The sequence below is a fragment of the Pseudanabaenaceae cyanobacterium SKYG29 genome (assembly GCA_025055675.1).
In the GTDB taxonomy this organism is placed as follows: Bacteria; Cyanobacteriota; Cyanobacteriia; order Pseudanabaenales; family Pseudanabaenaceae; genus M5B4.
Genome location: JANWWT010000005.1, coordinates 1 through 57671, shown reverse-complemented (window position 1 = coordinate 57671; position 57671 = coordinate 1). Strand labels below are relative to the sequence as shown.

The following is a 57671-nucleotide window of genomic DNA, read 5'->3' as shown; positions in this document are numbered from 1 at the left end:
TCCTTGCCCAAGCCCCTGTGCCCGTTTTGCCCAATGATACAGTGGAGACACTCCATCAACGCATTCAACAGGCAGAACATCAAATCTACCCCCCCACAATCGCTGCCTATCTGGCACAACTAACCCATCATCATAGCCGCGTCAGTTCATAACTCCAGCACAGCAGCCGCCACCACGATCGGGTAAATCGTTTTCTGAACCAGGTAGGCAAATTCTGCACCAGGGCAGGCAGCCAAGGGCGAAACAGCCAATTGAGAAAGGCAGCCCAGGTAAACTCCCAGTAGCTCCGCAACCAGCGCAGGATGTCCCTTGTACCTACCATTTGCCAAATCCAGACCACTAGCAGGGGATTTTTATAGGCTGCTCGCAGCGCCAAGTCATTAAACGTCAGCCAATCCACGCGGTCCTTGATAAACCGATCGCTTACCTCTGGCTTACTTTCTGCCAACACAGCAAAAAAAGTATTCAAAATGGCATTAATCCGTTGCGGGGGCAACTGTCTAGTACCAGTCAACACCTCTGTCGGCACCATCATGCCGCGGGAAAACAACCAAGTCACTGCCACATTGCTTTGAAAAGCGTTGATCTCCTGGAGAAATTCCTCCCCTAGCAAATCCTCCCTGAGAGCGCGATCCAGTAACTCCGATAGCCGCGGTAAATTCCGCACCAACGAACCAAATCCCGTAAATACCAAAGGTGACTGTAAAGCTGCCGCATCACCGATCGCCAACACCCGCTCAAAAGAAACTACCCGCGATGCCCTAGTCAAACTGTAGTAGCCAGGAATATAGCCAAAAGTGGGCTTGAGCCAAGTTAAACGATCGAGGTCACAGCGGCGATACTCAGGTAGAATCGTAAAAAAATCCTCATACAGTTCCAAGAGGGAACCAGGGTAAGCGGGATGAATGTGGTGGTAGTGAAAAAGATAGATAGTGATTTCATCCCCCCGCCCCGGAAACAACTCCCAAATTAACTGCCTACCCCTAGAAATATCCCCATGGCTGTTGAGCACATCGCCGTAGTCGCAATCCCATACCACAGGGTCAATTCCCCGCACCACTGCCCCCACCGTCGGACAGACACTGTCAAAGGGGCGTCCCTGATTAATTTGGGCCGCGATCGGGGAAGCAGAACCCATAGCATCAATCAATAAACGCCCCGTAATCTGCAGCTCTTCCTCCCCCCGCCGTCCATAGACCACCACACCCCCAGCCCCCACCACTGCCCGCAGGAATTCCGTGCGATCGAAAATTACCGCCCCATACTTGTGCAGCTTTTCCCCACAGAGAGCTAGGAGCTTTTGGGCATCGATCGCAATATTTAAGACCGTAGGAGTATGCAAGACAGGAGAACGGAGGTGGGGAGGATTATTGCCATCAAAAAACTTGTGCAAGCCGTCTTTGTACTCCCTGGCAATCACCGCCTCAAACTCCGCTGCCGTAAACAGACCAGTGTCAAGCAGGCGTTGCAACTCCCCCCGCGAAATATTCCACTCCCTGTTCATGCGGGCAAAGGGCAACCTTTCTATTACACACACGCGATAGCCCAATTTCGCCATCATAGCGCTGTGAATCGCACCCAGCGCCCCCCCCACATAAACAATGTCATATTCAGGTTGCACCACGTCAGCTGTCTTGGTCAGGACTCCTGTCACTTTGTTGGCTGAGCTTGTTGCAGCGGTTGCTGAGCTTGTTGAAGCGGTTGCTGAGCTTGTTGAAGCACAAATTTCTCGCCAGCATTTTTCCCACCAATAGACCCTTTCCAGATCAAACTCCCCCTGGGGAAACTTCTGGAAGTACTGCACTGTGCGGGGATAGTATTCCTGCAAATCCTGAAAGATGGAGGCCCCCGATCGTGGTGGCAATTGAGGAGACCGATAGGGAAATGCCTTTCTTAGTGCCTGGTCGAATTCCCCTACTACTCTTTTTTCTGCCCTGTACTCCTCCTCACTCCAGCGAAAAACCTTCAAATAGGTCGATCGTTGTACAGACCAAACAAAAACAGACAGTTGGGCATTACCATCTTCCAGGAGACAACCACTAGGGGTTCTAATTTTTTTGCCCACGGTAGGAGTGTAGCCATGCCAGAGCCAATCCAGCACAGCTTGTGTATCAGGTGTCGGTACTTCGCGATAGAGCAGTTGTTGCATCAATGCACCCGAATATAGTCATACACCCCTACGTATTTTTCGCCAGGAATGCGCCAAGAATTATCATACTTCATCCCTTGAATTTGCAGTTGCCTGAAAGTATCCCGATCGGTCTTCCAGAGGCTGATTGCTCTTCCCAGGGCTGATTCGAGGGCATGCCAGTCCGTTTGGAAAAAGACGAAACCATTGCGCTCTTCGGGGGGATGATAGGTGTCATAGTCCCAATCAAAAACGGTATTCACTAAACCGCCTACACCCCGCACCACAGGCACAGTCCCATACTTTAGACCAATCATCTGGGTCAACCCACAGGGCTCGTAATTGCTGGGGACAATGATAATATCAGCTCCCGCGTAGATCAAATGGGATAGCTCTTCGTTGAAACCAATCTCCAAATGACAGTCAGGATTATTATTCAAATATTGCTTTTCGTGCCAAAACCAGGTGCCAATGTGGTGTTCCGTCGCTGATCCCAACAGTACAAACTGGGCTCCCTTACCCAGGGAATAATATATAGCATGGTGTACCAGATGCACACCTTTCTGTTCATCTAGCCTGCCAATGTAACAAACGATCGGTTTATCAGGGTCATCTTTGAGCAGTAATCTTTCCCGCAGAGCTTTCTTGTTTTTTTCCTTCTCCTCGATCGTGTCGATAGTGTAGTGGAAGGGGATATAACGATCGATTTCGGGGTTCCACACACTGTAGTCCACCCCATTGAGGATGCCGCCAAATTTCACCTGATGTACTTCCAACGTAGGTTGCAGACCGCAGCCAATGTCACTAAAGCGCGCTTCCCAGGCATGGTGGGGCGACACCGTATTGATGTAGTTAGAGTAAACAATTCCCCCCTTCATAAAATTGATAGCTGTGGGGTGACGATTATCCTGCAACCTATCCCAGTGGAAATAGTAATCTTCCCGATTCAGACCCGTACCCCAAAGTGGCTCTGGGCCGCACACCCCCTGGTGACGGAAATTGTGAATAGTATAACAAACCCTTTGATTCCACATCCCGTGATACTTGTAGATTTCGTAGAGCATGACGGGGAGCAGACCCGTTTGCCAATCGTGGCAATGAATGACATCGGGACGTTTGTTAGTTACCAGGAGAAATTCCAAAGCCGCTTTACTGAAAAAGGCAAAGCGCATGTGGTCATCAAGGGCACCGTAGTAATGCCCGCGATTAAAAAAGTTGTCGCCAGAGTGGGGTTCAATGAAAAAGCACAGCTGACCATGCACCCAACCACAAAAGACCGTGCAGTGAATCGCTCCCCCGTACCAGGGCACCCACATATCCTGATAGGCAACGTGCAAGCCCCAGATGTGGTCATAGCGCATACAGTCGTATTTGGGGAGGATCACCTCCACACAGTGCCCGCGCCGTTCTACCTCACGGCTTAGCCCGTAAACCACATCACCCAGACCCCCCGCCTTAATGACTGGGGCACACTCCGTGGCAACTTGGACAATATACATACATACCTAGTGACAACCTGTAGCAATCATAGCAAGATTCGGGGTTTCTTCCCCTCCTACCCAGGGTCAAGTCGTGGCACTAGGACAGAGATCAGCCAAGCCACAGCGATCGCAGTGAGGTTTTCTAGCGTTACATACGGCGCGCCCGTGATAAATCAACCGTATCGACCAATTCTCCCACTCCTGCTGGGGTAAGAGCACCATCAAATCCTGTTCAATCTTGCTGGGGTCATCACTCTGAGTTAAACCCAATCGCTGGGATAGGCGTTTGACGTGGGTATCCACTGTCACTCCCGCATTGATACCAAAGGCATGGGCTAGCACTACATTGGCAGTCTTGCGCGCCACCCCGGGTAATTGCAATAACTCCGCCATTGTCTGGGGCACCTGCCCCTGATATTTCTCTACCAGCAGGCGACAGGTAGCTTGGATATGCTTGGCTTTGTTGCGGTAAAACCCTGTCGATCGGATCAGTGTCATCAACTCTTCTGGGTCAGCTTGAGCCAGGGCATGGGCATCGGGGAAGCGGGCAAACAGGGCAGGGGTAACCATATTCACCCGTTCATCCGTACATTGGGCAGAGAGAATTACCGCCACCAACAGTTGCACAGGAGTAGCGTAATTGAGGGTGCAGGTAGCATCAGGATAAAGTTGTTTCAAACGATCGAGAATTTCAAGGGCGCGTTCTTTCACGGCGTTAGCTGGGAATTTGCATGTATCATAGGCTATGCTAGTCTAGTCCACGGGAGCACAGGGGTATGATGAGAAAGGGAATAGCTGTACTGCTAATAATTTTGCTGACTTGCTTGGGTGGATGTGTGTCGCCTACGAGCGGCTTACTACCCTACAGTGACGCGCGGGATGGCTATCGCTTTCTCTACCCCAACGGTTGGGTACAAAAGTCAGTCCAAGGTGGCGCCGATGTTCTCTTCCATGATATAATCCAGCCCCTGGAAAATGTATCCGTCGTGATTGGTGAACTTAAAAGTGTGCAAAAGCTAGGGGACTTAGGCTCGCCCCAGGCAGTGGGGGAACGGGTTAGGGATAGAATCATTGCTCCCCCCGAATCCAATCGCAAAGCAGAACTAATCAGTGCTACCAGCCAGACTGTCAATGGCAAAGAATATTACTTACTGGAGTATGCTATCGATGCCGGTAATGGCAGGCAACGCCACGACCTAGTAGCAGTGACAGCTAACAACAGACGGCTCTACACCCTTGACATTTCAGCCCCTGAGAATCGCTGGGCGAAGGTAAAAGATATGTTTGAGCAGGTAGTGCGATCCTTCCAAGTGGAATAGATGACCCATATTCTCATCATTGATGACGATCCTTCCGCGCGCTTGATTATTTCCCGCTCCCTCGCCAGGGAGGGATATGAAGTGGTACAGGCAGAAAATGGCAAACAGGGACTGGAAATTGCCCAACAAATTACCCCTGCTCTGATCATTTGCGATTGGAATATGCCCAAGATGAATGGGTTAGAAGTATGCCGCCAAGTGAAATCCCATCCTGACTTGATGCACACCCACTTTATTCTGTTGACAGCTAGAGATGAAGTGAGTGACTTAGTCAGGGGTTTAGAAAACGGGGCTGACGATTTTCTATCCAAACCAGCTAACCCCAGTGAACTAAGGGCTAGAGTTAGGGCAGGTATTCGCCTCAACAGGGCTAATCGGGAATTGCAGAGACAAAAACAAATTTTAGAGGAGGAACTAGCTCAAGCAGCTCGTTATGTGCGATCGTTGCTGCCGTCTGAATTACAAGGAGAAGTACAAACCCAGTCCTATTTTCTGCCTTCTATTCAGCTGGGGGGAGATTGTTTTGATTACTTTTGGCTGGACGATCAGCACTTGATTATCTATCTCCTGGATGTATCGGGTCATGGCGTGGGCGCTGCTTTATTATCTGTCTCTGTGCAAAACCTGTTGCGCAGTGCTCGATCGGACGCAATTGCCATTGATCTAACCCAACCCCAGGCAGTTCTGCATAAACTAAATGAAACTTTCCTCATGGAAAACCACCAGGATATGTTTTTTACTATTTGGTATGGAGTCTACAACCGTCACAATAACCAGCTCAGCTATACCAGCGCGGGTCACCCGCCTGCCCTCCTAGTTACGCCCAAGGGCACAGAGCATTTAGGCACAGCCAGTTTACCCATTGGTGTGGTACCTGACAGTGACTACCCCCCACAAACGGTAACAGTTCCCCCCCAAAGTCGGCTGTACGTGTTTAGCGATGGTGCATACGAGATTCCCCAGGCTGAAGGGGGCATCTGGGGTTTGGATAACTTGACTAAAACCATCAGCCAGACCTCCCATGGTTTAGAAGTGGTACTGCAAGCAGTCAAAGGCATGAAACTAGAGGATGACCTCTCTATCGTGGAACTCTACTTCGCCTGAGATACACCCAAATCCTGCAGGCAGCTTTCCCGATCGGGATAAATCTTAAAAATTTTGCTCATACTGGTGAGGTTAAACAGCATTTGCACTTGTTCGCTAAGGGAACAGATGTAGAGGTCGCACTGGGACGATCGGGCAGTTTTGAGAGCAGACACCAGAGCACCCAACCCAGAACTGTCCATAAACGTCACATCTTTGAGGTCAATCAGGATCGCTTTAGGCTTGAGGGCAACTGCACCTGATATGTCCAGCCGAAACTTGGCAACGTTAGTTATGTCCAGTCTTCCAGAGGGTGCAATGATCTTGATGTCAGCATTCATAACAGACTACAGTTACAAATACACCCATGATAAAGGTAAAAGGCAGTTTCGTAAAACCCCCTGCAGTGGTGATAGTATAGTTAGCTGTGTTTCAGCTATGGGTTGCCATGAAAGTTGTCAGTTCCCTCAAATCAGTGAAGAAACGTCACCCTGACTGCAAAGTAGTGCGGCGGCGAGGCAAAGTCTATGTCATCTGCAAAACTAACCCCAAGTATAAAGCCAGACAGGGCTAGTAATTGATGCCAAACCCGCGATCCCCTGCAGAAAGCAACTTGGTTGGTGAGCTTGACTTCGGTAAACCCAGTCCTGCGGTTGACCCCCCGCCTAGTGAGCTTGTCCCATCAGAGTTAGACTGCGCTAAACCCAGTCCTACGGTTGAACCCCCGCCTGGTGAGCTTGTCCCATCAGAGTTAGACTGCGCTAAACCCAGTCCTAGGGTTGAACCCCCGTCTGGTGAGCTTGTCCCATCAGAGTTAGACTGCGCTAAACCCAGTCCTACGGTTGAACCCCCGTCTGGTGAGCTTGTCGAACCAGAGCCTGCTAAATCCCGCCTAGTTGGTCGAGTCTTTGCCACGGAACAATATCCCAGTACCCCTGACACCTTCTATTTTTGGACAGAATGGGATTCCCCTGTGGGCATTGGCACGATCGTGCGGGTCACAGTCCCTCAACCTTCCCAGCGGCAGTTCTACAAGCGGGCGGACTATTGGCACATCTACGGCATTGTCACGGAAGCGCAGGGCTATACCGACCTCGTATCAGCCCTCTATGACTACATTGGCTCTGACCAGAATCCCCATTTGGCAGACGCAGCTCCTACCAAGCGTCCCGAAATTCGTACCTTCAAAGCCGCTGTCCTGCGCATGGAGCCGGAAGAACCTATGCAACCTGTCCCGATCGGACCCGTTTATCTGGCAGCGGACGAAGATGTGTTGGTCTCCCTCAGGATGAAGGAATATGTGGACAAAGGGAGGGGCATTCCTGTAGGGGTGTATGTCAAGGGGGGAAGACAATCCCCTGTCTATCTGGACGCGGATTTTTTGCTGGGACCGGAAGCTGCCCATCTCAACATCACAGGTGTCTCCGGCTTGGCCACCAAAACTTCCCTGGTGGAATTTCTCCTAAAAAGTATTTTTACTCACTACTATCCCGATCGGGCGGATAAGGGAGTAGCGGCAGTTTTTTTCAACGTCAAGGGACCAGACCTACTTTACTTGGACATACCACCCAAAGACGGTTTATCTGCGGAAGAGCTAGAGATTTACGCAAAACTAGGCATTCCACCCACGCCCTTCGAGAATGTCTACTACTATGCTCCCTATAAACCCGATGGTATTAACCTCAACACCCTACGCACCCATGCCGAGTTGATGCACAACGTTTATCCTCTGCGGTGGGGGTTAAAAGAGATTTTTGAATATACAGAAGTGCTCCTTAACAGGGATGATATAGATGCCAAGGCAGATGCCTTACTGTCTTTGATTGAGGAAAAAGTAATTAACCATCCCGATGTGCGCTATACAGAAGGTGTGAAAGTCACTGATTTTGTCAAGCTAGAGGAATGGTTTCAGCGGGTAATTGAGTCACTACAGGCAGACAACAAAAAAGAGTGGTATAGTCATCATCTAGCAACTATTTACAAGGTACGCAATCGCTTAATTAATATTACAAACAGATGCAAGGGCTTGGTGGGTAATGATGAAGAGGTTAGTGATTTACCCTGGGGCAATTTCCGAAAGAACACAATTTATGTGATCGATGTGGCGAACCTAGAACCTGCCGCTCAGGATTTAATTTTTACCAGAGTTGTCAGCAAGATTCGGGAGTTATTAGAGTTAAATGCTTTGGGGGTAGAACGGGTGATAATTTTTGTGGATGAGTTAAATAAGTACGCTGGCACAGATACAGGCGATACCTATTTAAGACGTACTTTGCTAGACATTGCCGAACGGGGGCGTTATTTGGGGGAAGTATTATTTTCCGCACAACAATTTCGGTCTCAGGTACACAAAAGAATTGTAGGTAACTGTGGCACTGCTCTGTATGGACGCATGGATATGGACGAACTTTCCACCCCTGGTTATAGCACTCTATCGGCAGCAGTTAAAACCAAATTAGCCACCCTACCTAAAGGGGAATTGATGATTAGACACCCCCACTTCACCCAACCAGTATTTGTCAAATTTCCTCGCCCCCCGGTAATGACTGGTAACGACGGCAGAATGCTTTACCCCCCCCAAGAGTCCCTCAGTTTTGCCGAAGCGATCGTTTGTCGTCTGCACAAGCTTGATCCCTCCCTCTGTCCCCATAAAATCAAGGACATTATTGCTGGCATAGATGCAGAATTGGTGCTTAAACAGGTGAATACGATCGAAAGAACACGCCCCAAAGATATTTTGGGGATGCTAAAGAATTCCCTGAAGACTGTACCTGTGCGCCCGATTAACAGCAACCCCCACAAGGTACCAGTAAAACCAATAGTGTTTGATGACGACCCCTATGGCGACTAGCTAGGAAAAAATTACAGGTAGAATGAAAGCCAGAACAATGCTACTTTCGGTTTTAGTAGTCGATCGGAATGACTGATTTTTAGACCACTTAACCAAGCAGAATAAACATCTGTCTTGAAAATGCGGTTACTTAACATTGAGAACAGTAGAGGCACTCCGCCAACTATTAGACTGATTAGCAAGTGTGCTATAATAATTACCACCAACCAACCAAATAAATGAGCTAAGTACTAGCTACGATCAATCTCTCCCGCCACTAACCATTCTTCTTTTACCATACGCCCTGTCATTACAGTAAAAGTAATTGTTAACAGTATTAAGGTATTAGCCAAACGATGACTGGTTTAGGTAACTGTTTTAGTTGTGGCAGTAGTTCCTGTTGTAGTAACCGCCGATAACCCACATGAAAACTATATAAAGAAGAGCAAAAGTATTAAAGCGATCGTGTCATGAATTCCCTCAATACCTGGAATCTACCCCCTAGGGTTTATCGTAGGTGTTATAGACTAAGAAACCCGCTATCAGTGCTAGTATACCAATATAGCGGTTACACCATGTAGGATGTGCAGCAGAAGCGGTTGATAGGGAATTGACTTTGCCATGACAGATAATGGGATAATTTTCCAGTTATGTGTGTATGATGTATAGGGGAGCTAATTGTTAGGAATTGTCTCTGTCGATTCTAGGTAATCCAACTGGCTTGTTGCGAAAAACGCGGTACATCAACCACAGAGACCCTACAAAATAACCAGAAGCTAGTGTTGCTTTCATCAGTGCGCCAGGAATTTGACTGAAAGTCTCAGGATTGGCATTTCCTCCCAAGGCTAGATAACTACTCAACCACAGAAAAAACAAGACCAGAGATACTTTTGCTGTTTCTTTCACCTGTCCTTCCTGGTGCTTCAGTAAAGCAATTAATGAAGGAATAACCCCAAATACAGGTACAAGACAAAAATAAGCTCTGATCTTGCGTTTGTCCATTATGCCATTACCAGCTCAGGTCGCTTACTGTTGCGGATTTGTGAAATTGCTTGAGCATAATCAGGGGCTTTGAAGACTGCCGAACCGGCCACGATCGCGTTAGCTCCCACTTCCAACACCTGCCAAGTATTGTTAGCTTTGAGACCGCCGTCCACCTCAATCCAGGGATCAAGACCCCGTTCGTCACACATTTGCCGCAGTTTAGCAATTTTGGGGACAACCTGGGGAATGAAGCTCTGCCCACCAAAACCAGGGTTGACACTCATAATTAGCACCAAGTCACACAGGTCTAACACGTATTCAATGAGACTGAGGGGTGTAGAGGGATTCAAAGACACTCCCGCCATTTTCCCCAGCTCTTTGATTTGCGCCAGGTTGCGATGGAGATGGGGACAGGCATTGTGTTCCGCATGGACAGTGATAATATCTGCCCCAGCTTTGGCGAACTCAGGCACGTACTTTTCCGGTTCCACAATCATCAAATGCACATCCAGGGGTTTCTGGGTGACAGGACGGATTGCTTCTACCACCAACGGACCGATCGTGATATTGGGGACAAACCGCCCATCCATGACATCCACGTGAATCCAGTCCGCCCCTGCCGCATCGACATTTTTAATTTCCTCCCCCAGGCGACTAAAGTCAGCAGAGAGAATAGAAGGAGCAATCACTACTTGTTTTTGAGCCATGACCAAGACCGCTTTAGATTTCCTTTATATTAGCGCAGTCGGTTGCCCCTCGATCACAGCGCTGCGGTCAGCTAACTGATTACTGCTTCAGGAATAGTCATGCTAAAATAATCCCCACTCTAACAGTAGACAAGCTCTATGCCCAAAGCAACGTCCATTGCCATTGCTCCCAGTCGTGTCCTCAAAGGTAAACAGGTTCTCCCCACACTAGGGGAAATGCTCCAAGGGGAGCGTCTCTTTGCTATGGCGGGTCAGCGGGCTTGGGATGTTGTCTCCCCCTACCTAAAGGGCTGGGATGTGGTTGTCAGTGAACCGATCGGGGAGTGCTGTGAGGCTCAGCTAGAGCGTTTGCAGCAGCAGGTAGCAGAACTACAACCTACCTTTCTACTGGGGATCGGGGGTGGCAAAGTGCTGGATACTGCCAAATTCATTGCCGATCGGTGTCAATTGCCCATTGCTACTATCCCTACTAGTGGTGCCACCTGTGCAGCCTGGACAGCATTGAGCAATATCTACTCAGAAGCAGGGGCTTTTCTCTACGATGTTGCCCTGGGTAAGTGTCCAGATGTCGTAGTAATTGATTACGAGATTTTGGCGACTGCTCCCCCCCAAACGATCCTGGCGGGAATTGGCGATGCCCTTGCCAAGTGGTATGAAGCCTCTGTTAGCAGTGGCAGTAGCGAAGCCACCTTAGTCATCAGTGCAGTACAAGCAGCAAGGGTATTACGGGATATTTTGTTCCAGAAAGGACAAGAGGCGGTAGAACATCCCGGCAGTGCAGTCTGGCAGGAAGTCATGGATGGCACGATCGTTATGGCGGGATTGATTGGCGGGCTAGGGGGTGCCCAGTGTCGCACTGTAGCGGCTCATGCCATTCACAATGGTTTAACCCATTTACCCCTGAGTCATCACAAGCTCCACGGGGAAAAAGTAGCCTATGGCATCTTAGTACAGCTGCGCCTAGAGGAGTTACAAGGCAATCAATTAGCAGCCACTGCTAGGCAACAACTGTTGCAGTTCTATCACAGTATAGGTCTACCCTGTAGTCTGGAGGATTTGGGCTTAGGGAATATTAGTTTGAATGAACTGCACAGAGTAGCAGAAATTGCCTGTCAACCCCGCTCAGACATCCACCGTTTACCTTTCAGTGTATCGATCGAGCAGGTGCAGGCAGCGATGGTTTCTACCACAGCGCCTCTAGTTCGTGCTTGATGGAAATTGCTACTTGGAATGTCAACTCTATTCGCTCTCGCCTAGAGCAGGTAAAAAATTGGCTGTTAGCGCATCCCCAGGTGGAGTTATTGGCGGTGCAGGAGACAAAAGTTACTGATTCTGATTTCCCCACCGCCCCCTTGCAGGAACTGGGCTATCACGTTTACTGTTGGGGACAAAAAAGCTATAACGGCGTAGCATTCATCACCAAAAAAGAACTAGCCACTATAAAACGGGGATTTGCCAGTGTTCTGCCCCAGGCTAAGATTTGGGATGAACAAAAACGAGTAATCGCCGCTCTCTGGGATGACATCCTGATTGTCAATCTCTACTGTCCCAACGGCAGTGCAATTGGCAGTGACAAGTATGCCTACAAGTTAGAGTGGTTTCAAGTCCTCAAAGAGTATTTACAGGTTTTACAAGCAGAGCAAGAACGTATTATTCTCTGCGGCGATTTCAATGTCGCTCTTACGGATTTGGACATCCATGACCCCACAGCCAGGGAAACTAAAGTTATGGCATCAGATGCTGAACGATCGGCATTGCAGTCCATCTTAGACTTAGGTTTTGTTGATATTTTGCGGAAGTTTCACCCAGAGCCGGGACACTACACTTGGTGGGACTATCGCAGTGGTGCCTGGCGGCGCAATTGGGGCTGGCGGATCGACTACCATTTCGTCTCCTTACCCCTCGTTGACAGGGTGAGTGATGCCTGGATTGACCCTGCCCCCCGCCGTTTACCCCAGCCTAGCGACCATACTCCTGTGGTTTTACAGTGCTGACCTCGCGGTAGAAAATACTGTTTAGTTCCTGATGGAAAGCTACCTGGGCACGGTTGGTTTTCCCCCCTACGTAGAGCACATCCCCCTGACACAAACCCCATACCTGACTGTAGCTGATATAACTCATCACTACCCCCACCATCAACAGGGCAAAACCTGCATAAACGATCGGTACCCCTGGGTCAGCCTTGATTTGTAAGCCCGTTGCTCCCACCACCTCTACCAGTTTTAACCTGATCCCATTGACCTCTACAGCCTCTCCCACTCTCGTCGTGTGCAGTAAATTTCCCTGGGGGTCAAAAATCAGAACTGTCCCTTGGAGGTCAGGTACAATCAAGGAAATCCCCTCGCTGAGGTCAGGTTTAGTAGGCAACCATGTCCCCCACACTTTCTGCCCAGAGGACTCCGCCTGCAGAGGGGATAAAGATAACTCCAAAATAGGGCTGCGGTTGAATTGAAAGCGAATTTTACTGATGTCCCAACTGGCCTGGTAGAAAGTCACCCCCCCAAACCGCAGGGGATGGTTGACGTAGATGGTATCCCGATCGAGTTCTTTTCCCTCCCGATCCAGGATAGAGAGGTCGGAATAAAACTGGTCAATTTTCCCCTTCTCAGAATAGGCAATCCAAAACCGATTGACCCGCACCCGCCAGTCCTGGGGTAGCCACTTTTTACTCAATAACCCTGCCTGAGTGATGTTGGTAATAGCAGCCGTCTCCCCACTAGGAATCATCGCCTGTGCCATAAATCCCCCTAGAGCACCCACGATCGCCCCCAGTAAAATCAGCAACATACTGGCATGGACAACTATTGGTCCCAGCCGCCCCACTAAACCCTTACTAGCATAGAATTGTGTATCTGTCTGCCAGACACGATAGCCCCGTTTTTGCAACCCCACCACTACCTCCGCCCAACCCGTCGCTGGTAAGCTAATCGCATAGGGCAGCTTGAGAATAGTTTGGGGCTTCTGCACAAAAAACCAGCGTTTTGCCACCTTGAGCAAAGGAATCTGGCGATAGATCGTACAAGTGACCAAACTCGCCCCAAATAAAATCAGTAGAGTCAAAAACCACCAAGTACTGTATACTCGATTGAGTCCCCAGGCCAAAATGCGCTCATAGGTTAGAAACCCGAACAAAGCAGGCTGTAGGGGATAATTTTCCCTATAAAAGTCCAAGGTTTGCCCCTGTTCAATCACCGTCCCCACTACGCTAAACAGGGCAATTAGTAACAATAGGGCAACAGCAAACCGTAGATTAGCTAATAGAGATACCAGCTCCCGCCGCCAGGAACGCAACTTAATTCCCTCGAATTGCCTTTACTTCCCGTAGGATTACCATCAAACCTTTGTTTTGGTTATCCACCTGTTGCAGGATTGCTTCAATTTTCTTTTCTAGGTTAGCTAGGGAAGCTTCCTGCTTTTGCATTTTGTTAGTGATCGCCGCCAGCCGCGCTGCCACCTCCCTTTGAATTAAACTCTCTATGCCTTGAATTAGGAGATGTTCTGTTGCCGCCAGCTTATCCATCAGAGCTTGGGATGTCTGTAGGGTTGTCTCAGGCGCAGGGGCGGGGGCAGCAGCAGCACTAGTAGAGGAGACATGTAGGAGCTTCTTGATCCGATCGATAAGCACCTCGGCTTCAAAGGGCTTTTCCAAAAATTCAAACCCCTCAAATGGCTCCGGCACATGCTCTGCTACCTGTTCCCGCAAACCAGAGATCATAATTACCGGCGTATCCTTGAGGGAATCAATCCGCCGCATCGCCTGCAGAGTTTGATAGCCATTGTACTTGGGCATGACAAAGTCGAGCAAAATAATATCGGGCTGGACACTGCGGGCAGTCTCAATACCGGACTTGCCATCGCTGGCTTCAATCACCTCAAACTGGTCAGCTAAGATGTTTTTAACCATCTTGCGGATCATGATGCTGTCATCAATTACCAATACTTTTTTTAGCGCCATTGTCCCGCCCTACTTTTAACTGCTGTAAAACTGAAATGTAACCTTGTCTCCCTTACCTAGAGAAATTCTATCCCCATCACGCAGACGGTGGCGATTACCGGGCGGCAGAGGCACATTATTGATGTAGGTACCATTAGAACTGCCCGTGTCTTCAAAGAAGAAAGCATCCCCTTCAATGCGCAGGTCAGCATGTACCCTTGACACAATATCGGAGTCAGGAAAACCTGATACATCAATGTCAGGAGGAATAAGGCTGTTAGGCTTGCCAATATGTATTACTGGCATATCTGTTGGTATGTCAATTCTAGCGTTAGTCTGCAGGTGGATGAGATGGGGAGTGCCTTTGCGGGGAGCAGGTTTTTCCTCCTCTGCCTCGATAGGCTCCTCTATTTCTAGCTCCTCCTCTTCGAGGTGCTCTTCCACAGCGAACTCTTCTTGATTTAAGTTTTCCATCAGCAAAACTTTCCGATTGCACACCAATCTAATCATAGCGGGAATAGTCCCAAAATTGATATACTTTGTCACCTCCACAAAAAGATCGACCTAACTTGGGGAGTTACCAAGGCTACTGGTCTGTGCTCAATCGGGAGGATTAGCCAATCGCTCCTGTAGCGCCCGGAGTTGACTGGTTATACTTATGGGGGGGTGGGGTGGGACTGTGTCTAAATTGGGCCAGACCTTGAGGTCGTCGCAGGGACAGGCCTGTGCCGATCGGGGTCCCAACCCAAGGCTAGGTAATGGTAAATCACAGCGGGGACATGGCAATAGCTCATAATTAGCTGCTAGTAGTTGCTGCAGGTTGAGGTTTGACCCCTCCAGACAGGTGGACTCAGGGTGTGCCTGCCCTTCCTGCCAAATCTCCTCAAACCTTGTGGTGTAGTGGTCACCAGCAATTACCCGATCGAGTTTTACTTTGCGCTCACCAATTACCAAAGAGCGTCCCAACTGCATCCAGTAGGCTAAATATTCTTTAACTTCCTCTTTGCTAGCCATAACTTCACCTCCCTTATCTTAAATTTTAGACAGAATCGATCGGGAAATATGTTGATAATTGTTGCGACTACTGATACAAATGGAAATGTTTGTCCTGTAAGATTTGCAACAAATACTGACCGTAGGAACTTTTGGCGAGGGGGAGAGCTAATGCCTTGAGTTGGTCAGCAGTAATATAACCTAAGCGGTAGGCAATTTCTTCAATGCAAGCTAATTTTAATCCCTGTCTTTCTTCTAAGGTCTGCACAAAGTTAGCTGCTTGATGGAGGGAGGCATGGGTACCTGTATCTAACCAGGCGTAACCTCTACCTAAAATTTCTACTCTTAGTTTGCCCTGGCGCAGATAAATTAAATTCAAGTCGGTAATTTCTAATTCGTTACGGTGGGATGGTTTTAGCTGCTTGGCATACTCCACCACATGGTGGTCATAGAAATAAATGCCAGGGACAGCATAGCGGGACTTGGGCTGAGTGGGCTTCTCTTCTAAACTAATGGCTCTACCCTCGCTATCAAATTCAATTACACCATAGCGTTGCGGGTCGTTGACCTGATAGCCAAACACCAAGCCACCTGATTGTAACTTAGCGGCAGACCGCAGAATTTCTGTCAAGCCATGACCGTAGAAAATGTTGTCCCCCAGAATTAAACAAACTGGCTCCCCGTTAATAAATTCTTCCCCTAAAATAAAAGCCTGGGCCAAGCCTTCGGGACGGGGCTGTTCCACATAGCTAAATTGCAATCCCCACTGACTTCCATCCCCCAATAATTCTCGAAACAGAGGCAAGTCTTTAGGGGTAGAAATGATCAGAATTTCCCTAATTCCCGCTAACATCAAAACTGAAAGGGGGTAGTAAATCATTGGCTTATCATAAACAGGCATTAACTGCTTGCTAATTACCTGGGTAATCGGATAGAGCCGCGTACCTGAACCCCCTGCTAGGATAATTCCTTTCATGCTTTCCCTTGACAAGCTAGTAACCGATCGTTAATTGCTTTTACCAAAAAAATGCCGTTGATCCAAGGTAAATGCCCCCGTGGTGCCCGCAGAGAAAAATTGAGTTCTTCGTACCGCTTCCAATGATAGGTGTTAAACAGAAGATTATGCACCCGCCACCCTACCCGATCGCCGAACAAGGATAGGGCACGATTTTGGTCCCATAGTAACTGAGTGCACTGCTGCCAAATCCGCGCTTGTACGGTAAACCCAAACCGATCGTGACTAGCTTCCCGCCATAGGCGGTCGATCAACAGCAAATCCCCACAGGGCAGATTGAGGATATGGGACTTAGTCACTCGTTGCGGGGCATGACAGAGTTCCCCTACAGTTTGTTGCGTCCAGAAATTAGCTGCTTCCCACTGTTGCCGCCGTAGTAGCTGTTGCAGGTCGCGGTAATAGATGCCACTGGCGGTAAATAGGGCTAAAGCCTGCTTAACATGAGATTCCTGCCGTTCCCGCAACAGTTCATAGGCAAAGTTTCGTAAATTTTTGTCAGAATGGCACAAATATTGCATAATAATTGCGATACCCTCCTGACCATACTGGAGAGCCGATCGCAGTAATTCCTGTTGTTGGGGAAAAGCTTGGGCATGGACAAGGGCGATCTTGATCCCCTGGATACCCCCCATAACAGCGGCCTGGGCAGGACTATTCCCCCCCAGAACGGCATCGGATTTTTGTGGTTGGTTAGGAGTGGTCATCCGTTAAAATTTAGTTCATCTTGCCTGTGGAGGAAAGTCCTATCGCTATTTTATCGCCCCCCTCTCACCCGATCGCTACGGAAAAGCAAGAGGCTGTCTTGCATATTGTTGGCACGGCAAAGCTAGCTGGTCACGTCCCCATCAGCGGAGCCAAGAATTCGGCGCTGGCGTTGATGGCAGGTGCGCTGTTGTCCAGCGAGGGTTGTACGATCGCTAATCTCCCCTGTCTAGTCGATGTGCAGCGCATGGAGGAAATTTTGGTTTCCCTGGGGGTAAGAGTGCAACGGGAGGACGGGCGGATTCACCTTGACACCTCCTGTTTAAGCAGTGCCCAAGCTCCCTACGAACTGGTCAGCCAGATGCGGGCGAGTTTTTTTATTATTGGCCCCCTCCTGTCCCGTTTGGGCATAGCCCAGATTCCTCTGCCGGGTGGTTGTGCTATCGGCGCACGCCCAGTGGATCTACACGTCAAGGGGTTGCAGGCAATGGGTGCAGAGGTGGAAATTAGTCATGGTATTGTGCACGCCTCCTCCCCCAGGGGACGTTTACAGGGAGCCAAGATATACTTGGACTACCCCAGTGTGGGGGCAACGGAAACAATTATGATGGCAGCCACGCTGGCAGAAGGAGAAACGGTTATCCAAAATGCGGCCCAGGAACCGGAAGTGGTAGACCTAGCCAATTTCTGTCGCACCCTAGGAGCAAAGATTTACGGGGCGGGGTCAAAAACTATTGTCATTGTTGGTGTACCCCAACTCCACGGCGGCGAATACACGGTCATCCCCGATCGGATTGAAGCCGGTACCTACATGATTGCGGGGGCGATTACTCGATCGGAGATTACCCTTAGTCCTGTCATTCCTGAGCATTTAGGGGCATTGATTGCCAAGTTAAGGGAGATTGGCGTGACGGTAACGATCGAGGGTGCCAATTTAATACGCGTACAGGGCAGGGGGGGCAAATACCGGGGCGTGGAAGTTGAAACCTCTCCTTTCCCTGGCTTTCCCACAGATATGCAAGCGCAGTTGATGGCTCTTTTGACTATCAGTGAAGGTAACAGTGTTATTACCGAAACAGTATTTGAAAATAGATTGCAACATGTGGCGGAACTCTGTCGCATGGGGGCAAATATCCGCACTAAGGGGAATGTTGCCATTGTTACGGGGGTGAAAAGTTTGTCAGGGGCACCGGTCATGGCAACGGATTTGCGAGCATCAGCAGCCCTGGTACTAGCAGGACTGGCGGCAGAAGGGGAGACTCAACTGCGGGGCTTGCACCACCTCGATCGGGGCTACGATCGCATTGAAGAGAAACTAAGGGGTTTGGGAGCAACCCTCTACCGTGTCTAAAATAGAGCTAAGCCGATGATGGGATTCGAACCCATGACCTGCCGATTACGAATCGGCTGCACTACCGCTGTGCTACACCGGCAACAGAGTTAAAATATAGCACATGAAGAGACTAGGCTGGCTAATACCCCTGCTGGTAGTAACGATTGGGGGGACAGTGACAGTAAACCTCCAGCGGCAAAACCTCAGTCGTATTACCCTGGGTCAGACCCCAGAAAGCGATCGGGTATGGATAGAAAGGGAGTATCGCAACCTCAAAGCCATGCAGAAACTGCCCCCTGGCGGCTTTGGCTTCAATAACATCATTGCTGACTGGTACTTTCTATCCTTTTTGCAATATTATGGCGACGACGTAGCGCGGGATGCACACCAAACAGGTTACGGCTTGAGCAAGGAGTATTTCCGCATCATCACTGCCCGCAAGCCCTATATGTTTGCCAGTTACTCCTACTTGGTTTCCAGTATCAGTATCCATGGGGGTGAGCCGGAAGTCACAGTCCAGCTGTTGGAGTCAGCTCTGACACAACTGCAACCCGAACAGTTCTACCTGACTTACATTGTCTGGAATCAAAAGGGGATAGAAGAATTTCTGTTCCTGGGGGATAACAAAAGAGCACAAAAATCCTACCGTAAAGCTATAGAAGCCCTCGATCGAGCTACATTTCCCCCTTCACTACGAGAACAGCAAGCAGAGTTACGGAGTATTTTCGCCAAGCGTATTGAATTCCTCCAGCAGCGATACAACCGCAAAAGTCTGCAGCGTATGGGCTGGTTTTTGGTGTTGCAAAATGCCCCTGACTTAAAGACAAGGAAAGTAGCGGTGGCTAAATTACAGGAGTTGGGGGTACCCATAGAAATAGATGCAGAGGGGGAAATTAAATTCAATCCCCCCCACAAAAATTAACCCTCTTGTTCAATGTAGAGGAACATAATCGCCATAGTTACTACAGGGAGTAACCACATAACTACAGGAATTAAAATCCAGGGCAGAAAAGAAGCAGCGTAAGTTCCGGTCATGTTTTTTCCAATCCTTTCTTTCTAGGTTTGCAGGGAATTTAGTTAACTAAACCGCGCAGGATGGCATCGACACCAGCGAAATTCTCCAGCAGGAAGTAAGCCACAAAGGCACTACCAGACCCACCTAAGAAGAAACCGCCGGCAAATTGCGTCCAATCCTCCGAAGATTTGAGGACAGCTTTTTCATCCCGTCTGCCATTTTGGAAAGTGACAATACCATAGGCAGCCAAACAAGCTGTACCCAGCAGAACAAGCACGATCGCGGTCACCAGACCACCCAAGTTAGCCGCAGGGGCGTAGTCCCGCAGGGGACCGACCACCACTTCTGGACCAACGAGGAAGTAGCCGTGGGCCATACCAATTTCCAAACCCCTGAGCAGAGGAGATAGACCAGGGCGGTAGGCAGGCAAATTGCCAATGTAAGCCCGCACCAGGGGAGAATCACTGATGGGCGTAGATAAATGCCCCAATTGAGGGTCATCATTATAGGGTTTGACAAAATCAAGCGCCATATCTATAGACTGTTCCTAAATGACTACGGGCTATTGTAAATTTAAGGTGAATAATTCCGATCGGTTTCTCTGCGATTTGTTAAGAAAGTTCACAAAGTCCCAGGAGTAGGACTAGAATAAAAATTAAGCATAGAGCAAGGGCAATGGCACTTACCCCAGCGCAGGTGTGGTTAATTCTAGGAGCTTGCCTTGTGGGTGTAGAATTTTTCACCCCGCTGCCCACCCTATTTGTAGCAGAGGCGCTTGGCGTAGGGGCAATTATTATTGGCTTGATCGTCTGGTTTATCCCGCTTCCCTTAGCATGGCAGGGGGCACTATGGTTGGTATTCTCTTCTATCTTTATCTGGTACTCCCGCCGTTGGCTGCCCAAGGATTCGCCAATTTTACAAGACAGTTCTGTAGGTGTGACGACAACAGAAATACCTGCAGGGGAAGAAGGCAGAGTTAAGTATGAGGGTGTATCTTGGCGGGCGGTGTGTGCTGACCCCAGCCTGTCTATTGGTGAGAATGTGCGGGTGCAAGTGATTAAACGCCAGGGGACAAAGTTAATTGTGTTGCCTGAAAACTACCTACAAAGCTTAGAATTACTACCAAACCCAGATAGCCAGGAGGAGTTATGAATCCACTGCAGCCCCTTGTGATTGTTACTGTGGTGGCTGTGATTACTCTGATGAGATCCGTCAGGGTGATTCAGCAGGGAGAAGAGGCCCTAGTTGCTACTTTTGGTCGCTACAAGCGCAAATTACAGCCAGGGCTAAATTTTGTTGTCCCAGTGGTAGACTCGATTGTTTGTCGGCGTTCCATTAAAGAACAGGTGCTGGATATTCCGCCCCAGGAATGTATTACCAGGGACAATGTGCGGGTGACAGTGGACGCGGTGGTGTATTGGCGGATTGTAGACATGGTGAAAGCCCATTACAAGGTGGAAAATTTAGTAGAAGCCATGATCAACTTGGTGCGGACACAGATTAGAAATGAGATTGGCAATTTAGAATTAGACCAAACATTTACGGCACGGGCGAAGGTGAATGAGGTATTGTTACGGGATTTGGATGAAGCCACTGACCCCTGGGGTGTGAAAGTAACAAGGGTAGAATTAAGAGACATTTTGCCTGCCAGGGCGGTGCAGGATTCCATGGAATTACAGATGACAGCTGAACGGAAGAAACGGGCAGCAATTTTAACCTCGGAGGGGGAAAGGGAATCGGCTATTAATATTGCTAGAGGTAAAGCGGATGCGCAATTATTGGAAGCGGAAGCAAACAAAAAAGCAACAATTCTAGCGGCGGAGGCACAACAGCAGTCCCGTATTTTACGAGCAGAAGCGGAAAGACAGGAACGAATTTTGCAATCCCAGGGTACAGCAGAAGCAATTAGAATTATTCAGGAGGCTTCCCACAACACTATTTCTGCTGAGTCTGCTTTGCAATACATCTTGGCATTGAATTATATGCAGATGGGGACAACGATCGGTTCTAGTAGTAGTAGTAAAGTCATATTTCTTGACCCTAAAGCAATTCCTGCTGCTTTGGAAGGTATCAAATCAATTCTTAGCGCGGAAACAGACATAGAAGCTTAAATGTTTCAGACAATCCGCTTGCGTTTAGCACTCTGGTATAGTTTGGTTACGGGAGTGCTTTTACTATGTTTTGCCCTGGTATTTTTCCTCTATGTACGCCAGACATTAATTGACCGTGTAGATGACACAATTACCCATGTGGCAGAAGTTTTAGCCCGATCTTGGGAAGGCAGTGGAGCAGAAATTCAGCTAGTCTTCAAGACTGTACCCAACCTAGAAGCGGATCACATTGACCTAGAATGGTTTGATAAGGAGGGGAACTTAGAGTGGAGTACCTTTGTACAAGCCCCTACGATTCCTTTGGGGGAGTCAGAGCATTTTGTGACTATTTATCCCCCCAAGGGTGAGCCGTTAAGACAGTTGACAAAGTCGATCGTCGTTAATCAGCAACTCCTGGGTTATTTGCGCATCAGTCATCCCTGGTTTGAAGTCAGTCAGCCAATTCGGAAGTTATCCCTAGAGTTATGTTTAGGTGTGCTGGTGACAGTGATAGTAGTGGGTATTTGTGGCTGGTGGTTATCAGGAATTGCGATGCAGCCTATCCAGGATTCCTATCAGCAATTGAAGCAATTTACTGCCGATGTATCCCACGAGTTGCGAAATCCTTTGGCTGTGATCCAAACTAATACGCAGGTCGCCCTCCTACAAGATAATCCCAAGCCCTATTTAGAAGTAATTGAAAGACTAACTAAACGGATGGGCAAGTTGTTGGAGGATTTGTTATTCTTGGCAAGAAACGATTGGCAAGCTATTCGTGATAAACCGATTAAATGTAATCTCACAGCAATTTTGCAAGATGTGTTAGAAGAACAACAATTAGTTGCTATCACTAGGGGAGTTAACTTGGAGGTGAGGGGTATAGAAACCAAGGTAGAAATTACAGGTTATCCTGACCAACTCTGCCAGTTGTTAACTAATTTGCTTAGCAACGCCATTAAATTTACACCAACGGGGGGCAAGGTAGAAATAGCTCTCATTCCCCACAACCATCAAGCTCAGATTATTGTTAAAGACAGCGGCAAGGGGATAACTGATACCCGTTATATTTTCCAGCGTTTTTATCGGGGGGAGCAAAGCGAGGGCTGGGGATTAGGATTAGCGATCGTGCAGGCAATTGTGGAATGTCATCGCGGTAAAATCAAAGTGGATAGTAAACTAGGAGAAGGCACAAAATTTATCGTGACGCTGCCCTACCATGTTTAATCTCGTTGTCAGGATTCTGTTAATTGCCACGATCGTTTTAGGCATTCTTTTTCGCTTTTATCATCTCGATCGGAAAATTTACTGGCACGATGAAGTTTACACCATATTTAGGGCAGGGGGATTTACTAGGGAAGAGATAGATAGACAGTTATTTACTAACAGATTTATCAGCGTGCTGGAGTTGCGTCAATTTCTTGATCTCAAACCTAAGAGTACAGCCCTTGACACTGTGGCATCCTTAGCTAGAGAAGACCCGCAGCATCCGCCCCTATATTTCCTCCTGACTCGCTATTGGATGGGATGGTTTGGTAATTCCGTCTTTGTCCTACGTCTGCTACCAGCCGTTCTCAGTGTTATTTCTTTACCAGCTATTTACTATCTCTCCCTTTCTCTCGCCCAGGGCAATCATTTAGTTGGGTTATTATCTGCTAGTCTTTTAGCTTTGTCCCCTGTAGACATTCTGTTTGCGCAAACTGCTAGGCAGTACAGTGCTTTGACATTAGCTACCATTATTAGTGCTTATTTTTTAACTAAAGGATGGCAGACAGGAAAATGGCCACATTGGTTATCATTTGCTCTAGCAGTTGCCCTTGGGTTTTACATCCATCCGTTTTTTGCCCTTAGTTTGATTGCCTTCGGTCTGTTTATTTTACTGGTACGCACCAATCGCTTTATTGCCTTTTCGTTATCCAGTATTGCTGGATTAGTTATCTACATCCCCTGGATTGCTGTGATGTTATCTAATTTGTCTAGAGTTTTCGCTACTACTGACTGGGCAACGATCGATGTTAGTCCTCTCTACCTAGTCAAACTGTGGATTCTAAGTTTTACTTGTATGTTTTTCGACTTAGATTTGGGATTTGATCATCCTCTAACTTACATATTAAGACTACCTTTCCTCATTGCTATCCTAGTGGCTATCCTACTAGTAGTTAAAAAGACACCCCGACCCATTCACTCTTTTCTCATCTGTTCTGCCTTTGTACCTTTCCTGTTGCTAGCTACTGCTGATTTAACTTTGGGGGGAAAACGATCGGCAGTTACTCGCTATTTAATCGGGTGTTTTCCGTTTGTGCAGATATTAGTTGCCCATTTGATAGCCTTTTGGTGGCAAAAGCGAAAAACGATCGGTATCTGTAGTTATACTCTTCTACTATGCACTAGTTTAGCTTCTGTTATGGTTAGTGCCAATGCGGAAACCTGGTGGAACAAGGATTTGAGCTATAACAATGCCCGTATCATTAAAACAGTAAATCAAGCTGAAAGACCAATCTTAATTAGTGACTTGGGCAATGACTTCACTAACACAGGGGATTTAATTGGTATGAGTGTTGGACTCAAGCAAGACATAGCCTTGTTTTTAGTAGCAAAAGATAATCCCTCCCTCAATCCTCTGTTAGCCACACCAAACAATACTGCTACTCTGTTCGTATTCCGCCCGTCAGAGCAACTGCTCTCTCTCCTTAAGCAAACTTCTTTAAGTTATGAGTTACTGTACTAAGACTTGCTCATGTATGATAAGAGATTGTAGTGTTGCCAACAAAGTTGACCTATGATTGATCGTGCCCAAGTCGAACATGTAGCCAATTTAGCCCGCCTGCAGTTGTCAGAAGCAGAGGTAGAAATCTTTGCCAAACAACTAAATGACATCCTGCAGTATGTGGAACAACTAAACCAACTTGACCCTGAACTAGAAGGTGTAGCACCGACGACCAGAGCGATCGAGGGGGCAATTGTGCCTAGAGCAGATGAGGTTAGACAAACAATAGATACAGAAGCCCTCCTCAACTGTGCTCCTGCTAGGGAAGACACTTTTTTCCGTGTGCCGCAAATCCTTAACTAGGATGAAAGATGAACAGACAGGAGTGGGTTTCTGATAGGCAGCAAATAGATGACTGTGGCGAAAACTACTTAGAACCCTATGCGCACCACGAGCCCGGGGAACTACCCGGCACGTTAGTCATTCCTGCAGATGCCGTTATACCGAGTATTTGGGCAATTGAGTATAGTCCTAGCCATTTTCAAAGTAAAAAACTAACCACCCCAGAGGAGGCAACTAGCTATCTCAACGGTATATTTGTTACCTGGTTTGATGTAATAGGACTTGGTTCTGAGGTCATTTTGCGCCGCATTGGTGAAACTTTTCAGTTGCATCCCCTGTTGTTAGAATCAGTAGTAAATACTCCCCAGCGTCCTAAGCTAGAAGAATACGAAGAAAATCAACTCCTCTTCGTTACTCACATGGTTTATCCTAGTAGAAAGACTAGAGGATTTATCACAGAACAAGTTAGCTTTGTATTGGGCAAAAATTATCTGCTCACTTTCCAGGAAGAACCTGAGTTTGATACCTTTACACCGATTCGGCAACGCCTTCAGCAAAACAAAGGCAAAATTCGTCACCAGGGAGCAGACTATCTCTTTTATGCCTTGGTCGATTCCATCTTGGAGGGGTACTTCCCTATCCTAGAAGACTATGGTGAACAGATGGAGGAATTGCAAGCAGAAATCTTAACCAGTCCCGATCGTGTTCATCTCCAACGCATTCATAGTATCAAACGAGAGTTATTGCATCTTAGACGATCGCTGTGGCCGCAAAGGGAAGCCTTAAACACTCTAGCCCGTATTGGGCATCCGTTAATTAGCAAATCCACTAGAGTGCATTTACAAAGTTGTTATGATAGTGTAGTGCAATTACTAGATATGCTGGAGACCTATAGGGAATTAGCTGCTAACTTGATGGATATTTATTTATCTTCCCTGGGCAATCGCACCAATGAAGTCATGCGGGTTCTCACTGTGATCTCCACCATCTTCATTCCCCTTACTTTCATTGTTGGGATATATGGCATGAACTTTGAGTATATGCCAGAATTGAAGTGGCGATATGGCTATTTCCTCTGCTGGGGCATTATGCTCACCCTGGGAGGGGGTTTGGTCTTTTTCTTTTGGCGACGGGGTTGGTTAGCTGACACAAAGTGAGTTATGCTGCAGACAGTTCCCCTTGAGCAGTTACTGGACACCTCTGGCATTGTCAGCGATGCCTACACAGCTATATCCACAGCTTTGACTCAACTGCAGGGGGCAGGGGCATCTACAGTGATTGTTGAGTGGGGGGGGCAGTGGTTTGCTGTCAGCGCTAAGACCCTACAATTTCTGCACCAGGAGGGGAGGGGCAATTTACTGCTGCGGGATATTTTGGTGACAATTCCTCCCCTAAAAGTGAAGGATTTCGTCAATATTTGGGAAGTATTAAGGTTAATGCGGTGTTATCGGGTAGATTGTTTAGCTGTGGTGGAGGAGGGCACAACAGAGTTACGGGGGGTAGTGATGCTGGAACAGGTACTCAAATTTTTAGAGGGAGTAGCTCGTCCACAGCTTTCCACGGGTTGGTATGAATACATCACCGATACCTCAGCCGAGGGAGTCTTTCTAGTGGATTTGGACCTGACTTTGCTGTTTGTCAATTCTAAGCTATCCCACCTGCTGGGCTATTCCCCTGGCACGATGGAGGGGCGCAATCTGAATGAATTTCTCGTAGTCTCGGAAAAAAATGGTCACCAGGAGGAGGCACAGCGGTATTTCCGTTTTCTGGCTAAAGATGGCACGGATGTTTGGGCGATTGTGGTGACCACTCCTTTGTTTGATGAAGCAGGGCATAACATTGGCACCTTGGGGCGCATCAGTGACATTACGGAGCGAGTTACCAGGGAAAGGAAAGACAAACGCAAACTCTCTGCTTTAGAGATTGCGGCAGAAGGGATCGCCATTTTGAATGATAGAGGGCAGTTTATCTATGTCAATCCCAGCTTTTGTCAACTTGTGCAAAAAAATGAACAACAGTTGATCGAAACCGATTGGTGGTCTCTTTATGGTCACTACCGCCGTGCTCCTGTGGAAGTGGAGTTGAGACAGACAGGCAGATGGCAGGGTGAGTTTTTGTACAACGATCGCTACATTGAAGTTTCTTTATCCACAGGGGAAGAAGATATTATTTGCATCTGTCGGGATATTACCGATCGGTATCAGGCAGCAGCCGCTCTTCGAGCTAGTGAAGAACGGTATCGTTTGTTGGCAGAATATGCGACGGATGTGATTGCCCGCTGCAATGGGGAGGGACGCTTTGAGTATGTTTCCCCTGCTTGCCAGGAGATTTGGGGTTATACGCCTGAGGAATTGTACCATCGGGTGTGGTTTGACTATATTCATCCTGAAGATGTGGCCAGAGTCAATCTGGCCTATCAGGTGTTTCTAGGAGAATTGGATAGTCAGCGGTTTATCTACCGCTTCTGGCGGCGGGATGGTTCCTATCTATGGATGGAGACAACGGCGCGGGTAAAGCGCTATCCAGACACTGGTGTGCCTATAGAAGTAATCATGGTTTCACGGGACATCACAGAAACTAAAGAAACGGAAGCGGATTTGATCCGTTCTAGGGAGGATTTACGCCTGGCAGTGGAAGCAACGACGGATGGTTTATGGGATTGGCATATTCCCAGTGGGGAGTTCTACTGTAGCGATCGATGGCTGGAGATGATGGGCTACAGTCGTTCTGCGTGGATACCCCATGTAGATAGCTGGCGGCAAATGCTCCACCCCGATGATCGGGAGGCAGTCCTGCAACAACTAGAGGAACACTTAACGGGGTCTTCACCCCAGTATGAAGGGGAATTTCGGCTGCGGCGGGCCGATGGTCAGTACCAGTGGGTATTTGCCAAAGGGAAGGTGGTAGAGCGGGATAGGCAGGGAAAGCCAGTACGCATGGTGGGTGCCCACAGTGACATTAACCGCCGCAAACGGATGGAGGAGTCTCTGCGACGGCAGTACCAACGGGCGTTGATGCTGGAGGAAATTAACAAGGAAATCCGCAGTAGTTTGGATATTCAAAGTGTTTTACAGCGCACAGTACAAGAATTAGGCAAAGTTTTTCACCAAAGTTGTGCGATCGTGCAGTTGCCCTTGACAATTTATACCTGTGACGATCGCTTGGCTGATATAGATATTTCCCTACTGCCACCGAGCTTGTTAGCAACAGATACAGTCAGTCTCATTCCCCCTGCCATCTTAAACTTAGATTGTCCCTCGGAATTGGCGGTGGTGCGCACTTGCTATCAGAATGAATGCAATGGTTTGATTCTCCTCTGTTCTTTTACCAAGAGTTATCTGTGGTACAAGGATGACATTGAGTTATTAGAAACGGTTGCCCACCAGGTGGGGATTGCCATTGCCCAGGCGGAGTTGTTACGGGAGGCGCAATTGCAGAGTGAATTAGCCCAGGTTGCCAATCGCAGCAAGAGTGCTTTCCTCGCTATGATGAGTCATGAAATCCGTACGCCCCTTAATGGGGTAATTGGGATGGCAGAGGTGCTGCGGGAAACGGACTTAAATCCCCAACAGGCGGAGTTGACTAGCATTATTCTGGAAAGTAGTAAAACTCTACTGAGCATTTTGAACGATATTTTGGACTTTTCCAAGATTGAGGCGGGACAACTGACCCTGGAAAGACAGCCCTTTGACTTGGCAGAAACGATCGAGGCGGTGTTGACGCTGATGGGTTCTCTTGTCTATAGCAAAAAATTGGAACTAATTTATGACCGCCTCCTAGATGTAGATACCACGGTAGTGGGGGATGCGAGCCGCTTGCGACAGGTGGTGCTAAATTTGGTCAGCAATGCTATCAAGTTTTGCTCGGCAGGGCAAATTGTGGTGACCCTAGATAGGTGGCAGAATTTCTGGTTGATTACAGTGACAGACACGGGGATCGGCATTGACCCCGATCAGTGGGGTGATTTATTTCAACCCTTCAGTCAACTAAATGCTTCTACAACCAGGGATTATGGTGGTACGGGTTTAGGCTTAGCAATTAGTAAGTTATTGGTGGAGTTGATGGAGGGGTACATCTGGGGGGAAAGTAATGAGAGCACTGGGGGCTATCCCCCCCCCGATTGGCAGTATCGCCATAGTTTAGCCCAGGGCTGTAGTTTCTATATAGCCATCCCCAGCAACCAGCCATCGCCCTTGCCTGCCCCCTTACCCATACAGAAACGGGCAGCTGTTGTAGTTCCCAACCCTGACCTGAGGGGGGTGTTGACTAAGTGGCTGACCAGTTGGGGTATGACTGTGGTAACGGAGGATACCATACCTTACCAGAATTGTGACGTAGTGTTTGTCGATGAACAACTATTACAGGGGGAAGTTTGGCAGTCTGGTTCCCCAGGGACTATCCCGATCGTAGTTTTGCAACCACCCTTGCACCAACCGCAGGGATACAGTTTGCTTAAACCCCTCAAACCCCAAGCCTGTAGATACTTACTGGAGCAAATCTTCATGTCTATTGCTATATCCCCTTCCCCTAGTCCTATTGTCTGCCAGCCCCTGTCCCCCTTGCGGGTATTGATTGTGGAGGATAACCCTGTCAACCAGAAAGTGGCACAGAAAATGCTGCAGCGCCTGGGCTACAACCCTACTATTGCTAAGAACGGTACTGAAGCTCTTCACCGTCTGCAGCAGCAGGACTATGATATAGTTCTCATGGATGTGCAAATGCCAGAGATGGATGGTCTCACTGCTACGCAACGGATTCGCCAGGAGTGCCGCCATCAACCCTACATTATTGCGATAACGGCTAATGCGATGCGGGGGGATCGGGAGACCTGCTTGGCAGCGGGGATGGACGATTATTTGAGTAAACCAATTACGATCGAGTCCCTAGGGGAGGCATTGCGTAGGGCTACTCTAAAATAGAGGGCACTGTATTTTGGCTAACCTATGACGGATTACCGCGCAATTGATGAGGAGTTATCGAAACGGGATTTGCACCTAGACCCAGCCGGCTATTTTATCATCTATGTCGATCGGGTGGACCAGCTCATCGTGGCAGAGCATTACACTAACGTTATTAACGAACAGGGATTAGCAGTGAACCCAGAGACAGGGGAGGTAATTCCCGCCAAGGGCAGAACAGGTCGTATACCAACACGGGTTTTCCGGGGTAAAACTGCTAAGCAAGTTTGTGTGGAGATTTTCGAGAAAACGGAGCCTGTGCCTGTCAGTCAATTCAGCCATAGTGCTTACCTGGGGCGGGAGTTACAGAAGGCGGAATGGGCGCTCTACCATAACACGGAGTATGTCCAGGATTGATTGGTGGCAGATTACTATAACCATTAAGCCCCAGTTGTTCGACGAGTCGGCAGAGGAGATGGCAATCTGGCAGTTGCAGGAGTTGGGCTGTCAGGGAGCGGTGACAAGCAGGGAAGGGGATCGGTTGCAGGTGAGGGGCTATATACCAGCTCTGACCTTAGGGGAGGAGGATTTGCAGGATTTTGCCCTGGCTGTGTGTGCAGAGCAGGCTAGTTGTCAGGTTAGCTGGCAGATCCTCCCGGAGGAGGATTGGAGTAATGCCTGGAAACAACATTGGCAACCCCAAGCGGTGGGGCGCTCCCTGCTAATTTATCCTGCCTGGCTGCCTGTACCAGAGAAGACCGATCGGCTGATCCTGCGCCTTGATCCTGGTAGTGCTTTTGGGTCAGGAGAACATCCCACTACCAGAATGTGCTTGGCAGCCCTAGAAGAATTGGTGTCTAGGCAAACAGGAGCGATTGTGGATGTGGGGTGTGGGTCGGGTATTTTGAGTGTTGCTGCTTATTTGTTGGGGGCAGAGCGTGTTTATGGGATTGATATTGACCCCTTGGCAATCCAGGCGACTATCCACAATTGGCAGTTGAATCAGTTGCCTGAGGAGCGGTTAGTAGTGGGAGAGAAAATAGAGGATACTGTGACAGAGACCGTGGCGGGGGTAGTGTGCAATATTCTGTTGGAACCGATACGGCAGATGTTGCCCCAGTTGGCTAAACTAGGAAATTGGGCTGTCTACAGTGGGATTTTGGGGGAACAGACGGAGGTGTTGGTCACGGAGCTAGAATTAGCGGGCTGGCGAGTCAAGGAGGTAAGGACAGCAGAAAAGTGGGCATGTTTACTGGCGGAAAGGTGAGGGTGTGGAACTAAAAAATGTCATTATTGCCTACCGATCGGGTCATTCTCTGGCGTTAGAGTGGGCAGAACGCTGCAATAAAGAGTTATCAGAGCGGGGTTGTCATGTCCTCATGGGTCCCAGTGGCAGTAACGACAATCCCTATCCTGTGTTTGTTGCTTCTTTCCATGATGATATTGACTTAGCGATCGTGCTGGGGGGAGACGGGGCAGCCCTGGGGGCAGCGCGGCATTTGGCACCCTTGGGAGTTCCCATTTTGGCAGTAAATATCGGCGGACACCTGGGCTTTCTCACCCATGGGGCGGAACAACTCCAGGATTCCCAAGGGGTATGGGATCGGTTGCTAGGGGATCAATTTGCCATCGATCGGCGCATGATGTTGCAAGCCAGAGTCACGGGCAATGACAAAGTCTTCTACTGTCTGAATGAGATGTGCATTAAGCCCGCCGCTCCCGATCGGATGGTGACTGCTTTTCTCGACGTATTTATTGACGGGGAACTGGTAGACCAACACCACGGAGACGGGTTGATTGTGGCAACTCCCACTGGCTCCACTTCCTACACAGTAGCAGCAAGCGGGCCAATTCTCCACCCTGGGATGGAGGCAATTATCATCACGCCCATTTGCCCTATGAGCCTATCTAGCCGCTCTATTGTTCTGCCCCCTCGCCTAGTTGTGCACATTTCTCCCACCAAACCCGATACCGATTTGAAACTCTGGGCGGATGGAGTGCTGGCAACCCCAATTGGTCAGGGACAGCAGGTAGAAATTAGCCGTGCCGATGCCCTCACCCAGTTTATTATCCTCGCTGAAGACTACTCCTATTTTCGCTCCCTGCAGGAAAAACTACTGTGGCGGGGTGCCCGCATCAAGCCCTAGAATTTTTGCCCAACTGCTACCGATCGGGTCTGTCCGTCCTTTTCCAGAATGGCAGTATTTTGGTCAACCGTTTTCAGCCGCCAACCCGTCGAACCTACCACGCCGCCAACAGGCACAGACTGGACGGCACCATCAGTCTCAACCAGGACATAGGAACGATCGTTGGGTTCCAACATAAAAGTCCCCGATAGAGTAGTGGAGGAACTGGGAGGAGCAGGCAGTGGTTCCACGGCAGGGGCTTTTGCTGTAGTCGCAGGTTTCGTATACACAGGTTCAGGGGCAGGCTCGCGGTAGCTAGGGGGGTCTACCGGCGGGGGGGAGTACACAGGCACATACTGCACAACAGTTTGAGGGGGTGTAGGAGCGGGAGCCTCTGGGGCAGGGGGTGCAGAAGCAGAAGGAGCCGAACTATTGGCAGGACTCAGTTGAGCAGGAGTAGCAGTTTGAAAAGCTGTTTTAATCTCACTGGCAAATTCAACGGTTTTGCGGTCGGGAGTTTTACTCTCTGTAGCTACAGGGGTAGGTGTGGGTTCTTGCACCAACGATCGTTGCACAACAAAATAGTGCCCTAGCACTACCGCCGCACCGATGAGCATAGAAGCCAGGGCTGTGCCCAGGAAAAATTTGTCAACACCACTACTAGCAGGGGGGGGAGCAACAGGAGGGATAACAATTGGCGGAGTAGGGTCAACCCAGGAGGGCACTACCTCTGCCAGGATGGGCACTTGGGTATTTGCTACATCAACCTTGACCAGACTAACTACTAGCGGTTCCTCGGTAGAGGGCTGGGGTTCAGGGCGGCGGCGTTCTCGATGGAGGCGAAGAGACTGTTCTACATCCGTAAACAGTTCATCCATAATTTCGTCGCAATGCTCCTCATACATCTCTCGGTATCCGAGGATACTATTAGCATCCATCCCTATTACTCCCTTTTGACTAAACCACCACTGCGCCAGAAGATAGCACAACTTGTCGGAAAACGCTAGGGGGGTGCTACCCGCATCACAGCCACCACAGTCAAGATTCCCACCATCACAGCCACCGCAATCTGCCCCCTGCTATCGCCGTCCCAAGGATTACAATCTAGCTCTTGTTCTCCCCCCTGACCGCAGCTATCAAGGAAACCACAATCAGAGACAGATGAGCAGCAATCAATAATGTTAGGCTAGCACGGCGACCTGTGAAACTGTAGGGGTAGTCCTTCTTCTTGATCTTCATCAGTGCTGTTGGAGGCAAACCTAGCACGTCCGGCTTTGAGAATTAAACTAGCTTCTTTACATCCCTGGAACTGTATTCGGAGTTTCCGCCCAGCACCAATAACTCCTTGCCGCTCTGTATACCTGCTGCTACCCAAAGGCGAGTTAACCTGTCTAACCAATGCCCTGGGTAAACTCTGTTCACAAGTCCCAGGCTCTCTGTACCCCAAGGATTGTAGTCCCACATTAACTTAGTAACCAGGGAATATTCTCCCAAAACGATCGAGGCTTTACATCTTAACTAATTTGTGTAATTTGTGCAGGGGAGCAAGCCTATGCTAAAAAGACCAAGAAGCTAACTGTTGGTAAATTGCGCCCTGGGGTGTGAGGTTACTTTGATAGAGAACTAGATGAGTAGCTGTCCAGAAGGATTGACTGGGAGTACAGTTTAGCACTGGTTGTCCCTGCCTAGCATCTTTCAAGCGCCCCAGGGTGATATGACCCCGAAACTTCCTTCTTTCTGCTGCTACACCCACTGACTGGGCACATTTTTCTACCCTGTCAACTAGTTCCCCTAACTCTGGAGTGGTGGGTACTCTGGCGACAATCGTATGGGGTCTTTGGGCAGGAAAGAGACTTGGTTCTGTCAAGGTTAACGACAAATGACCAGAGAATGACTGCTGACTGATGAAATTAACTAATTCTTGTATCTGCAAAAGGGACAGATCACCAAGAAAACGGACTGTTAAATGAAACTGTTCTGGCTTCACCCAACGCACACCTTGGCTCCATCTCATCCCCATCAGCTGTTGTTGATAGTCAGTGAGAAAAGCTTTAGCATAGCGATCGGGGGGAATGGCTAAAAATGCTCTAATTTGTTGCTCTGATGGAGCTGCAAGCTGCTTTTTACTCCCTGGTAAGTTGGACATGTCAGAGACTCAATAGTGTTGAGCGATAGTTAAAGAAAGGGTTGAACATAGCTTGAGAGACAATGAGGTCTGTAAGGGTTATGCTAAGGCATCTTCTGCAATTCGCCAAGTATTGATTCCGAGACCTATTCCCTACTTGTTGAAACCCAGTATTTGTTGAGATTGCTTTTGGTAAAGCTTGAATATTGACACAAACATAATCACCTTTCCCAAGGCAACAAAATACAGCAATATGTCTAATACTGTTGATAGGGTGGGAGAGTTTTCTATTTTTGTTTAGCTTGATAAAGCCCGATCGTCCCATCTCTTCTGTCGTTTGGGCAAAGATTTCACAGTGACCTATCTTCGGCAAAAACTCAAAAAGCAACTGATTAAGGATGCTATCTTAAAGCAAACGATCGTGACTGGGATTAGTATAAGGCTCATCCCTATTCTATCCTACGTGTCAACCCATAGACCAGGGAGAGACCGCTCAGTAACCCCAACCCTGTCAACCATACCTGCCGATCGACAAAGAAGGCTAAGATTGCACAGGCAAGTAGTCCCACCCCTGCCAGCCAACGGGGAAACATACGTTCCCTGGGGTTTAACTGCCAAGCACAGAGATTGGTAATGGCGTAGTAGTTCAACACATGGAAGGCACTAAAAGACCAGGTAGTTTTCACATTGCCAATTAGGGTCAAAAGAGCAATCGCTGTGCCTACAGTTACTACTGCCCAGGGGGGGGTAGTCTGCTCCCTGTTCAATTGCGCCAGAAACCCAGGTAAATCCCCTCGCCGTGCCATTGCCAATACTATCCGCGACAACCCCAAGATTAAGTTCAGCAACACTCCCAATAGCGCTGAAATTGCCCCCATAATGACCAACTTACTGGCTAGACTATAGCCCCATAAATTTAACAAATCTGCCAGGGGGGCATTGCTGGGCAAAACTTGGCTAATTCCTCCCTTTATTCCTACTATTCCCACCCCCAGGTAGAGCAGAGATGTAATAGCAATCGTTAGCCCCACTGCCCAGGGAATAGTCCTACGGGGATTTACCACCTCTTCCCCTAAAGTAGTGATACGGGCATAACCTGCGTAGGCGACAAACATTAGCGCTGTAGCTTCCATAGTTGACATTAATTCCCCATTAAAAATGTTTGACTGGGGGGCAGTAGTCCCAAAACCTAGAGCAATAAAGCACAACAAAGCCAACAATGTCATCGAGACAATTACGGTGTTGATCAAGCCCGATCGTTTCACCCCCAGAAACACAACACCTGTCATCAGCGCTACTGCTATCAACCCCAGCCATCTAGGGTCGACATTAACTCCCAACCTAGCGAGATAAGCTGACACACCTAAAGCCGCCGTTGCTGCCGAAGCTGATTTGGCTAATAAAAACAACCAACCCGCTATGAAACCACACCAGGGGTGTAGATAGCGATAGCCATATTCGTAGGTGCCGCCACTGATAGGATGACTAGCCGCCAACTGCGCAGAATTTAAGCCATTACAAATAGCTATTAAACTTGCCAGCAAAATTCCCACCAATACCCCCTTGCCAGCAACCTGCGTAGCCACTGCAATGCTCACAAACACCCCTGTGCCCAGAATCGACCCCAACCCCAACCACACTGCCCCCCATAGCCCAATCTGCCGCTTTAATAACTCCATCTCCCCCCCTAAACAAAAAACCCCCGATCGGGGGTCATCACAGTTAAATGCAAAATAGATTAGCGGAAAGGTACGTTATTTTTATCAAGAACTCGCTGTACCTCAGGTCCTGGCTGGTAGGTATATCCCCAGGTAGCCCGATCGCTGTCGTCAATAATCTGAGGCGTGACTACAATAATAACCTCACTCCTAGTCTTCTCAGTCCTGGTATTGCGGAAGAGAGCACCAACGATCGGCAAATCTCCCAAGAAGGGAACTTTACTGACAGACTCCCTATCCTGATCTTGAATTACACCCGAGAGAATAAGCGACTGTCCATCTCGCAGACGAATTGGTCCCGAATCCAAAGCCCTCTTGGACAAGAGATCAATCTCACCAACAAAGACATCTTCACCGCCACGGTCTTGTCCTTGTCCTCTTCTCCTAATAGTAACTGGTCTTCTCTGACCCAACACACTGACCTGAGGCAAGACCGCCATGTTTATGAAACCATTTTCATCCACCCGATCAACTCTCACAGAAAGACGCAAACCTGCCGTATCCTTAGTGACTCCACTACCATCAGCATTGAGAGTAATCACCTCATTACCTAAGTCTACTTGCGCCTGTTGACCTTCCTGAACCAATAGAGTCGGGTCACTGAGTAACTTAGCATTACCAGTAGCAATTGTAGCGTTTAGCCTTGCCAAAAACTGCCTTGGGTACTGGAAGATGGAGGGCAAAGTCAAACTACTGGGATCAAACGTTACGGGAGCATTACCACGTGTTGCCAGAACGGGTTCACCCGTAGTGGGATCAAGCAAGAAGGGTGTGTTAGCATAGGGACCAGTTCTGAACTCAGGACGTAGGGTAGGAATGTTGGCATTAATTTGTCCTCCTGGATTCAGAAGATAGGTATTATTGTTGCCAGGTGCACCTGTACCTGCACGTACAGCTGGAGCAAGGGGATTATCTCCAGGGCTGAAGGGAGAAGCATTGTCAGGAATAAAAGCACCTGTTACAGGGTCACGAGAGAAAGACAGATTATTGGGATCAGTAAATAGAGGACTTCCTCCTACAGGATTTCTAACTACAGGGCGGGAGAAATTGCCAGCTGCCGTATTACCACTGTTATTAGCTGGATTGAGCTGCCCAAAGTTCAGTACTGCCACCCCATCGTTGACAGTAAAGAAACTATCGTTTATGCCAAAGGAAAAACTACTGCCACTCTGCTGGTCACCAGACAGAGAAACATCCACAATCTTGACATTCACAGCTACCTGTCGACGACGGGTATCAATCCGAGCCAACTGAGCAGCCGCATATTCCACCAAGCTCGGTGTACCAACCAAGGTAAGAGAGTTTGAGCGTTCATCAGCTACAACCTGTAAACCCTTCAAGGGCAGAATGGAGCTAGGAGTTCCCTGTACACTCTCCAAAACAGGAATCGATTCTGTCGGAATATTAGTAACAGTTTGACCACCCGCGCCAATTTGCGCTGCCTGCGCACCAGGAATAGGACGCTGTCTGTTGACTACCCTTTCCGCTCCCAAGCCTGCTAGGAAAGCAGAAGCTTCACCAACACTAATCTGATTGAGCCGATAGGTACGGTGAACTATGTTCTTCAAATTTACCGGCAGTCGTGCTGCCACAAAAATTGTCCGACCCACCCGATTGGCATCCAAATTAGTCAGTCTTAGAATGTTGTTGAACACATCCTGAGCCGACTCGTTCTCCACGTCCAGGGAAATGCGCGCATTCACTCCTGTCGCTGCTTGCTGACCTGTCGCACCCTGTTGTTGTCCCCCTCCTGTAACATCATCAGCAAATGCCACATTTAACCCTGCTACCCTTGCTACTACTGCTAATACCTCCCGTACAGGTGCTTCCCGTAGAGACAGACGGGGTACTCTCTCTTTTGTCCCCAAATCCACAATGTCAGGCTTAAGAGTAGTGGTGCTCACAGAAATGTCCCCGATCGGGGCTGGCACAGGTCGCCGTTGAAAAGGTGGTATAGTCCCTTGCACTCTTCCTGGTACCTGGGGCTGTACTGGCGTAGTTGGGGGCACTCCTTGAGGACTAGCAGGCGCTGTTGGTTGTGCTCCCCCGCCCTGGGCTATATTCCTCTCTTGAATTGTAACCTTAGGTCGGAACAAAGGCTTAACTGCTGCCTGCCTGCTCTCCTGTTCCGCTCTTGTTATTGGGGCATACAGCAACAATAACATCAACCACCAAATGCATTTTCTGTTCATCACACACTCCTCATCCTGTCTAACCATAAACTACTGACTACTTGGGTGGAGCTGCCCCGCCTTGGGGACTAGCTTGCGCTGTGAGTTGGGCCAACTCTTCGGGAGATAACGGTATATATGCTATCAGATTAAACTCCGTCGTAATTAGGGGTGGTAAGGTAGCAGCAATATAATTTTTTTGCTCGGGAGTTAAATTCTCGGCATCAATCTGTATCTTGGATGGTTTAAGGCGCACATCCTTGACAACAAGCAAGGGGCGGAGTTGTTCTAACTTACGCATGAACTCCAAGGTATCCTGATAGGTAGCAGAAATGGTAATTTTATAATCTCGTGTGCGGAAGGGACGCTCAGCTGTTGCCTCTGCCGCTGCACCAGGGGTAAAGTCATCTAGGCGACCCCTCAGGGCACTACCGGATATATTTGCTACTGGTGACACAATCAAGGGCTCACCCAACTCCGCTAAACGTGCGTTGATGTCTAGGATCAGTGTGTCTAGGGTTTCGGGGGAAGGCAGTAAGGACAACACTGCCTCTTTTCTTTGTTTCGCTTCCTCCACTTTCTGGGGAATATCCCGCTTCTGGGCTATTTCCTGCTCCTTACCGCGGATAGATTCCTCCTTTTGCCTAATTTGCAACCTAGCCGCATCAATCTCAGCCAGGAGTGGGCTAATAAACTGCAGAATAATGAACCCTGCCCCCACTACGCCTATTACTCCCAGCGCAATACCAAGCACACGACCGCCTAGGGTAACACCGAAGAGAGTAACGCCACCCCCTGGCTGTAATTCTTCCTCCATTGTGGCTGTCATTGTTTCGCTTCTCCTTCTTGCTGTGAACTAACACTTATGCCTTTCTGCCGTAGGGTAGCAATGCGTGCCAAGGCACCGTCGGAGCGTACTTTTTGTAATGCCCCTTCTAGCTCTAGCGTAGTCCTAGGAGTGAGGGTCAGTTCTATACGGTACTTGGCTATATCTACCTCCACATCTTTCTTAGGGGGACTGAGTTTCGCAGATTTCAGCTCTACCCCATTGGCTGCTACAAATGGGGATTCCTGCAGCTTGAGCATAAAATCATTGACTTGGTCAAAGGCACTGTCCTTGGGTGAGTTGGCAGCTACTTCCCCCTCTATAGTGATCTTTCTGTCCAGTTGCTGAAAGTTCTCTATTTTAACATTGACGGGTGTCCGCTCCCGAAGGTCCTGCAAAATGGCAGAGGCGGGTATATCTCCAACAAACAAGGCTACCAATTGTTGGGTTTGCTGATCAATAGCGGCTATCTCTGCCTCCTTAGCCTTTAGGTCAGCTATCTGTTTGTCTAATTCTTCTTCTTTCCTAGTCAGGGTGGCTACCTGTTGCTGTAGGTTTTCCCGCTGCCTACTGAGGAAAAAGTAGTAGATACCAGTACTGGCAATTAAAATCACTGCTACTGCTCCACCCCCAATCAACCAGTTGACATCCGCTATGGGAGCGGCTTCCCCCGCTCCTTCTGCCACCTGACGGTCTTTGAGAAAGTTAATATCGATCGTGTACATCTACGCCACCTCCCTCAGTCCTAATCCCAACACAATTGCCATACTCATCCGCACACCCCTAGAGTAGTTCTGGTCAGGAGTAACAGATAGTGCCGTCAGGGGGTCAACCTGACTGGCAGTAATACCTAAACGCTGGCTGAAGAATTCATCTAGCTGCTCGATCGCTGCCCCTGGACCCGACACAAGGAGCTGTACCACGTCTGACCCCACAGTTTGGCTAGTGTAGAAATCAATGGAACGCCGCAATTCGTCTGCTAGGTCACTGAGGACCCGTAATACCGCCGCTTCCCCTGGAGTACCAGTCCCTCCTCCTAGCCCTGCTGTATCCATAGTTTGTAGGGGAACCGTCATCTGTTCAATGCGGTCTAGTTCTGTATTGCGAATGGGGGGCAAATTCATCGATCGCAACTGGGCATTTTGAATTTGTGACGTACCGATGCCTACGGTGCGGGAGAACTGGGGCACACCGTCTACTACAATTGTGATCTCCGTGGACTCGTACTCAATATCGACAACTGCTACTGCCTCAGCAACGGAGGAATATTTTTTGAGTTCTTCTCTGAAGGCACGCAGGAGAGCAAAGCTACTGACTTCTAGGACATCGAGGTTGAGCTGGGCAACTTGAATCGCCTGCATATAGGTATCCGTAACCTCCTTGGGGGTGGCGACCATTAGAATTTCGCGGCGTTCAATGCCATCGTCATCTAGTTGTACCCCCAGTTCAACGTAGTCCACGTCAGCATCCTCCCTGGGAAAGGGAAGATATAAACTAGCTTCTTGGTTGAGGACAACTTCCCTCAACTCGTCCCCCTGCAGCTCGGAGGGAACCTTGATCAAACGGCTCACGGTCTCCCGCCCTGGGATGGATGTGGCTACTTTAGTGGACTTAAACCGGTTTTCCTGATGTAAACGCCTGATAATTTCCCCCAGCTGAATGGGGTCGTTGATCCGCCCTTCTTCTACCACCCCTTCCGGCAGCTGCTCGCTGGCATATCTGGCAATCTTGTAGGCAGATTGTCCCCTTTTCTGCAGTTCCACCAAGCTGACCCGATCGGGATTTATGTCAACCCCAATTCCTTTTGTCCCCCCAGAAAATAGGCTTGTTAGAAAAGTCATACAGCCCCACAACAGTGCGTCTGAGGTGGATTATAGACTGCTAGGGGATATTGTCAATACAAATTCCTTCTCTCTTTATACCCTGGCGCTGGAATATATTTATGACGGAAACTGTCTGTTTTAATCAGTATTTTAGCCAAAGAAGAACCACCGAAGGTATTGTTCCGTCAGATATTGCCCCCAGAAAAGCGCCCCCAAGCCACCAAGGGCTAGACAGGGACCAAAGCGGATACGCTGCACTGATCTACCTAAAAGTTTGCCAATTCCCGCAAGCGTTACCCCCAGTAGGGCAGCTATTAGGGTTGTAACTAACACTGCCTGCCAGCCCAGCCAAGCTCCGATCATCCCCAGGAGTTTGGGGTCACCCCCCCCCATCGCTTCTTTGCCCAGGAAGATGGTGGCAGTTACCCCCAGTAGACTCAAAGACCAAATACCCAGGACAATTCCTATGGTGCTGGCAATTAGATTTTGTGCCAGGGTTTGGGGACTTGTGCTGAGGAGGGCGTGGTAGCAGATACCCAGAATTAGCCCACTTTGGGTGAGGGAATTGGGGAGGGTCTCTGTATCAATGTCAATTAATGCCAGGGTAGTTAACCAGGCAATAAAAGCTCCCAGGAGTAACAAACTGGCTAGACCCAGCTCTGCACCAAAGCGCCACACTAGGGCTAAAAACAGGAGAGCAACCAGAAGTTCCACTGTCGGGTAACGCCAGGAGATAGGAGCACCACAGTAACGGCATTTCCCCCTCAAGATTAGCCAGCCCAAAATGGGAATGTTATCCCTTGGAGTCAGGCGGGTCTGACAGGAGGGACAGCGAGAAGGGGGATAGATAATCGATATACCCAGAGGCAGGCGATAGACAACAACATTGATGAAACTGCCAACACAGGCACCCAGGATAAAACTTGTCGGCAGGAGCACAATCTGTAGGTCAAAAAGCATCTATGTATAGATGAAAGTCAGTGGGCTTGCTCGTACCCGTCACCAGTATTTGATACACACCTTCACTGGCAGTCTGGAAGGATTTGGGGTTACCATCTCGGTCATCTACTAGCAGAACTCCATTGGGGTCAAACACTTCCACACTGATTTCCCCCTCGTGGGCAACGGTAACTTTTTGTTCCGCCCCTAATCGCAGTTGGTATTTGAAGACTTGATTGGGCTGAATAGACTCAGCAACGGATGTGCCATAGGTACCGGCAGGAAATTCTATGGTTTTGGTGACAATTTCTGGCGGAGGAGGAGCAGGTGGGGGTGTTTCTGTTTCTTGGGGGGGAGCAGGGGTGGGTGGGCTGACCCTTTCTGGGGGCGGTGGCTCAGGATTGACCAAGGTCACCTCTAGGCGAAATTCCTGGGGCGAGGAGTTATCCAGGAGAGTGATTTCTACAAAGTAGGCACCACTGGCGGGTAACTTGCCCTGCCAATAGCCCAGAGTTAGATTACTCGATCGCTCATCGATCGGTTTTTGGTCTTCGTAGAGGAGGGTCATCTGCAGATTTGCCCCCGTGAGAGAGGCGGTCATAGTCTGGTCTTTTTTAGCGGTCAAACGGTAGATGATTTTTTCGCCGGGATTGATGCGATCGCTAGCAGTGGCTTTATTAGGGTCAGACCAATTGAGGGGGTCGCCAAACTTGAGGTCTTTCAAAATTGAGGTCGGTTTAGCAGGCACGAGCGGTGGCGGGGGTTCTGCCGTAGGGTTTGGAGGTTTATTGTTACTGTTGAGGAAGGAAAACACTACCCAAGAACCAATCCCTGCCAGGAAAACGGCGAAAATCCCTACCAACCAATTAGTGCCACCTCCCCTTTGGGTCAATTGGGGACGGGTTGGTTTACCCATGGGCGGCGCTGTAATGACCATAGTGCGATCGGGGAGGTCAGTCGTAGCAGGGGCACGCCCCACTGCCATTGTGGGCACCTGTACCTGGGATTGGCGCAGATACAGCAGGGCTTCGCGGGCATCGGCATAACGATCGGCAGGTCTGTGTCTGAGCATCCGCTCCAACACCTGGGCGAAATGGGGGCTGAGACTGACGTAGTCCTGCCACCGCCAGACTAAATTGACCTCATCAAACAATTCCTGGGGATCGCGCCCTGTAAGCAATACCAAAGCTGTTACCGCTAGGGCATAGATGTCACTACTGGGAAATACCTGCCCTGTCCGCAGTTGCTCAGGGGAGGCATAACCTGGCTTACCAGCAATGGTAGCGCCCCAAATGTCATGGATGTGGGTAGCCATCTCCTTGCCCACGCCGAAATCAATTAAAACTGTTTTGTGGTCAGCCGTGCGCAACATCAAATTGTCGGGAGAAATGTCGCGGTGGATGATCTGCCGATCGTGGAGGTAGGCTAAAATTTCCAGTACTTGGCAGACAACATCAATCACTTCCACCTCGTGGAAAGTTTTACCTATTTGCAGCCGTTCCCGCAAAAGCGCACGGTAGGTTTTCCCTTCGACGTAGTCCTGCACCAAAAACAATCTGCCGTCAATTTCAAAGTTGGCACGGAATTGGGGGACTTGGGGATGGTTGATCTGATATAGCAGGCTGGCTTCACGGCGGAATAACTCCCTTGCCTTAGCAGTTGCCTCTTCTGAGGAGGGGTGAGGAATAAATTCCTTGATGACACAGAGTTCGCGGAAGCGCTCTAGGTCTTCAGCTAGATAGGTGCGCCCCATCCCCCCCTGTCCCAGTACTCGCTTGACGAGATACCGATCCTTGAGGGTATGCCCCAACTGTATAGCCGATTGCATAGAAAATGACGGCAATAATTTTTTACATCATAGCTATTATGCCCTAGCGGTTCACTTGGCGCACTGTCAGGATGTATTCTCCCCGTCCCTTGGGGTTATAGGCATTGGCAACGACCCGATACTGTCCCGTTTGGGGGAGGCGAATCACGATCGTGGCGGACTTGCCCCCCGCCAGGCCTTTATTCTGGTCTAGTACCTTTTGGTCGGGGCTAAAGAGGAGGAGATAGGGTTGGAATTCCTCTGTCTGCAGGGATAGCTCGACTAACTGTCCCGCTCGTCCCTCAAAGGTGTAGACATCGAAAAAGCTGCCATCCTTGGCTAAGACCCGACTCCGCTCCCCTAGATTGCCTACGCGATAGAGAATGATACTTTCAGGGTCGAGGACATGGCGGGGAGGACGATCGACTATTTGGGCGCGCACAGTAAACCTACCGACTACCCCCGCTTCATAGGAACTGGCATAGAGAGTGTAGACCCCATCCATTGGTAGAGTGTAGGTTATGCGGGCATCAGCACCTGTACCGCCGTCATCATCCTCTGCTAGTTGTTCTCCCCTAGGGTCAAGGAGGACAAGATAGGCATCCAGGTCACGGCTGGACATTTCTATAACCACTGTTTTCCCCGCCTTGCCCACGAAATCATAGAGTTTGTAGTAGCTCCCATCCGGTAGTTTGGGGTCGGTGGAGGTGAGGGTTTCCACCAACAGCTGTCCATCGAGGGGCAAACGTTTAGGTAATAGGGCTGACCGCCGTTCAGAGCTACCCTCAACACTACGTAAAAATTCCCGTGCCACTTCGGCATTGATGGCAAATCCTATGCCCGTGGGCAGGTTGTTGGGGCTAAAAATCAAGGTGTTAATGCCAATCAGTTCTCCCCTGCTGTTGAGGAGGGGGCCACCAGAATTGCCAGGATTGAGGGCAGCATCGGTTTGGATGAGTTGCCGATCGTTATCTAACCTACTGACAATACCTGTGGTGAGGGTACCAGCAAAGCGCCCGAAGGGGTCACCAATGGCAAAAACCCTTTGTCCCACTTGGATCGGTTCTGTTGTCCCCAGTTTCAAAGCGGGTAAATTTTCCTTGACTCCCACTAGGCGTACTACTGCCAAGTCAGGATTGAGGCTAGCCGCCACCACCTGCCCAAGAAATCGCTGCTTGTTAGCAAGGGTGACAGTGACTTGACTCTGCCCCCGCACTACATGACCGCTGGTGATGACAAGTCCCTTGGGGTCAACGATCGTGCCACTGCCTGTGCGATTGCCACTTCTAATGGAGACTACGGCCGGACTAGCTAAGCGATAGACGCGAATATTAACCTGCTCATTGATGTCTTGGGCAAAGACAGGGGGTGGCAACAGCACCCAGGGCAAAAGGTACATACCAGGAGGACAACCACTCTGCCTTTTCCAGTATAATCCCACCATTCAGCTAAACAGCCACCGCCAGAGGGGATGCTTGTCACCCTTGGACTCAATCCTTTGCAGGTATTTCACCATACGCTGGTATTCTCTGGGAGAGAAACCAAATAAAATATGCTGACTCTGCCAAACCAGGGTGGCGAGGGTGGTACTGACGCAAAACATCACGCCCAAGCTGGGAAGGGGACGGAACTTAATTGTAGCCCGCACAGCTGCCCAGGTGAAAAATTCTGCCATAAGGGCTATCTCCCGCCGTAACTGCCATAGGGAAAACAGACCAATCGTTAACCACATGGTGCCGCTAAACAACCAGCGTCCCCAGGTTTGCAGATCAATCAATCGCTGCAGGGGGAGCTTGTAACGATCGAGTAGTTCCCGCTCTTCCATAAGTTATCTGTCTTCTCCAGTCTAAACTACCCTGGGATGGTTTAATTACCTTGCCCCTTGAGTTCTTGGGCTAACACTGCCACCAATTGTTCGATGTCCTCAGGGGAGGTACTGTAGCTCACGGATGCCCGCAAGGCAGGGGGGTGGGGAATCGACCGTAAACAAATACGGTACTTTTCTTCCAAAAGGCGGGAGAGGGCAAGGGGGGAGAAATTAGCTACCTGGAAAGGAACTAAGCCCGATCGGGGGGGAGATGCGCAAACAGTATTTATGCCAGGCAAAGAGGTCAGCCTTGCCCATAGGTGTTGGGCATTTTGTCCTATCCTCTGATACCGTTCAGTAGTTGTCCCCCCCTGGTTGGCTAATTCTAGTGCCAGTCGCAGTGCCCCCAACAGGGGATAGGCAGAACTAGCCACCTCAAACTTAGCCTGTTTTTGCTTTAAGCCCCGCCACCCCACAAAGGTGACTAAAGCCTCTTCCTGTACTCTGGGTGCCACGTATAAGCCACCCAGACCCAGGGGTCCATTCAACCATTTATGCCCCGTAAAGGCATAGAAGTCTACCCCCAGCTCCTCTAGTTGCAAAGGCAAAACCCCCACACTCTGAGCCGCATCCACTGCTAACCAAATGCCCCGATCGTGACAGAGTTGGGCAATTGACTGCAGAGGCAAAATCTGTCCCGTATTCCAACAGATGTGACTGACCATAACCATTTTGGTCTGGGGTTGCAAATGCTCTGCCAGTAAGGCTAATACCTCTACCTCCCCCCTATCCCGATAGTCAAACAGGGGGAAAAAGCTAAACTTTACGCCCAATCTTTGGGACAAGGCTGCGGCAATCGCCACAACGCCAGGGTGTTCGCAATCTGACAACAGCAGATGGTCGCCCGCCCGCCAGGGATAACTCCACAGGGCAATGTTGCAACCTTCTGTCGTATTCTGCGTCAAGGTTATGGTCTCTGGGGTGGTGCCCAGGAGGTGGGCTAAAACCGATCGGGTTTCCGCCAGTTCTGACGCAATCCAATCATTAGCGCCATGGGAAAATGCTCCCAGAGTTTCGATGTAAGCGTAGTTCTCCCTGATTTTATCTATGACCGCTGGTGCTAGCAGCCCCTGCCCCCCGTAGTTGAAATATATCCACGCCATAGCTGACCACCTGCACAGTTTTTTATCTTAGCCCTAATTGACGGTACCCCCCAAAACAGTTAATCTACTGCCAAACCAGGGAGAGTGTATGCAGCGGTTAGCAGCAGTTCTCGCGTTAGTGACAGTAGGGCTACCCACCTTTGCCCAGCCAGCCACCACCAGGCTAATTATTCGCGCCCAGCGGCAAGAAGTGAACATTCGCACTGGCATTATCACAGTCACTGGCAATGTGCAGTTGGATTACCCCGCCCGCCAGATTCAAGCTACCGCCGCCACCGCCCAATACTTCACGCGGGAACGGAAAATTGTGTTGCGTGGGGATGTGCAGGTAAAGCAGTTGGGTAACACTATCAAGGCGGAAACTATTACCTACCTGATTGAGGAGGGGCAATTCACCGCCACCCCCAAGGAAAACCAACAGGTGGAGTCCGTCTACATCCTCGATGACCCTGATGCCCTCAATAACCCCCTCGCTGCTACTACCCCCGTTGAACAGGTAAAGCCGCGCTTCAAACAACTGGTCAGTCCGCCCGTGGACATCAAAACTGAGTAATTGTGAATAATCTTGAATGGGGCATGAGTCTCTATCAGAGGTAGTGCTACCATAGCTTAACAATCTTAACAATACATTATTGAGTAAGGAGCCTATTGCGTGAGAGTTGCAGTTGTGGGAGGGGGACCTGCTGGTGCTAGTGCCGCTGAAACCCTTGCCAAAGCAGGAATTGAAACCTATCTGTTTGAGCGCAAACTGGACAATGCCAAGCCCTGTGGTGGCGCTATCCCCCTCTGTATGGTGTCGGAGTTTGACCTGCCTGACCACATTATCGACCGGCGGGTGCGCAAGATGAAAATGATCTCCCCCAGCAATAGGGAGGTAGACATTGCCTTGGATAACCAGGATGAGTACATTGGGATGTGTCGGCGGGAGATTTTGGATGGATTTCTGCGCAACCGAGCAGCCCAATTGGGAGCCCATTTAATCAATGGGCGTGTCCTGCACATCGATGTCCCCAAGACTAGCACTGCTCCCTATGTGCTCCACTATGCCGATATGTCCAGCGGTGGACCGGAGGGAGTGCTCAAGGAAATGGCAGTTGACTTGATTGTGGGAGCGGACGGAGCCAATTCCATCGTGGCAAAAGCGATCGAGGCAGGGGACTATAACTATGCCATTGCCTTCCAGGAGCGGATTCGCCTACCCCAGGACAAGATGACCTACTACGAAGAGCTAGCGGAAATGTATGTCGGGGATGATGTGTCCCCTGATTTCTATGCTTGGGTGTTCCCCAAATACGACCATGTGGCGGTCGGTACGGGCACGATGCATGCTAACCAAAAGCAGATCAAGCAACTGCAGCTAGGCATCCGTAAGCGGGCAGAGGAGAGAATTGCCGGGGGAGAGGTGATTAAAATTGAAGCCCACCCCATTCCTGAACATCCCCGTCCCCGGCGCGTAGTGGGGCGTGTAGCCCTGGTGGGGGATGCTGCGGGCTACGTCACTAAGTCTAGTGGGGAAGGTATCTACTTTGCTGCCAAGTCAGGGCGGATGTGCGCCGAAACGATCGTGGAATTCAGCAATAATGGTCGCCGTCTACCCACTGAAGACCAACTCAAGGTCTATCTCCAGCGCTGGGATAAGCAATACGGTCTTACCTACGTCGTCTTGGACTTGCTGCAACGGGTGTTCTACCGCTCTAATGCCACGCGAGAGGCGTTTGTGGAGATGTGCGCCGATCGGGATGTGCAAAAACTCACCTTTGACAGTTACCTCTACAAAACAGTGGTGCCCGCTAGTCCCCTCGTGCAACTGAAAATCACCTTGAAAACGATCGGGAGTTTACTGCGGGGCAACGCCCTAGCGCCCTAGATGCTATTTCCTGCAGCGAAATTCACCACTTTTGGTATTCAAAATAGCCAAATTTGTGTATCCTTGCCGAGTTTTCTATCCTATGATGGAGCCTAGAGAACTCGGATTTTTTGGCGGAGGGATCGTTATGGGCAGACTCACCACGGTGTTAGCTACGATCGCTACCAGTCTCTGGGGCACAGCTGTCATGGCAGCCTATGTTCCCCCTCCTGACCAAGTTCCCCCCCGCACCAGAGGCGGCACTGCCGGCAGAAGAACGACCTGTGAGGTCAATGCTATTACTCCCCTGGCACCGCTGAATTACCTCGGCAAAACTACTCAAAGTCATCCCACCTTTTACTGGAGTAAGACAGGGCAGGGCAATGTCCCCCTAGAGTTCTCCCTGATGGAATATCTCCCCCATACCCAACAACTGGTGGTACTGCATCGTACCCGCCTTAGCAGTCAGGGCAATATCGATCGGTTCCAACTCCCACCGACCTGGCAGGGTTTGGCGGTAGGCAAGATTTATGCTTGGCAGGTAGTTGCTCTCTGTGGCAATCCTTCCGCTAATCCCTATCTCAGAGCCTCTGTGCAGCGGGTAGACATGGTTAGCAAAAATACCACTAACCTGGAGGAGAAGATTAAGCAGCTTGCTCTGCAGGGGATATGGTACGACGCTCTCACTTTAGCCATGACTAGTGGCAACCGCCAACTGGGCTTAACTCTGTTGCAAAATCTCGCCCAAGCGGAAGAAAAACGAGAACCCAGTGATATGGCACAGGAATACCGCCATAGTTTCCTTCTGCAGTCTGTGCATCCCTAGTCCCGCTCCAGTTGCAGGACAACGATCGTCATATCATCCTGGGGTTTGGGGTTGGGGGCCAGGAAATTTTGCACCGCACTGAACACGGAGGAGACAATGGATTGGGCGGTAGCTCCCCCTTGCTGACAGGCTTTTTGCAGGGCAAGACGCAGGTTCTCCTCATCAAAGCGATTGCCGTAGAGGTCGGCGGCATCCGTGATGCCATCGGTGTAAAAACACACTACATCCCCTGGGGCTAGTTGCACTTGGGCTTGTTCGTACTCTGAATTGGGGTCTAAGCCAATGATGGCACCGATCGTGTCTAGGGTTTCAATTGTCCTGGACTGGTATCGCCACCACAGGGCAGGCATATGGGCGGCATTACTATAGGTGAGGGTTTGGGTTGTTGCATCGTATTCCGAATAGAACAGGGTGACAAAGCGGCGAGACCGATCGAGGTCGTCATACATAATTTGGTTGAGGTGTTGCAAAATGCGGGCGGGACTCTGTCCATTCAGAACCTCGGCGCGGAGCATGCCCCTGGTCATAGTCATAATCAAGCCTGCGGGTACCCCCTTCCCCATCACATCCCCAATCACAAACGCCCAACGGTTGCCCCCAGGTACAGCAATAAAGTCGTAGTAATCCCCCCCTACTCGATCGGCGGTATGGCACTGGGCAGCTAGCTGGACACCAGGAATTTGGGGGAAATTATGGGGAAACAGTTGTTGCTGGATTTCTGCCCCGATTTCTAGTTGTTGGTCTTGGCGTTTTTTCTCTTGGATAGCAAGGGCAAGGGCAGTGTTCTCCAGACCGATGGCAGTTTGGTCAGCAATCAACCGCAACAGACGGTAGCGCGTATGGTTCCAGGTGTATTGGGAATTGCGACTATAGACGTACAGACGACCATAGCAGGACTGTCCCAGCAAAATTGGTGTGGCAAATACTTGCGTGTAAAACCCTAGCTCTGTCCCGATCGCTCTGTCCCAATCCATGTCTGTGGTGAGGTAGCCCCCTTGGTAGAGTTGGTGTAAATTCCGCTGTGCCGCTGTGACGGACTTGCCTTGGCGATCGAACCACTGCAGATGATGGTGGGGGTGATAGAGCAGCAGAACACTGCCGTCCGCTTCCGTAACCGTACTGGCAATCAGGGGCACTAATTCTAGTAATTGCTTGAGATTGCCAATACTACGGAGGGCATAGCCCAAAAAGCCCAGGAGTTCTTGAATCTTGTTTTGCTCCCGATCGATGGCGCTTAGCAGTTGGCGCAGTTCCTGGAGAGTGACGGGGCGCAAATTGGCGGTCATGTCTAACTGAGGAGTGCCTCCACAAACTCGTAGCTACAGAAGGGGCGTAAGTCCTCAATCCCCTCTCCTGCACCGATAAAGCGGATGGGTAAGCCCAGGGTATCCACCACCCCCAGAGCAATACCACCCTTAGCCGTACCATCTAGTTTAGTCAAGACTATGCCCGTGATTTTAGCAGACTCTGTAAACACCTCCGCCTGCTTTAAGCCATTCTGTCCCAGAGTAGTATCGAGAACGAGCAGGGATTCCACAATTACCCCATCGGTCTGTTTGTCCACAACGCGGCGAATCTTCTTTAGCTCTTCCATGAGGTTCTTTTTGTTCTGCAACCGACCCGCTGTATCCACTAGTAACAGTTCTGTCTGTCTAGCTCTGGCGGCATTGAGGGCATCAAAGACTACCGCCGCGGGGTCAGTATTTTTAGCAGGATTGGCAATCACTTCTACCTGAGCACGTTCTCCCCAGATTTTTAACTGGTCGACAGCAGCAGCCCTAAAGGTGTCAGCCGCAGCAATGAGAGTGCGATAGCCAGATTTACGGGCAAGATGGGCAAGTTTGCCGATCGTGGTTGTCTTGCCTGCCCCATTCACCCCTGTAACTAACCAAACATTGAGCTGATTAGCCTGGGGGTAGAGGCGGGGGGGATATTTAGTAAAGGGTTGGTCAAGGATGTCCCGCAGAATTTGTTTCAGGTAGGCAATTGCTTGTTCAGGGGGCAAGACTTCCCGCCGCAGTTTGTCCTGGAGAGCAGCGATAATCCGATCGGTAGTCGCCACCCCCACATCCGCCTGCAGCAAAATGTTCTCGATTTCCTCTACACTTTCGGGGCTGAGGGGACCCTGTCCAAATAGAGCTTTGAGTTGATTGACCAGATTCAGGCGTGTCTTAGTTAAGCCTTGGCGTAGGCGTTTGAGCCAAGTAATTTCTTCGAGGGAGACATCATCGGGACGGCGACCCTGGGCAGCTAGGACTTCCGCTGACCACAAAAAACCATCATCAAAGGCAATGACTGGGGGCGGTTCTGCGACCTGGGGGTTATCGACTGGGGGGGGGGGCTCTACAATGGCACTGGCGGCAAGGGCAGCAATTCTAGCTTGGCGTTCTGCCTCCGACTGCAACCAAAAGGGAGTACCCGTTTCAGGGAATTCCTCCCCCTGGGTTGACGTTTCTTCTTGTTCGGCTGTGCTTGTACTCTCTGGTGGGGTTACTGGGGCTGTACTTTGGCTTTGGATATTGGCATAGGCTTGCTTTGCCCACTCTAGTAGGTCTGGGGGGCTAGTGGGAGTTTCTGCTTTCTCGCTGCTGGTATCACTCTGGGGGACTTGCGGGGCGCTGACGGGGCGTTGGAACCAGTTAAACACTTGCCTTGACCACAGAAATTTCGTCTAGTTTAGGGCAAATTCTGGGGGATGATACAAGTATTTATTATTTCTCCAAAGCTGCTGTCAATACTTCTTGCCCTGTGTCGGTCACTAAAACATCATCTTCAATGCGAATGCCAATACCGCGCCAGTGGTCGGGTACGGGTAACTCGATCGTGGGACTGATATAAATGCCAGGCTCAACGGTTATTACCATCCCAGGGGTCAAAGTAGTCCATTCCCCCTCCTGTTTGTAGAAACCGCTGTCGTGGACATCAATGCCCAACCAGTGGCTAGTACGGTGCATAAAAAACGGTTTGTATAGTTCCTGGGCGATAATCTCTTCTTGGCTCCCAGTGAGCAATCCCAAGTCCAGTAATCCCTCCACGATCGTGGTCACCGCCGCCTGATGGACAGCGTTTATAGTATTTCCTGGTTGCACTTGGGCAATAGCTTGCTTCTGGGCAGTTAAAACAATGTCATAGACCGCTTGCTGTTCTGGGGTAAACCTCCCCTCTAGGGGAAATGTGCGCGTGATGTCAGAGTTGTAGTAATTAAAGCAGCAGCCCGCATCAATGAGAACCAAGTCCCCTGCCTGCATTTGGCGGCTGTTGTCAGTGTAGTGGAGGATACAACTGTTAGCACCACTGGCAACGATGGTGGGATAGGCAGAGCCCATTGCCCCCGCTTTGCGGAAATCCGCTTCCAAGAGAGCCTCTAACTCGTACTCGTACATACCAGGTTGGGCAACAGCCCGCCCATGTTGATGTGCCTGCACAGCAATTGCCACTGCTTGACGAATTTGAGCTAGTTCGTAGTCACTTTTACACTGGCGTAGGGGGGTAGTGAGAAATCTACTATCTGCCAGTTGTTTCGGTCCTTTGCCCCGTCTGGAGTAGGTAGACAATAACTGGCGGTAATGGTGCAATACCTTTTGGTTGATATTTTCATTCTGCCCAAAGGTGTAATAAATGGTATCTGCTGTCTCTAAGTATTTGGGTAGGTGGTCATCTAGTTCGCCAATAGGATAAACTGCATCCGCCCCGTACAGGGTTTTGGCATTTTCTACCCCCACCCGATGCCCAGACCAGGTTTCTTTGTCTTTATCCTTGGGACGGACAAACAGCACAAAGCGATGTTCGGGGTGCTGCGGTGCAATCACGGCTACGGTCTCCGGTTCAGGAAAGCCTGTAAAATAGTACAGGTCGCCATCCTGGCGATATTTGTGTTCCACATCCTTGTGGTGGTAGCTGAGGGGAGCGCTTGCCAGAATCATCGCCCCTGACCCCAGTTTTGCCATCAGCTGTGCCCGCCGCTGGGCGCATTCCTGTAACCAGTCCATTTTGCCTAACCAGTCTTTTCCCTCTAGGATAGCCTAGACTATGATGAGAAGGGTCAGAAAACGATCGGGCTATGAGTGGTAAACAAGTAATCACGATCGCCCATAATGTTCTGCGGGAAACAGTTAGGGAACAAGTGCTCTATCTGTTACTGCTCTTTGCTGCTATTGTGGGAGCCGCCTTTGCCCTCTTGCCCCAGTTTACAGGACTGGCGGAACGGGACTTAATCCCCGATGTGGGCATGGCAGCGATCGAGATTGTAGGTTTAGTAGTAGTTGCCTTTGTGGGAGCAAATCTCATTAACCGTGAAATTGACCGGCGTACCATTCTCCCCCTTGTGGCAAAACCGATCGGGCGCTGGGACTTTCTGCTAGGTAAACTCCTGGGGTTGTGGACAGTGCTGGGGGTGTTAATTTTTGCTATGACTACCCTTTTAGTAGTCCTGCTACGGCTAGTGAAGGTTGCCTTGCCCCTGGGGGCGGTATTTACCTCCAGTCTGTTTCTATGGCTGCAGTTTTTCCTGCTGGGGACATTTGCCCTATTCTATGGCAGTTTCACCAGTTCCCTCGTGGCAAGTCTACTGACCTTTGCTACTTACTTGGTGGGACATTTTAGTGCTGACCTGTTGCAACTGGGCAAAATTACCAAAAACCCCGCTACTGTAAAGCTCACGGAAACTCTCTACCTCATCCTACCTGACCTGTCCCGCACCAATCTCAAGAATTTGGCGGTCTATGGTGTCCTACCACCCCCTGGGGAACTCCTTGCCAGTGCTGTCTACACCGTAAGCTACGCCCTAATTGTCCTGGCAATCACGATCGTGATCTTCGGAAAAAAGGAGTTTTAACCCCTATTTTGGCAATTTCCTGATTAGAATAGAAACTGCCCTCCCTTTGTACCTCTAAAGGCTGATCTAGAGCTTTGTGATGAACGAGAACTGCAGAATGAGCAAAACGGTACTAAATGACGAACCAAAACAAATGGAAGATGACTCTTCTGGCACGCGAGAAGCATCCGAAGAAACCCGAAGCGAACTAACTTCTGCTCCCCCCCTATCAAACTCTCTGGATGAGGCAAAATCAGAAAGGAAGAGAGTTGCACAAGACCAAAGAAACTCGGACAGAAGTTCTTCTTCAAATCCCTCAGATCAAGAAACCAAAAACCTAGTTCAAGAGATTCCTTCTTCTACCTCAGCAGACTCTCCGACCAACTTGGGATCACCAAGCGAATCTAAAGTCGGACAAGCTTCCTCTGCGACCGCGGCAGAGTCATTACCAGGGGCAGGTCACCTCCCAGTTGTATCAACCAAAGATCAAAAAGATGCTTCTGCAATCTCCCCCAGTCCTCCGATCGCCCCAGAGTCATCACAAGAGCCAGGGGATGATGCAGTCATAGGAACCGAAGGTGAAACATCCTCTGCAACCTCATCAGAGTCTGAGAGCACCCCAGAGTCATCAGAAGAACCAGGGGAAGATGCAGTCATAGGAACCAAAGGCGAAACATCCTCTGCAACCTTACCAGAGTCTCAGAGCACCCCAGAGTCACCAGAAGAGGCAGGGGATGACCCAGTTCTAGCATCAGAAAGACCAGCAAGGGGTACGAAAGCCTCAATAACTCTAATCCATGACACAGACATAGAAGAGGAGGCTGGAGTCATTTCCTTGGCAGAGGACCCATTAGAGGTAGAGGAGCTGGAAGACGAAGAAGAGGAGGAAGATAAGGAAGGAAAAGGCAAAACACTTCGTAAGCGTCAGAGTCAAAGTCGCAAGAAGCAATATACGGAGGACTCGATTCGCTTGTATTTGCAGGAGATTGGTCGTATTCGCCTACTCCGAGCAGATGAGGAAATTGAATTAGCTCGTAAAATCGCTGATCTGCTAGAACTAGAGCGCATTCGTGACCAGATTGCCGACCAGCAGAACTTATCTAGCCCTGAAGAGGTGTCAGAGGCAGACTGGGCAGCAAAAGTAGGTATGAGTTTGGCGGACTTTCGGCGGCGGTTGTTGCAGGGACGGCGGGCTAAGGACAAGATGGTGCAATCAAACCTGCGCCTAGTGGTTTCTATTGCCAAGAAATACATGAACCGTGGTCTCTCTTTCCAGGATTTGATCCAGGAGGGTTCCCTCGGTCTGATTCGGGCGGCGGAAAAGTTTGACCACGAAAAGGGCTACAAATTCTCTACCTATGCCACCTGGTGGATTCGCCAAGCTATTACCAGAGCGATCGCTGATCAATCCCGTACCATCCGTCTGCCTGTTCACCTCTACGAAACTATCTCCCGCATCAAAAAGACGACCAAACTCCTCTCCCAGGAAATGGGGCGCAAACCCACGGAGGAAGAAATTGCCGATCGGATGGAAATGACTATTGAGAAACTGCGGTTTATTGCCAAGTCTGCTCAGCTGCCCATCTCTCTGGAAACCCCGATCGGTAAAGAAGAGGACTCCCGCCTAGGCGACTTCATCGAGTCAGAGGGGGAAACTCCCGATGAGCAAGTGGCTAAGGCGCTGTTAAAGGAGCAGTTGGAAGAGGTGCTCAGTACATTGAGTCCCCGAGAACGGGATGTGCTCAGGCTGCGTTATGGTTTAGATGACGGACGGATGAAGACTTTGGAAGAAATTGGGCAAATATTCAATGTCACGCGAGAACGCATCCGCCAAATTGAGGCTAAAGCCCTGCGCAAACTCCGTCACCCCAACCGCAACAGTATTCTCAAGGAGTACATTCGCTAACTATGCCAGAACCAGAGCCGATCGGAGAAGTTGAACAGTCCCTGGTTAATCTCCATCGGTTTCTCTTACTAAGCCAGCAACATCCTGCGCCGCCCCCTTCCCAACCCCTGGATGAACAGGAAGGGATCAGGCTATTGCAGAAGATTTTACTAGGTGAGTTCATTGATGATTTGGAGCGTTTGCAGTCCAAAGTAGCAGTCCTGGAAGAGCATGTCCTTGACCCCTCTGTTAATAACGCCATTGCCGAACTGCAAGCTAAAGTTACAGACCAATCCGCCCTAGAGGAGTTGCGCTATCAATTAGCAGGACTAGAGCAGAATCAAAAAAATTTACCCTCAGAAATTCAGGCACTAAAAGAAAGGGTAAGCAGGCTAGAGGAAGAATTACACGAACCAGAGGAACTAATTGAACTACTGTTACCTCTCCTCAATGACTTGATTGAACGGAAAGTTGCCCAAGCAGGGGAAGAGTTTGCCCGTGCTACTGCCCCCGTCCTCGATGAGATGATCCGTTGCAAAATTGCGCAGGATAAACCAAGTGTGGGGAAGGCGATCGCCCCTGTCCTGCCCGAAGCGATTAGTTACCACGTAGAAGAAGCACCAGGGGAGTTTGCCGCCGCTATTGCCCCGGAAATGAACCTTGCTATTAGGGAACAAGTGCGGGCTAATGCCCCTGCCATGATCGATGCTCTCTATCCCATCATGGGCAATACGATCGCTAAATACATAGCGGAAGTGTTGCGCAACATCAACGCCAAGTTAGAGAGGGCAATGTCACCAGAGGGTATCTGGCGCAAAATCAGAGCGAAGTGGCAGGGTATCTCAGAAGCGGAGTTAATTCTGCGAGAATCCTTTGGCTTTCAGGTGCAAGCAGTCTTTCTGATTCAGAAGGCATCGGGGTTAGTGATTGCCGAAGCCAAACCCAAGGATATTCCTCCTCTCGATGCAGAGATGGTAGCAGGGATGCTCACTGCTATTCAGGGTTTTGTACAGGAATGTATTGCGCAGGGGGCAGAACTCGATCGCATTACCTACGGCAACTCTGTAATCTGGCTAGAGGGAGCGGGGTCAGCTTATCTGGCCGCAGTTATTCAGGGACAACCCACACCAGACTACCTTGAGCGGGTCAAGCGCGTGATGCGGGTTTTGATTTTAGACTACGGACAGACACTGACGAAATTTGCTGGCAATCCCATGACGGTACCTGGGGCAGTACGGGATTTGCTGGAGTCCTTGATTCCCACCGTAGAAACTCCCCCCCGATCGTTACGCAGTTTAGGCATTTTGACTGGTCTAATCTTACTGGGGACAGTGTCAGTATGGGGTTATTGGCAATGGCAGTCCCACCAGCGTGCCCAAGAGGTAAGTAAGGTACAAACTGCCCTGAGCACGGAGCCGCGGCTAACCATTTACAACCTCAAAGTCGTCCTGCAACGCGATCGTCTGCATTTGACGGGGAGAGTGCCTAACACCTACCTTAAAGACCTAGCCCAGGAGCTAGCCCAAGCCACCCAGCCCCGCTACAGTGTAGTTAACGAAATCATAGCTGTCGAACTCCCCCCTGACCCCCGCCAAACCCAAGCAGAAATCGATCGGCTAACCAAACTATGGCAAAGTCGTCCTGGGATTCAACTGACAGTTACTGGTAATCCCGACCTACTCCTACTGGCGGGTACTGCCCCCGATCGGGACACCATTACTACAATTGGCAGGGCTTTTGCCCAAGTTCCAGGGGTAACCAAAGTGGTGAATAATTTGCAAGAACCACCACCCAAAATTCCTGTCCAAATTTTCTTTGCCCCCAACGTCAGCACTCTTGAACCAGAAGACAGCCTTAAAATCGAACAAGTGAAAGCAATCCTCGACCGCTATCCCCACTATCGACTCACCATCATTGGACAAACAGATGGGTCAGGTCCCCCTGAGTTTAACCAGAAATTGGCACTAGAACGGGCACGATCGGTAGAGAAAGCACTAATTCAGCAGGGAGTAAGTCCCGATCGGTTACAGGTAGTCAGTGCCCCACCCCCCAACACCGTCAGATGGCACGATCGGAGCGTTGTATTTGAGTTAGTCAACCAATAAAAAAAGCCCCCTAGGGGGCACCGACATCTGTTAATCTCAGATATTAGCCTTCAATGGCAGGGGCAACGAGAGCTACAGGAGATACACCAGTCGCTGCCAAATCCAGCGGGAAGTTGTGCGCATTCCGCTCATG

At 49.7% G+C, this 57671-nt stretch carries 54 protein-coding genes, 1 tRNA gene and 1 pseudogene (1 of these 56 running past the window's edge); 25 read left to right on the top strand and 31 right to left on the bottom strand.

What is annotated here, in order from left to right; all coding sequences use genetic code 11:
- Window positions 1-152: the 3' portion of a phosphoribosylglycinamide formyltransferase gene (purN, locus tag NZM01_09035; protein MCS6960180.1), read on the top strand. The gene continues 457 nt to the left of window position 1, outside the view; the window shows 152 of its 609 coding nt (coding positions 458-609); its start codon lies beyond the left edge, outside the window; it ends in the stop codon at window positions 150-152.
- Here the strand turns inward: purN and NZM01_09030 are convergent.
- The 3 genes from NZM01_09030 to nth all read right to left on the bottom strand — a co-directional run bounded on the left by NZM01_09030 (window position 131) and on the right by nth (window position 4320).
- Window positions 131-2149 (bottom strand): flavin-dependent dehydrogenase, encoded by a 2019-nt coding sequence (locus tag NZM01_09030; protein ID MCS6960179.1) that lies wholly within the window; start codon window positions 2147-2149, stop codon window positions 131-133. The genes purN and NZM01_09030 overlap by 22 nt on opposite strands.
- A complete protein-coding gene (glgA, locus tag NZM01_09025) occupies window positions 2149-3627 on the bottom strand; it encodes a glycogen synthase GlgA (protein ID MCS6960178.1) in 1479 nt (492 codons plus the stop codon). Before glgA ends, NZM01_09030 begins: the two co-directional genes overlap by 1 nt.
- 66 nt (window positions 3628-3693) lie before the next feature.
- A complete protein-coding gene (gene nth / locus NZM01_09020) occupies window positions 3694-4320 on the bottom strand; it encodes an endonuclease III (protein ID MCS6960177.1) in 627 nt (208 codons plus the stop codon).
- Between the two features lie 65 nt (window positions 4321-4385).
- Here nth and psbP point away from each other — a divergent pair, with 65 nt between their 5' ends.
- Both psbP and NZM01_09010 read left to right on the top strand, forming a co-directional pair.
- Window positions 4386-4928, top strand: a complete 543-nt coding sequence (psbP, locus tag NZM01_09015; protein ID MCS6960176.1) for a photosystem II reaction center PsbP — start codon at window positions 4386-4388, stop codon at window positions 4926-4928.
- Complete coding sequence (locus NZM01_09010) at window positions 4929-6032, top strand: SpoIIE family protein phosphatase (GenBank protein ID MCS6960175.1); 1104 nt, start codon at window positions 4929-4931, stop codon at window positions 6030-6032.
- On the opposite strand, the gene NZM01_09005 is transcribed toward NZM01_09010, so the two are convergent.
- A complete protein-coding gene (locus NZM01_09005) occupies window positions 6020-6352 on the bottom strand; it encodes an STAS domain-containing protein (protein ID MCS6960174.1) in 333 nt (110 codons plus the stop codon). The genes NZM01_09010 and NZM01_09005 overlap by 13 nt on opposite strands.
- A 107-nt stretch (window positions 6353-6459) precedes the next feature.
- On the opposite strand from NZM01_09005, the gene ykgO reads away from it, so the two are divergent.
- Both ykgO and NZM01_08995 read left to right on the top strand, forming a co-directional pair.
- Window positions 6460-6585: a type B 50S ribosomal protein L36 gene (gene ykgO / locus NZM01_09000; GenBank protein ID MCS6960173.1), complete on the top strand. Its 126-nt coding sequence runs from the start codon at window positions 6460-6462 to the stop codon at window positions 6583-6585.
- 6 nt (window positions 6586-6591) lie between these two features.
- Window positions 6592-8862: an ATP-binding protein gene (locus NZM01_08995; GenBank protein ID MCS6960172.1), complete on the top strand. Its 2271-nt coding sequence runs from the start codon at window positions 6592-6594 to the stop codon at window positions 8860-8862.
- Window positions 8863-9522: 660 nt separating this feature from the next.
- Here NZM01_08995 and NZM01_08990 read toward each other — a convergent pair.
- Both NZM01_08990 and rpe read right to left on the bottom strand, forming a co-directional pair.
- Window positions 9523-9843: a hypothetical protein gene (locus NZM01_08990; protein MCS6960171.1), complete on the bottom strand. Its 321-nt coding sequence runs from the start codon at window positions 9841-9843 to the stop codon at window positions 9523-9525.
- On the bottom strand, window positions 9843-10532 hold the full coding sequence (gene rpe / locus NZM01_08985; protein MCS6960170.1) for a ribulose-phosphate 3-epimerase: 690 nt from the start codon (window positions 10530-10532) through the stop codon (window positions 9843-9845). The genes NZM01_08990 and rpe overlap by 1 nt, the downstream gene beginning before the upstream one ends.
- 138 nt (window positions 10533-10670) lie before the next feature.
- Between rpe and NZM01_08980 the strand changes: the two genes are divergently transcribed.
- The gene (locus NZM01_08980; GenBank protein MCS6960169.1) at window positions 10671-11744 is read left to right on the top strand and encodes an iron-containing alcohol dehydrogenase family protein; all 1074 of its coding nucleotides are present in this window, start codon (window positions 10671-10673) and stop codon (window positions 11742-11744) included.
- Window positions 11744-12526, top strand: coding sequence for an exodeoxyribonuclease III (xth, locus tag NZM01_08975; GenBank protein ID MCS6960168.1), 783 nt, complete (start codon window positions 11744-11746; stop codon window positions 12524-12526). The genes NZM01_08980 and xth overlap by 1 nt, the downstream gene beginning before the upstream one ends.
- Here xth and NZM01_08970 read toward each other — a convergent pair.
- The 6 genes and pseudogenes from NZM01_08970 to NZM01_08945 form a co-directional block, all read right to left on the bottom strand.
- Window positions 12492-13823 (bottom strand): cytochrome c biogenesis protein, encoded by a 1332-nt coding sequence (locus NZM01_08970; protein MCS6960167.1) that lies wholly within the window; start codon window positions 13821-13823, stop codon window positions 12492-12494. The genes xth and NZM01_08970 overlap by 35 nt on opposite strands.
- Window position 13824: 1 nt before the next feature.
- A complete protein-coding gene (locus NZM01_08965; GenBank protein ID MCS6960166.1) occupies window positions 13825-14487 on the bottom strand; it encodes a response regulator in 663 nt (220 codons plus the stop codon).
- 15 nt (window positions 14488-14502) lie between these two features.
- Window positions 14503-14817, bottom strand: a pseudogene (locus NZM01_08960) (FHA domain-containing protein).
- Between the two features lie 249 nt (window positions 14818-15066).
- On the bottom strand, window positions 15067-15480 hold the full coding sequence (locus NZM01_08955) for a hypothetical protein (protein MCS6960165.1): 414 nt from the start codon (window positions 15478-15480) through the stop codon (window positions 15067-15069).
- Window positions 15481-15547: 67 nt separating this feature from the next.
- The gene (gene rfbA, locus NZM01_08950) at window positions 15548-16435 is read right to left on the bottom strand and encodes a glucose-1-phosphate thymidylyltransferase RfbA (protein ID MCS6960164.1); all 888 of its coding nucleotides are present in this window, start codon (window positions 16433-16435) and stop codon (window positions 15548-15550) included.
- Window positions 16432-17178: a GUN4 domain-containing protein gene (locus NZM01_08945; protein MCS6960163.1), complete on the bottom strand. Its 747-nt coding sequence runs from the start codon at window positions 17176-17178 to the stop codon at window positions 16432-16434. The genes rfbA and NZM01_08945 overlap by 4 nt, the downstream gene beginning before the upstream one ends.
- A gap of 26 nt (window positions 17179-17204) precedes the next feature.
- Here NZM01_08945 and murA point away from each other — a divergent pair, with 26 nt between their 5' ends.
- The gene (gene murA / locus NZM01_08940; protein ID MCS6960162.1) at window positions 17205-18527 is read left to right on the top strand and encodes a UDP-N-acetylglucosamine 1-carboxyvinyltransferase; all 1323 of its coding nucleotides are present in this window, start codon (window positions 17205-17207) and stop codon (window positions 18525-18527) included.
- A 10-nt stretch (window positions 18528-18537) separates the two neighbouring features.
- Here the strand turns inward: murA and NZM01_08935 are convergent.
- Window positions 18538-18609, bottom strand: a tRNA-Thr gene (locus NZM01_08935).
- Window positions 18610-18630: 21 nt separating this feature from the next.
- On the opposite strand from NZM01_08935, the gene NZM01_08930 reads away from it, so the two are divergent.
- Complete coding sequence (locus NZM01_08930) at window positions 18631-19431, top strand: hypothetical protein (protein MCS6960161.1); 801 nt, start codon at window positions 18631-18633, stop codon at window positions 19429-19431.
- On the opposite strand, the gene NZM01_08925 is transcribed toward NZM01_08930, so the two are convergent.
- Together NZM01_08925 and NZM01_08920 are read right to left on the bottom strand one after the other, a co-directional pair.
- Entirely contained in the window at window positions 19428-19544 is a 117-nt protein-coding gene (locus NZM01_08925) for a photosystem I reaction center subunit VIII (protein MCS6960160.1), read from the bottom strand. The genes NZM01_08930 and NZM01_08925 overlap by 4 nt on opposite strands.
- 38 nt (window positions 19545-19582) lie before the next feature.
- Window positions 19583-20056 carry a photosystem I reaction center protein subunit XI gene (locus tag NZM01_08920; GenBank protein ID MCS6960159.1) on the bottom strand — a complete coding sequence of 158 codons (474 nt, stop codon included), beginning with the start codon at window positions 20054-20056 and terminating at the stop codon, window positions 19583-19585.
- 143 nt (window positions 20057-20199) lie between these two features.
- On the opposite strand from NZM01_08920, the gene NZM01_08915 reads away from it, so the two are divergent.
- From NZM01_08915 to NZM01_08870, 10 genes are read left to right on the top strand one after another with little or no spacing between them, the layout of a single operon-like run.
- Window positions 20200-20676: an NfeD family protein gene (locus NZM01_08915; protein MCS6960158.1), complete on the top strand. Its 477-nt coding sequence runs from the start codon at window positions 20200-20202 to the stop codon at window positions 20674-20676.
- Window positions 20673-21635: a paraslipin gene (locus NZM01_08910; protein ID MCS6960157.1), complete on the top strand. Its 963-nt coding sequence runs from the start codon at window positions 20673-20675 to the stop codon at window positions 21633-21635. The genes NZM01_08915 and NZM01_08910 overlap by 4 nt, the downstream gene beginning before the upstream one ends.
- Window positions 21636-22838 (top strand): HAMP domain-containing histidine kinase, encoded by a 1203-nt coding sequence (locus tag NZM01_08905; protein MCS6960156.1) that lies wholly within the window; start codon window positions 21636-21638, stop codon window positions 22836-22838. It abuts the gene before it with no gap.
- The gene (locus tag NZM01_08900; GenBank protein MCS6960155.1) at window positions 22831-24339 is read left to right on the top strand and encodes a glycosyltransferase family 39 protein; all 1509 of its coding nucleotides are present in this window, start codon (window positions 22831-22833) and stop codon (window positions 24337-24339) included. Before NZM01_08905 ends, NZM01_08900 begins: the two co-directional genes overlap by 8 nt.
- Before the next feature lie 51 nt (window positions 24340-24390).
- Window positions 24391-24681, top strand: coding sequence for an Asp-tRNA(Asn)/Glu-tRNA(Gln) amidotransferase subunit GatC (gene gatC, locus NZM01_08895; GenBank protein ID MCS6960154.1), 291 nt, complete (start codon window positions 24391-24393; stop codon window positions 24679-24681).
- A gap of 8 nt (window positions 24682-24689) precedes the next feature.
- Window positions 24690-25817 (top strand): magnesium/cobalt transporter CorA, encoded by a 1128-nt coding sequence (gene corA, locus NZM01_08890; GenBank protein MCS6960153.1) that lies wholly within the window; start codon window positions 24690-24692, stop codon window positions 25815-25817.
- 3 nt (window positions 25818-25820) lie between these two features.
- A complete protein-coding gene (locus NZM01_08885) occupies window positions 25821-29579 on the top strand; it encodes a PAS domain S-box protein (GenBank protein MCS6960152.1) in 3759 nt (1252 codons plus the stop codon).
- A gap of 24 nt (window positions 29580-29603) precedes the next feature.
- Window positions 29604-29975: a DUF4346 domain-containing protein gene (locus NZM01_08880; protein MCS6960151.1), complete on the top strand. Its 372-nt coding sequence runs from the start codon at window positions 29604-29606 to the stop codon at window positions 29973-29975.
- Window positions 29962-30825: a 50S ribosomal protein L11 methyltransferase gene (gene prmA / locus NZM01_08875; protein ID MCS6960150.1), complete on the top strand. Its 864-nt coding sequence runs from the start codon at window positions 29962-29964 to the stop codon at window positions 30823-30825. The genes NZM01_08880 and prmA overlap by 14 nt, the downstream gene beginning before the upstream one ends.
- A gap of 4 nt (window positions 30826-30829) precedes the next feature.
- On the top strand, window positions 30830-31705 hold the full coding sequence (locus NZM01_08870) for an NAD(+) kinase (protein MCS6960149.1): 876 nt from the start codon (window positions 30830-30832) through the stop codon (window positions 31703-31705).
- On the opposite strand, the gene NZM01_08865 is transcribed toward NZM01_08870, so the two are convergent.
- The 12 genes from NZM01_08865 to NZM01_08810 all read right to left on the bottom strand — a co-directional run bounded on the left by NZM01_08865 (window position 31702) and on the right by NZM01_08810 (window position 46063).
- Entirely contained in the window at window positions 31702-32622 is a 921-nt protein-coding gene (locus NZM01_08865; protein ID MCS6960148.1) for a hypothetical protein, read from the bottom strand. The genes NZM01_08870 and NZM01_08865 overlap by 4 nt on opposite strands.
- A gap of 617 nt (window positions 32623-33239) precedes the next feature.
- Window positions 33240-33830, bottom strand: coding sequence for an RNA 2',3'-cyclic phosphodiesterase (thpR, locus tag NZM01_08860; protein MCS6960147.1), 591 nt, complete (start codon window positions 33828-33830; stop codon window positions 33240-33242).
- 428 nt (window positions 33831-34258) lie between these two features.
- Window positions 34259-35488 carry an amino acid permease gene (locus NZM01_08855; GenBank protein MCS6960146.1) on the bottom strand — a complete coding sequence of 410 codons (1230 nt, stop codon included), beginning with the start codon at window positions 35486-35488 and terminating at the stop codon, window positions 34259-34261.
- 59 nt (window positions 35489-35547) lie between these two features.
- Window positions 35548-37719, bottom strand: coding sequence for a type II and III secretion system protein (locus tag NZM01_08850; protein MCS6960145.1), 2172 nt, complete (start codon window positions 37717-37719; stop codon window positions 35548-35550).
- 37 nt (window positions 37720-37756) lie between these two features.
- Window positions 37757-38527, bottom strand: a complete 771-nt coding sequence (locus NZM01_08845) for a hypothetical protein (GenBank protein MCS6960144.1) — start codon at window positions 38525-38527, stop codon at window positions 37757-37759.
- Window positions 38524-39249 (bottom strand): PilN domain-containing protein, encoded by a 726-nt coding sequence (locus NZM01_08840; GenBank protein MCS6960143.1) that lies wholly within the window; start codon window positions 39247-39249, stop codon window positions 38524-38526. The genes NZM01_08845 and NZM01_08840 overlap by 4 nt, the downstream gene beginning before the upstream one ends.
- The gene (gene pilM, locus NZM01_08835; protein ID MCS6960142.1) at window positions 39250-40365 is read right to left on the bottom strand and encodes a type IV pilus assembly protein PilM; all 1116 of its coding nucleotides are present in this window, start codon (window positions 40363-40365) and stop codon (window positions 39250-39252) included.
- 132 nt (window positions 40366-40497) lie between these two features.
- Window positions 40498-41307 carry a prepilin peptidase gene (locus NZM01_08830; GenBank protein ID MCS6960141.1) on the bottom strand — a complete coding sequence of 270 codons (810 nt, stop codon included), beginning with the start codon at window positions 41305-41307 and terminating at the stop codon, window positions 40498-40500.
- The gene (locus NZM01_08825; GenBank protein MCS6960140.1) at window positions 41297-43114 is read right to left on the bottom strand and encodes a serine/threonine protein kinase; all 1818 of its coding nucleotides are present in this window, start codon (window positions 43112-43114) and stop codon (window positions 41297-41299) included. Before NZM01_08825 ends, NZM01_08830 begins: the two co-directional genes overlap by 11 nt.
- A gap of 43 nt (window positions 43115-43157) precedes the next feature.
- The gene (locus NZM01_08820) at window positions 43158-44537 is read right to left on the bottom strand and encodes a trypsin-like peptidase domain-containing protein (protein MCS6960139.1); all 1380 of its coding nucleotides are present in this window, start codon (window positions 44535-44537) and stop codon (window positions 43158-43160) included.
- On the bottom strand, window positions 44538-44918 hold the full coding sequence (locus NZM01_08815) for a hypothetical protein (GenBank protein MCS6960138.1): 381 nt from the start codon (window positions 44916-44918) through the stop codon (window positions 44538-44540).
- Between the two features lie 41 nt (window positions 44919-44959).
- Complete coding sequence (locus NZM01_08810) at window positions 44960-46063, bottom strand: aminotransferase class V-fold PLP-dependent enzyme (GenBank protein ID MCS6960137.1); 1104 nt, start codon at window positions 46061-46063, stop codon at window positions 44960-44962.
- 88 nt (window positions 46064-46151) lie between these two features.
- Between NZM01_08810 and NZM01_08805 the strand changes: the two genes are divergently transcribed.
- From NZM01_08805 to NZM01_08795, 3 genes are all read left to right on the top strand, one after another.
- Window positions 46152-46616 carry an ostA-like family protein gene (locus tag NZM01_08805; GenBank protein ID MCS6960136.1) on the top strand — a complete coding sequence of 155 codons (465 nt, stop codon included), beginning with the start codon at window positions 46152-46154 and terminating at the stop codon, window positions 46614-46616.
- A 99-nt stretch (window positions 46617-46715) separates the two neighbouring features.
- Complete coding sequence (gene chlP / locus NZM01_08800; GenBank protein ID MCS6960135.1) at window positions 46716-47930, top strand: geranylgeranyl reductase; 1215 nt, start codon at window positions 46716-46718, stop codon at window positions 47928-47930.
- A 127-nt stretch (window positions 47931-48057) separates the two neighbouring features.
- On the top strand, window positions 48058-48735 hold the full coding sequence (locus NZM01_08795) for a DUF928 domain-containing protein (protein ID MCS6960134.1): 678 nt from the start codon (window positions 48058-48060) through the stop codon (window positions 48733-48735).
- Here NZM01_08795 and NZM01_08790 read toward each other — a convergent pair.
- From NZM01_08790 to NZM01_08780, 3 genes are all read right to left on the bottom strand, one after another.
- Window positions 48732-50021: a PP2C family protein-serine/threonine phosphatase gene (locus NZM01_08790; protein ID MCS6960133.1), complete on the bottom strand. Its 1290-nt coding sequence runs from the start codon at window positions 50019-50021 to the stop codon at window positions 48732-48734. The genes NZM01_08795 and NZM01_08790 overlap by 4 nt on opposite strands.
- Window positions 50022-50023: 2 nt before the next feature.
- Window positions 50024-51382 carry a signal recognition particle-docking protein FtsY gene (ftsY, locus tag NZM01_08785; GenBank protein ID MCS6960132.1) on the bottom strand — a complete coding sequence of 453 codons (1359 nt, stop codon included), beginning with the start codon at window positions 51380-51382 and terminating at the stop codon, window positions 50024-50026.
- A gap of 64 nt (window positions 51383-51446) precedes the next feature.
- Window positions 51447-52724 carry an aminopeptidase P N-terminal domain-containing protein gene (locus tag NZM01_08780; GenBank protein ID MCS6960131.1) on the bottom strand — a complete coding sequence of 426 codons (1278 nt, stop codon included), beginning with the start codon at window positions 52722-52724 and terminating at the stop codon, window positions 51447-51449.
- Window positions 52725-52795: 71 nt separating this feature from the next.
- Between NZM01_08780 and NZM01_08775 the strand changes: the two genes are divergently transcribed.
- Entirely contained in the window at window positions 52796-53569 is a 774-nt protein-coding gene (locus NZM01_08775) for an ABC transporter permease (protein ID MCS6960130.1), read from the top strand.
- Window positions 53570-54034: 465 nt separating this feature from the next.
- Here the strand turns inward: NZM01_08775 and NZM01_08770 are convergent, their stop codons facing one another.
- A complete protein-coding gene (locus NZM01_08770; GenBank protein MCS6960129.1) occupies window positions 54035-54205 on the bottom strand; it encodes a hypothetical protein in 171 nt (56 codons plus the stop codon).
- A 172-nt stretch (window positions 54206-54377) separates the two neighbouring features.
- Between NZM01_08770 and rpoD the strand changes: the two genes are divergently transcribed.
- Together rpoD and NZM01_08760 are read left to right on the top strand one after the other, a co-directional pair.
- Entirely contained in the window at window positions 54378-55454 is a 1077-nt protein-coding gene (gene rpoD / locus NZM01_08765; GenBank protein MCS6960128.1) for an RNA polymerase sigma factor RpoD, read from the top strand.
- Window positions 55455-55456: 2 nt separating this feature from the next.
- Window positions 55457-57538, top strand: coding sequence for an OmpA family protein (locus NZM01_08760; GenBank protein ID MCS6960127.1), 2082 nt, complete (start codon window positions 55457-55459; stop codon window positions 57536-57538).
- Window positions 57539-57671 lie beyond the last annotated feature (133 nt).

Excerpts from the sequence above, each read along its gene's own strand:
- NZM01_09030 (MCS6960179.1), bottom strand. The coding sequence starts at position 2,149 with ATGCAACAACTGCTCTATCGCGAAGTACCGACACCTGATACACAAGCT.
- glgA (MCS6960178.1), bottom strand. The coding sequence starts at position 3,627 with ATGTATATTGTCCAAGTTGCCACGGAGTGTGCCCCAGTCATTAAGGCG.
- psbP (MCS6960176.1), top strand. The coding sequence starts at position 4,386 with ATGATGAGAAAGGGAATAGCTGTACTGCTAATAATTTTGCTGACTTGC.
- NZM01_09010 (MCS6960175.1), top strand. The coding sequence starts at position 4,929 with ATGACCCATATTCTCATCATTGATGACGATCCTTCCGCGCGCTTGATT.
- NZM01_09005 (MCS6960174.1), bottom strand. The coding sequence starts at position 6,352 with ATGAATGCTGACATCAAGATCATTGCACCCTCTGGAAGACTGGACATA.
- ykgO (MCS6960173.1), top strand. The coding sequence starts at position 6,460 with ATGAAAGTTGTCAGTTCCCTCAAATCAGTGAAGAAACGTCACCCTGAC.
- NZM01_08995 (MCS6960172.1), top strand. The coding sequence starts at position 6,592 with ATGCCAAACCCGCGATCCCCTGCAGAAAGCAACTTGGTTGGTGAGCTT.
- NZM01_08990 (MCS6960171.1), bottom strand. The coding sequence starts at position 9,843 with ATGGACAAACGCAAGATCAGAGCTTATTTTTGTCTTGTACCTGTATTT.
- rpe (MCS6960170.1), bottom strand. The coding sequence starts at position 10,532 with ATGGCTCAAAAACAAGTAGTGATTGCTCCTTCTATTCTCTCTGCTGAC.
- NZM01_08980 (MCS6960169.1), top strand. The coding sequence starts at position 10,671 with ATGCCCAAAGCAACGTCCATTGCCATTGCTCCCAGTCGTGTCCTCAAA.
- xth (MCS6960168.1), top strand. The coding sequence starts at position 11,744 with ATGGAAATTGCTACTTGGAATGTCAACTCTATTCGCTCTCGCCTAGAG.
- NZM01_08965 (MCS6960166.1), bottom strand. The coding sequence starts at position 14,487 with ATGGCGCTAAAAAAAGTATTGGTAATTGATGACAGCATCATGATCCGC.
- NZM01_08955 (MCS6960165.1), bottom strand. The coding sequence starts at position 15,480 with ATGGCTAGCAAAGAGGAAGTTAAAGAATATTTAGCCTACTGGATGCAG.
- rfbA (MCS6960164.1), bottom strand. The coding sequence starts at position 16,435 with ATGAAAGGAATTATCCTAGCAGGGGGTTCAGGTACGCGGCTCTATCCG.
- NZM01_08945 (MCS6960163.1), bottom strand. The coding sequence starts at position 17,178 with ATGACCACTCCTAACCAACCACAAAAATCCGATGCCGTTCTGGGGGGG.
- NZM01_08930 (MCS6960161.1), top strand. The coding sequence starts at position 18,631 with ATGAAGAGACTAGGCTGGCTAATACCCCTGCTGGTAGTAACGATTGGG.
- NZM01_08925 (MCS6960160.1), bottom strand. The coding sequence starts at position 19,544 with ATGACCGGAACTTACGCTGCTTCTTTTCTGCCCTGGATTTTAATTCCT.
- NZM01_08920 (MCS6960159.1), bottom strand. The coding sequence starts at position 20,056 with ATGGCGCTTGATTTTGTCAAACCCTATAATGATGACCCTCAATTGGGG.
- NZM01_08915 (MCS6960158.1), top strand. The coding sequence starts at position 20,200 with ATGGCACTTACCCCAGCGCAGGTGTGGTTAATTCTAGGAGCTTGCCTT.
- NZM01_08910 (MCS6960157.1), top strand. The coding sequence starts at position 20,673 with ATGAATCCACTGCAGCCCCTTGTGATTGTTACTGTGGTGGCTGTGATT.
- NZM01_08905 (MCS6960156.1), top strand. The coding sequence starts at position 21,636 with ATGTTTCAGACAATCCGCTTGCGTTTAGCACTCTGGTATAGTTTGGTT.
- NZM01_08900 (MCS6960155.1), top strand. The coding sequence starts at position 22,831 with ATGTTTAATCTCGTTGTCAGGATTCTGTTAATTGCCACGATCGTTTTA.
- gatC (MCS6960154.1), top strand. The coding sequence starts at position 24,391 with ATGATTGATCGTGCCCAAGTCGAACATGTAGCCAATTTAGCCCGCCTG.
- corA (MCS6960153.1), top strand. The coding sequence starts at position 24,690 with ATGAACAGACAGGAGTGGGTTTCTGATAGGCAGCAAATAGATGACTGT.
- NZM01_08885 (MCS6960152.1), top strand. The coding sequence starts at position 25,821 with ATGCTGCAGACAGTTCCCCTTGAGCAGTTACTGGACACCTCTGGCATT.
- NZM01_08880 (MCS6960151.1), top strand. The coding sequence starts at position 29,604 with ATGACGGATTACCGCGCAATTGATGAGGAGTTATCGAAACGGGATTTG.
- prmA (MCS6960150.1), top strand. The coding sequence starts at position 29,962 with ATGTCCAGGATTGATTGGTGGCAGATTACTATAACCATTAAGCCCCAG.
- NZM01_08865 (MCS6960148.1), bottom strand. The coding sequence starts at position 32,622 with ATGGATGCTAATAGTATCCTCGGATACCGAGAGATGTATGAGGAGCAT.
- thpR (MCS6960147.1), bottom strand. The coding sequence starts at position 33,830 with ATGTCCAACTTACCAGGGAGTAAAAAGCAGCTTGCAGCTCCATCAGAG.
- NZM01_08855 (MCS6960146.1), bottom strand. The coding sequence starts at position 35,488 with ATGGAGTTATTAAAGCGGCAGATTGGGCTATGGGGGGCAGTGTGGTTG.
- NZM01_08850 (MCS6960145.1), bottom strand. The coding sequence starts at position 37,719 with ATGAACAGAAAATGCATTTGGTGGTTGATGTTATTGTTGCTGTATGCC.
- NZM01_08845 (MCS6960144.1), bottom strand. The coding sequence starts at position 38,527 with ATGACAGCCACAATGGAGGAAGAATTACAGCCAGGGGGTGGCGTTACT.
- NZM01_08840 (MCS6960143.1), bottom strand. The coding sequence starts at position 39,249 with ATGTACACGATCGATATTAACTTTCTCAAAGACCGTCAGGTGGCAGAA.
- pilM (MCS6960142.1), bottom strand. The coding sequence starts at position 40,365 with ATGACTTTTCTAACAAGCCTATTTTCTGGGGGGACAAAAGGAATTGGG.
- NZM01_08830 (MCS6960141.1), bottom strand. The coding sequence starts at position 41,307 with ATGCTTTTTGACCTACAGATTGTGCTCCTGCCGACAAGTTTTATCCTG.
- NZM01_08825 (MCS6960140.1), bottom strand. The coding sequence starts at position 43,114 with ATGCAATCGGCTATACAGTTGGGGCATACCCTCAAGGATCGGTATCTC.
- NZM01_08820 (MCS6960139.1), bottom strand. The coding sequence starts at position 44,537 with ATGGTGGGATTATACTGGAAAAGGCAGAGTGGTTGTCCTCCTGGTATG.
- NZM01_08815 (MCS6960138.1), bottom strand. The coding sequence starts at position 44,918 with ATGGAAGAGCGGGAACTACTCGATCGTTACAAGCTCCCCCTGCAGCGA.
- NZM01_08810 (MCS6960137.1), bottom strand. The coding sequence starts at position 46,063 with ATGGCGTGGATATATTTCAACTACGGGGGGCAGGGGCTGCTAGCACCA.
- NZM01_08805 (MCS6960136.1), top strand. The coding sequence starts at position 46,152 with ATGCAGCGGTTAGCAGCAGTTCTCGCGTTAGTGACAGTAGGGCTACCC.
- NZM01_08795 (MCS6960134.1), top strand. The coding sequence starts at position 48,058 with ATGGGCAGACTCACCACGGTGTTAGCTACGATCGCTACCAGTCTCTGG.
- NZM01_08790 (MCS6960133.1), bottom strand. The coding sequence starts at position 50,021 with ATGACCGCCAATTTGCGCCCCGTCACTCTCCAGGAACTGCGCCAACTG.
- NZM01_08780 (MCS6960131.1), bottom strand. The coding sequence starts at position 52,724 with ATGGACTGGTTACAGGAATGCGCCCAGCGGCGGGCACAGCTGATGGCA.
- NZM01_08775 (MCS6960130.1), top strand. The coding sequence starts at position 52,796 with ATGAGTGGTAAACAAGTAATCACGATCGCCCATAATGTTCTGCGGGAA.
- NZM01_08770 (MCS6960129.1), bottom strand. The coding sequence starts at position 54,205 with ATGACTGCATCTTCCCCTGGTTCTTCTGATGACTCTGGGGTGCTCTCA.
- NZM01_08760 (MCS6960127.1), top strand. The coding sequence starts at position 55,457 with ATGCCAGAACCAGAGCCGATCGGAGAAGTTGAACAGTCCCTGGTTAAT.